This window comes from Pseudarthrobacter sp. MDT1-40-2 (assembly GCF_059383595.1).
In genome coordinates this window covers 1255731-1303768 of sequence record NZ_JBWZCL010000001.1, presented here as the reverse complement: position 1 = coordinate 1303768, position 48038 = coordinate 1255731, and the positions used below count along the sequence as shown (strand labels likewise).

The following is a 48038-nucleotide window of genomic DNA, read 5'->3' as shown; positions in this document are numbered from 1 at the left end:
GGTGGGGGGAGTTGGTGGGGTCCGTTTTGGGGGGGGGTTTTGGGGGGGGTTTTGTGCCCCCGCTTGGGGGAGGGGGGCTCCCACAGCCCGGGGACTTAATTACTTGATGTCCGCTTCGGTGTAGTAGCCGGAGTCGATGAGTTCCTTCTGGACGTTGTCCTTGGTGATAATCACGGACTCCAGGAGGTAGGCCGGAACAACCTTGACCTTATTGTCGTACGTCGTGGTGTCGTTGACTTCCGGTTCCTTGCCCTTGAGTACATCGTCGACCATCTTCACGGCCTGCGCACCAAGCTGGCGGGTGTCCTTGAAGATGGTGGAGTACTGCTCGCCGGCCATGATCGATTTCGCGGAGCCCTTCTCGGCGTCCTGGCCGGTGACCACGGGCAGGTCTCCGGTGGAGTAGCCGCCGGTGCTGGTCAGCGCGGAGATGATACCGATGGACAGGCCGTCGTACGGGGACAGGACGCCGTCCAGCTTGGTTCCGGAGCTGTATGCCGACGTGAGGATGTCTTCCATGCGCTTCTGGGCTACGGGTGCCTGCCAGCGCAGGATTGCGGCCTGCTCAAACTTGGTCTGGCCGCTGGGGACCTTCAGGGTGCCGGCGTCCAGGTACGGCTGGAGGGTGTCCATGGCGCCGTCCCAGAAGAAGTTGGCGTTGTTGTCATCCGGGCTGCCCGCGAACAGTTCGACGTTGAACGGACCCTTGCCCTCAACCTTGTTGCCGCTGGCATCAACCAGGCCCAGGCCGGTCAGCAGCGAGGTGGCCTGCTGTACGCCCACGGTGTAGTTGTCGAACGTGGTGTAGTAATCAACGTTCGGCGTGCCGTTGATGAGGCGGTCGTAGGCGATGACCTTTACGTTCTGTTCCTTGGCCTTGGCCAGGACGTCCGTTAGCGTGGTGCCGTCGATCGCAGCGACGATGAGCGCCTTGGCGCCCTTGGTCAGCATGTTCTCGATCTGGGAAACCTGCGTGGGAATGTCGTCGTTCGCGAACTGGAGGTCCGTTTTGTAGCCCAGTTCCTTCAGTGACTTTTCAACGTTGGCGCCATCTGCGATCCAGCGTTCAGAGGTCTGGGTGGGCATGGAAATGCCGACCACGGAGTCGCTGGGGTTTGCGGCAGTGTCCGTTGCGCCTCCGCCGCGGGTTCCGCAGCCTGCGGCGCTCATTGTGACGGCGACCGCGACTGCGACGGCGCCGAGGAATTTGCTGATTCTCACAATTTTCTCCTTTCGCGGAAAGTGCTCCGCGAAGTGGTGCTGGGCCGGCAGGCATCTGCGCCTGCCGACGGGTAGGACCGCCAGACATGTCTGGTTTTGGTGCCGAAGCCAAGGTTCTGGAACGGACAGGAAAGCCGGCTCCGCGGTATTCCGGTCGGTGTCCCGCGATGCGTCTATACATCATGGGTGTGTTAGCGCTAACAACGAAAGGATACTATGAGGGCAACTGTGCGTCAACGCACATCCCGTATTCACCGGTGAGCGGCCCGGTGTCCTGGCCAACCGGTGCCCCTGGCTAGAGTTCCGCTGTTCGGCTCTTCCGGGTCTCCTGGCGCAGCTGACCCAGGTCAATGATGGGAAGGTCGCCGTCCGTTTCGATGGCATCACCGCCGCCGTTGCGGCTGTGATAACCGGTTGAGAAGTGCCGCACCACATGCACTGCTGCCCCCGCCTCCCTGAGGACTCCTGCAACGAAGTCACGTTCCTGGTCTGTGTCCCGGGCGATTTTGTGGGTTATTTGCAAGGTAAACAGCGACAATCCCACCCTGCGGTCAAACGTCGCGGCACCCACCAGGTCCGCCTCGAATCCGCCGGGTAGCTTCCAACCGGGAGGGCATACCCAAAACCGGACATGATGACGTTGGGCAGGACTCCCGGCCACCTCCCGCTCAAAAGCCAGATCCTGCCTTCGCTGAAACACAAACAGCGGGCTGACCGGCGCTTGAGGGTAACTCCGGTGCAGCAACGCGGCGCGGACGATGCGCCCGCTACTGCGCAGCGTCACGGGATCCGGTTCGCTCCATCCCGCCCATAGCATGGCTGAGCGCAGCACCTCCGGTGTCCCAACAACCGCCAGGTTGACCGGATCCCCAAGCAACCCGTCAGAGGTCCTGGTCCTGCCGATGAAGTAGTCCGGAACGTAGATCCTGGTCAGCAGCCTGTTCAGCCTTGGCAGGAGGACATAGGAAGCCAAGACCCAGATGATCAGGAACGGCCAAAGCTGACGCCCGCCCTCGTCGATCTCATCCAGCGCCAGCCCATAGATCACCCAGCCGACCAGAGCGGTCAGGACCAAAAAGAGCGTCCGCTTGGACCATAAGAACAGGGTCTCCGACACGTTGGCGAACCGCTGCCGCCACAGCGTCCTGTTCTCCGTTGAGCCTGCCCCGCCCCTACCGGTCATGGTCCCATTATGGAGGCAGGCCGCGAATTCTGGTGGTCTATCCTCCTCCGTCGCCCAAGGTGGTGCGGGGTGAAACGCCTAGTCTTTGAACAGAGCCGCCAGGTCTTCGGCAGTGATGGCTCCGCCGGCGAGGGCCTCGCCTTCCATCACGTCGGAAAACAGCTGCGACTTGCGGGCCTTGAGCGCCATGACCTTCTCCTCGATCGTGTCCTTGGCCACCAGCCGGTAGACCATCACGTTCTTGGCCTGGCCGATCCGGTGCGTGCGGTCCACAGCCTGGGCCTCGCTGGCCGGGTTCCACCAGGGATCCAGCAGGAACACATAGTCCGCCTCAGTCAGGTTGAGGCCGAACCCGCCGGCCTTCAGTGAAATCAGGAACACGGGTGCCGTCCCCGTCTTGAAGGAATTGACGACATCGGCGCGGTTGCGGGTGCCGCCGTCGAGGTAGCAGAACTCGATACCGCGCTCCACCAGGCGTTCGCGCACCTTGCCCAGGAAGCCGGTGAACTGGCTGAAGATCAGGGCCCGGTGGCCCTCGGCCACGAGGTCATCCAGCTGTTCGAACAGCACGTCCAGCTTGCTGGACCGCACCGCTGACAAGGCGGGATCCACCAGTGACGCATCGAGACTCAGCTGCCGCAGCAGGGTCAGCGACTGGAAAATGGTGAAGCGGTTTTTGTTCACGTCTTCGATCAGGCCCAGCACCTTCTGCCGCTCGCGTTGCAGATGCGTCTGGTACACCTTCTGGTGCCGGGGGTTCAGTACCACCTCGAGGATCTGCTCCTGCTTGGGCGGGAGGTCCTTGATCACCTGGTCCTTGGTGCGGCGCATCATCAGGGGACGGACACGACGCCGGAGCTTATCCAGCTGCCCCTTGTCGCCGGCCTTTTCAATGGGCTTCTGGTAGTACTCCGCGAAGCGCTGGGGGCTGGCAAAAAGGCCGGGCGCCACAATGGAGGTCAGCGCCCAGAACTCCATGAGGTTGTTTTCCAGCGGCGTTCCGGTGACCGCCAGCTTGAAGCCGGCCGGCAGCTTCCGGGCACACTGGTACGCCTTGGACTGGTGGTTTTTGACGAACTGGGCCTCGTCCAGCACCAGGCCCGCCCACGTGCGGCCCGCGTAGGAGTCATAGTCGATCCGGAACAGGGCGTAGGACGTGATCACAATGTCGACGCCGTCCAGGACGTCCGCCGGGGTGGCGCCGCTCTTGGCAAAAGTTTCGCCGATCGCATGGACCTTCAGGCCCGGCGCGAAGCGGGCGGCCTCGCTGGCCCAGTTGCCTACCACGCTGGTGGGGGCCACCACCAGGAACGGGGCAGTGCCGTTGCCATCGTCGGTGTCCTCAACGGCTTCCTTCGCGGCGCACATCAGCGCCAGCGTCTGCACGGTTTTACCCAGGCCCATGTCGTCAGCCAGCACGCCGCCCAGGCCGTGCCGGTACAAGAAGGTCAGCCAGTTAAATCCCTCCAGCTGGTACGGACGCAGCTCGGCGTTAAGGGTGCCAGGCAGCGGGAGTCCGTCCACACCGCCGTCGAGCAGTCCGCCTACGGCGTCCCGCCAGGCGGCCGCCTGCTGGTCCACGATCCCCAGGTGCGCCAACTCGTCCCACAGTCCGGCCTGGAAGCGGCTGATCTGCAGCGGGGCGTCCTTGTTGTCCTGCAGTGCGCGGGCCTCGTCGATCAGCTCGCGGAGCTGGTGCAGCTCCGGAATGTCCAGTGAGAAGTAGGCGCCGCTGGGCAGCAGCATGCGGCTCTGGCCCGCCGCGAGGGCGGAAAAGACGTTGCCGAACGCCAGCTGCTGGCCTTCGAGTGTGATAACGATCCCGAGGTCGAACCAGTCCCGTTGCTCAGTGGCGGAGGTGGAAATCGAGACGACGGGCGCTTCTTCGGATTCGCGGTAATCGGCGATGTCGCCGGTGGTCTCCACCTGGACGCCGGGTGCCTGGCGCAGCTGTGGAAGCAGCTCCTCGGTGAAGGTGAGGGTGTCCAGGCCCTTGAGCTCGGCAGTGGGCGCGAGCCGGGGTGTTCCCCAGCCGCCGGTCATGGACTCGCCCAGGGCAGCGACAACTTCCCAGGGCCTGCCCAGCTCTTCAAGGATGCGGTCTTCGTTGACGGGGTCGCGGAAGCCTTCGTCCCCCGGATGCGGCCAGAGCGGCTGCGCTGTGACCTTCGTGCCCGCGCGGTAATGCCATTCCCAGTGCAGCCGTACGTGGTGGTCCGCCCCGTAGTTGGCCAACAGGGAGAGCGTGGGCACAGCCAGGACGGGCAGCTCCACGGATTCATCCTTGGCCGTGATCCGCGCGGACTGCTTGAGCTTGGGGTAGTAGCCGGAAAGGAAGCGGGCCTCATCCCGGGCGGGAATGTGCAGCGAGTTCCCGGACGTGACAAAGGAAAGCAGCTCTTCGCTGAGATTTTCCTCAAGCGGAGCCAGGCACAGCTGCTGCTCCGCCTTGGAAACCGGCGGCATTTCGGCAGCAATTTGCCCCATGGGCAGCGAATAGAAAATGCCGTGTGCCGGCCTGCCAATCGTCCCCACCAGGGACGGATCGATCTCTTCGCCGTTCACGGAAATCGAGGACGCCAGGTCCAACCCGTCGCCGCCGCTGTTGTTGTCGGCGGACCGGCTCAAGTTAAGGCTCACGACGGCGGGATCACCTGCAAGTGCCACCGGTTCCTGGGCGCGGCCGTGGATCAGCGTCAGGCCGATCTGCTGTGCCTCGGCGAGCAGGGTCCAGAGGTTTCGCGAGCCGAAGGTGTTCATGCCGAGCCAAAGGGCGGTGGGATCGTAGCTGCCGCTGCGCCGGGTGGAGTGCGCAGCGAAAAACCTGGTCAGCCAGTCAAGGTGTGCCTGGTTGGCGTCTTGCTGGTAGGTGAGGTTGTACCAGGAGAGGTCACCGCGGATCCATTTGCCCCTGCTGCCCATCATCATGGGGCGGGCACGGAGCTGGCGGAAACTCCGGATCGGATCGCGGCGCCCTGTGTAGGAGAAGTGCGGCGGCGGTTCCTCCACCTCGAACTGGAGGGCCAGGGCGGTTCCGCCGGCAGGCTTCCCGGGGCCGCCGCCGGTCCCGGAGAGCAACGGACCAAGAGCCCTCTCCCAGTCGCTCAGCTCAGCGCCGGGCTGCCGGCGCAGCGCGGTGGCCGCCGGGGGAGCCAGCAGCTGCGCCCGGATGGCCGGATTGTCCTCGGCAGAAAACAGCAGGGCGGCCACATGCTTGCAGTCCTTGCGCACCGGGCAGCTGCAGATGCCCACCGTGCAGCTCCACCCCCCGCCCTTGCGGACCAGCTTGGCCGACGTGGAATACGGCGTAGCGGCACCGCCGCGGACCTTGCCCAGCAAAAGCCCGGTGCCGGCGTCGAACTGCATCCCGCTCACGCGGCTGCCCATGGCGTAGGCTAGCCCGGCCGCGAGGGAACGGTCGTTAATGGCAGGAGTCTGGATTGCCAGGGCCGCACTTTCGTCCGGTTGGGATGGCATGGGAGCGCACTACTTTCGGCAGGCCGCCACATAATGCGACCGCGGGTTGATTATCTGATCCATCTTAGTCAAGCTCTGACGCCCCTCAAACCTGGGAGAGAAAAGCCTGGGTAAACCCCTCAAACTTCGCCTGACGTTCACTTGGGGCTGGGTGGGAGCAGAGTGCGCCCGTCCTACTCTGAAAGTGTCCCGAACAGTCCGCAACAGCCGTGAGGATCGCCATGACGAACAACGAATACCCCGTAGTCCTGACCATCGACAGCCGGGATGCCAGCGAAGTCGTCGACTCCAACGTTGACGTGGTGAACACGATGTACCAGGAGCTCCTGGGCTCGGATGAGATCGCGTCGAACGCCCTGCGCAGCTACTACGTTGACTTCTACCTCACCCAGGCGCTGGACGGTGGGTTTGCCCAGTACGTCTTCACCGCGCCGGAGCGCGAAGAATTGGACGCCTACATCCGCGAGGGCCTCGAGGGCATGGGCGCCACAGCACACCTGGACCTGTTCAACCGGACCGTTGCCGCGTTCGATGCCCTCAGCGAATCCGAAGCTGACGAATATCTCGACGGGGACACCGACGACGATGACGAGACTTCCCCGGCCGTGCTGGAGCTCGAGGAACTCGACAACGAGTTCGAGACACTGCTGGAAACCGAGGACATCACCGCCCTCAACGCCGCCTGGCTGCTCAGCCAGGAGGGCCTCCTGGTGCTGGACAATGACGACCTCAACGCCCATATTGCCGTGCGCGTTTCCCGCGTTCCGGATATGGCCGAGCGCCAGGCGGAAGCCGAAGAGGAATCCCGGGAAAACGCCCCGGAATTCGAGGTGATCATTCGCGAACTGTGCGATGTGGCGGGCTACTCGCTGGAAAGGATCACCATGGGCGATCCCAACTACATGCATGACGGGGCGAAGGTCCTGGCCTGGCACTTTGCCACGGACCACGGCGACTTCATCATGGTTGAAGAGGAAGAAGAGGCCTTTATGATCAACCCAGCCAATGGCGAGATCATTGCCGCCGTCGAGTTCGAAGAAGCGGAAGACGAAGACGATGACGACTTCGAGGACGCAGAGGAAGATCCGGCCAAGGTAGGCGCCTAAGCCCTTCGCTCAGCGAGTTGGGCGTTAAGGCACGTGGTGGCGTTCGTCAGCCGTTCAGCGAACAGAACTCACGCACCAGCTCCGGATCTTCACACGCCCTGGCAAACGCCTCGATCCGCCGTTCGATCTCCCGGTCCAGCAGCCAGGTACCGATCTTCTCCGCAACCGGCCGCAACCACGCGGGGCGGCAGGAAAAGGTGTACTTCCAGACTGCCCGGGTGCCGGCGTCGTCCTCGGTGAAACGCCAGCCGCCGCCGAACGTTTCGAAGAACCACGGGCCGGACACCATGGTCATCCCCACATTCCGCGGCGGCATGAAGGACACATATTCGCTGACCATCACCAGGCCCATCCGCGAAACCGTCCGGGTCCGGACACCCTTTCCGGCAGCCGTGGCGCCGTCCATCCAGTGCTGCCGGGAGATGAAGGGATCCCATTTGCGCCGGAACGCTCCGGAGGACTGGGAGAAAGCGAAAGCGGTGTCAGGATCGAGCCTGATGGACCGTTCGGCGCGTACCTGGGGCATGGCTTCACCCTATCGGCTTCCCTGTAGGACAGGGGGAGCCGAGGTGTGTTACATCCGGGCGAGGCGGGCGCGCACCATCATGTAGATGCCGTAACAGATCAAACCGAGGCCGACGGCGGTGAGCAGGTATACGCCGAAAGGTTGCTCCCGGAGGGCCTTCAGTCCGCCGTCGAGCCCGGTGGACTGTTCCGGGGTGGCGCGCAGGGTGGCGAGGACGATCAACAGTCCGACCAGCAGGAGCACGGCGCCTTTGGCCACGTAGCCGCTGATGCCCAAACCCAGCACCGCGCGCCGCAACGCAGGCTGGCGCGGCAGGCTCAGGTGCTTCGCGAAGGACCTCCGGATGCCGCGGACTGCATACACGGCTCCGGCAATCGCGATGCCGGCGCCCGCCGTCACCAGCAGGGCAACGCCGCCGGGCGCCTTCAGGATAGTCAGGGTCAGGTCCGTAGCGGAGCGGCTGTTATCGCCGCTGGAGCCGGTGCCCAAAGCGAAGGATGCGAGGGTGGCGGCTAAACCTGCGAAGATGACGGCCTGCCCCGCGGCCTTCAGTTTGGTTGCTGCCTTCCTGCGTTTGGATAGGTGGCTGAAATCGAAGATCGCGTCACTGGCCTGCCAGAGGGCAAGGGCGGCACATGCAGCGAAACTGCTCCACAGCAGTACGGGTCCGGCAGGCCGGCTGGCCAGTTCGGACACCGCGCCGCTGACGTCCGCACGGCCACTGCCGCCCACAGCAAGCCTGATCGCGATGAAGCCGATCAGCAGGTGGAGCAGTCCGCTCACTGCGAAGCCCGTACGGGCCACCACTTCCAGGGCATGGGAATTGGTGACGTCTTCTGCCGCCGCCGCAGCATGCTTAAGTTCGCGTTTCATGTCAGGTCCTCACCGCGGTGGCATCACTGGCTAAATCGTGCCATGCCGGGGTGCACTCTGGAAGCACCGCCTGCCGGGCTGAACCGTGTGGCGGACAGGTCCGGCTAGACCCTTCGGTAGCAGAGGTCAAAGATCATCCGGCCGGCTTCGTGGGCCTTCGCCTCGAAGCTGGTCAGGATGCGGCCTTCGAACCGGGGTGCCCAGCCGCCAGCCAGATCCACGCCTTCGTTGGGTCCGGTGTGCGCCGTGCTGACCGGATCGCGGCCTTCGCGCACGGGCGCGCCGCCCACCACGGATTCGACGCCGGATTCCCACACCTGGGTGAGCGGGCTGTCCGCACCGCTGCGCTCACCTTCGTGGAGGTTTTCAAAGTCCGGAGCCGCAGCCATGACCTCGCGGACGTGCACGGCGTAGTTGGACCAGTCGGTGGCGATCCGGAACAATCCGCCCGGGTCCAGCGCACGGGCCGCCAGCGCAGCGAACTCCGGCTGGATCAGGCGGCGCTTGTGATGCCGTGATTTGTGCCAGGGGTCCGGGAAAAACACCCACAGCTCGCTGACGGAGCCAGCCGGCAGCATGGTGGCCAGGACCTCGGGGGCGTTTGCTTCTACAACGCGGACGTTTTCCAGGCCGCGGCTGTTGATCTTGATGATGGTGTTGGCCAGTCCGGGGGTGTATACCTCCACCGCCAGGAAGTCCTTGTCCGGGTTCTCCGCGGCTGCGTGGCAGATTGCGTCCCCCAGCCCGGACCCGATCTCCACCACCAGGGGCGCCTTACGGCCAAACTCCGCGACGGCGTCGAAGGTGTACTCCGGGTGGACGGAGGTGTTGGCGACGTGCCGGGGAACGTCAATAGCCCAACGCTCTGCATGATCCTCCCAGGCGGTCTGCCGGCGGCCTTGCAGCCGGGTCCCGCGGCGCACAAAACTCACCGGCCGGCCGCCGTAGGTGCCAAAGGATGCCTGCGTTCCGGGCGTGACGGGGCGGGGTGTTTGCGGGGCCTGGGGGGATTCACTCATCCCTTCCAGAATACCTGCGCTGGGATTACTCCTGTGGCGCCCGCATCCTGCGGCGCGAGTTGGCCAGGTGGTTGCGCATTGCCGCTGCTGCTGCCAGACCATCACCATCGGCGACGGCGGCCAGCACTGAGCGGTGTTCGTGGACCACTTGCGCGAAGTGGTCACGCGCATAGTGAGGCTGGTCATGGGTGAGGCGCGTGCGGGGCATGGCGATCATGGTCTGCCCCAGGGCGCTCAGGCAGTCAAGATAGAACGGGTTCCCGGAGGCCGCAGCCACGGCCCGGTGGAACTCGTAGTCCGCCTTCATGGCCAGGGCCGGATGTTCGGCGCTGTCCGCAAATTCTGCGAGGGCATTCTCCGCGGCTTTGAGGTGCCTGTCCGTGCGGTTCAGGGCTGCCAGGGCGGCGGCTTCGGATTCCACTCCGATCCGGAACTCCAGGAGGTGGATGCGGTCCTCCAGGGTGACAGGGGTGCGGATGCCGGGAGCCGCCGTCGTACCGGACGACGGCGGCGTGAGCGCAAAGCTGCCACGTCCCCGTTCGGTGGCCACCAGTCCCTCCGCCTGCAGCCGGGTAAGCGCGGCCCGGACCACGGTGCGGCTGACGCCGTGTTCGCTGATCAGGGTGTTTTCGCTGGGCAGCTTTTCACCGGGCCGGATGGCACCTTCGACGATGCGGCTGCGAAGGTCCGCGGTCAGCTCAGCGGTCAGGTTCCGGCTCATGGCTCCTACGTTACGTGGCGGAGGGCCCGCCGAACTGCACGGACTCGGTGGTCCAGGCCCGGGCCTTATCGCTCAGGGTGACGCCGAGGCCTGGCCGGTCCGGAACGATCATCCGGCCGTCCTTGGTTTCCAGGCGTTCGTTGAAGAGCGGATCCAGCCAGTCGAAGTGCTCCACCCAGGGCTCGCGCGGGTAGGCGGCGGCCAGGTGCAAGTGGATTTCCATGGCGAAGTGCGGTGCCAGTCCAAGGCCGCGCTCGTCCGCCAGCGCGGCGAGTCGGAGGAACTGGGTGATGCCGCCGACCCGCGGGGCGTCTGGCTGGATGATGTCGCAGCCGTGGGCGTTGATGAGGCCCTTGTGTTCAGCCACGGAGGCCAGCATCTCACCGGTGGCGATAGGGGTGTCCAAGACGTTGGCCAGGTGGGCATGGCCCTCGAAGTCGTACGCGTCCAGGGGCTCCTCGATCCAAACCAGGTTGAATTCCTCCAGCTGGCGTCCCATCCGGAGGGCGGTGGCGCGGTCCCACTGCTGGTTCGCGTCCACCATCAATGGCACGTCCCAGCCGATGTGCTCGCGGATGCCGGCCACCCGGCGCAGGTCTTCCCTGCTGTCCGGCAGGCCTACCTTGATCTTGATGCCGCCAATGCCGTCCGCCAGCGATTGCGTGGCCCGCTCCCTGACCTCGTCCAGGGTGGCGTTGAGGAAGCCGCCGGAGGTGTTGTAGGTCTGCACGGAATCGCGGTAGGAGCCCAGCAGTTTGGCCAGGGGGAGTCCGGCACGCTTGGCTTTCAGGTCATAAAGGGCGATGTCGACGGCGGCCAGCGCCTGGGTGGCCACACCGGACCTGCCCACCGACGCGCCCGCCCACAGGAGCTTGGTGTAAATCTTCCCAATGTCGTTGGGGTCCTCGCCGATCAGCCCCTCGGCCACTTCCTTGGCATGCGCATATTGGGCAGGACCGCCGGCGCGCTTGGAGTAGCTGAAGCCAAGTCCGTGATGGCCCAGTTCCGTGGTGATCTCCGCGAACAGGAACACCACTTCGGTCATGGGCTTCTGCCGGCCCGTGAACACTTTTGCGTCGCTGATTGGGACGGCCAGCGGCAGGGTGGCGGTGGACAGCTTGACGTGTCGAATGAGGTCGACAGTGCTCATGGGTTCTCCTCGGCTGAAAGGGGCTTCATCGCCACTTCACTGAGCATACAAGTCAACAACTTGTGTATCAAGTTGGCTGGACTATCGCTCCTCCAGCTCGAAGTCCAGATCCAGGTCCTCCGGAGCGCCCAGCAGCCGCCAAGTGGTGGCTATCCTGGCCGTGGGCAGTGCGGACGCCGCCGGCATCCGGTCCGCAGCTTCCAGCTGAGCCAGGTCCAGCCCGGTCAGCGCGGCGATATCCCGGATGGGTACCTGGAAGGTGCGGAACGGTCCCAGCGGCGGGGCCTCCGTGTCGCTTTCCCGGGCCGCCCCGGGCCTCGGTACGTCCGGCAGTCCGGCCAGTTGCGGCGTCTGGTCCACGATGTAGCCGGTGGCAGCCAGCTGGCCGTCCTGGATAAACGCGGCCACCTTGAAGAACTGCAGCGGGATCTGGACGCCGCGGTACACCGGGTCCTTGCTGCCGAAGATGGTGCCGGTGAATACCACCAGCCGCCTGCTGTAGTCCGTGGCGTGGTCCAGCAGGTAGGACTCCAGCCCCAGCCAGAGTTCCATGCCTTGGTTGAAGTCAGCTGCCTGTGGGGCGGCGTTGGTGTAGTAGAAGGTGTCCCGGTTAGCCTGAGCGGCTTCAGCCCGCGTGGTGCCCCACACGGCTGATGCCCGGCGGACCAGGTGCCCGCGGTCGATGTCGTTCCGGGCGTACAAGGCCTCACCTGCCTGCTGGTCCGTCGGCACCCGCGGGTCCAGCCGCCAGTTGATGCCGGAGCGGTCCAGTTCAAACAGCTTTCCGCCATCGATCCCCAACGCCGTTACAGCGGCAAGCCGCTTGTCCGGGCGCAGCAGCACGGAAAAATGCGTATAGGGCAGCATTACGGTCTTCACGCCACGGAGCGAGGGGACAGGCAGGACCGGCCCCAGGAAGGTTTCATCAAAGCCTTCCCGGTCCGCGAGATCACGGGGTGCTTGAGCGAGCGGGGCCTGCGTCAGATCATCCATGCGCAGAAGCTATCAGGTGCCGGTGACAGCGAGGTGAACACGGCGTTTGAATTAGTCAGCCCGTTGATTCAGGCCTGGCCCGCCCCCGCATGAGCGCCCGGAATGCGCGCTTTGTGAATCAGGTACCGGCTCCCTGCAAGAATGGGCGCGTGAGCCAAGCACCCGATGCAGCAGCTGGAGCGGCGCCCGGTGCAGTCCCTGCTGCGGCGCCGCACACTCCCGCCCATCCCGATCATCAGTCGCATCGCCGCCGGCTCGCCTTCCTGGGCGTCTGCCTCGTACTGATCGGGCTGAATCTTCGTACCGTCTTCTCCAGTTTCTCTGCGGTACTTCCGGAACTGACCGCCGACGTCGGCCTGCCGGGCTGGGCGGTGGTGGTGCTCACCACCGTGCCGGTCACCCTCCTGGGCGTTTTTGCGCCACTTGCTCCCTTCCTGGCCCGCCGCTTTGGAGCCGAGCGGGTGCTCTTGGGTGCCATGGCAGTGCTGACGGGCGGCCTGCTGCTGCGTCCCTGGGAAGTGCCGGGTTCGGGCCATCTACCGGCGCTGCTGGCCGGAACTGCGCTGTGCGGGGCGGCGATCGCGTTGTGCAATGTCCTGCTGCCGGGAGTGGTGAAGCGCGATTTCCCGCACCGGCTGGGCCTGATGGGCGGCCTTTACACTACTGCGATCTGTGCTTCGGCGGCGCTGGGAGCCGGCGTCACCTACCCGGTGTACACGGCTTCGGGGGAGTGGACTACGGCGCTGTGGTTCTGGACGGTTCCCGCCGCCGTCGTACTTCTGCTGTTCCTGCCGCTGGCACTCCGGAAGCGCACCGATCCTGCCCCGCCCGCCGGTGGCGGCATCAGCGTCTGGCGTTCCCGTGTTGCCTGGCAGGTGACCCTGTTTATGGTGCTGCAGGCCATGATGTCCTTCAGCGGATTCGCGTGGCTCTCGCCGATCCTGCGCGAACGCGGTATCGACGGCGGAACGGCCGGGGCGCTGGTCGCCGCCTCGATTGTGCTGCAGATGCTGGGTTCCCTCTTCGCCCCGGCATTGGCAGCGAGGATGTGGGACCAGCGGGCCATCAACGTGGCAGTGGCGCTGATGACGGGAACCGGGTTCGCGCTGAGTATTTTCGGCCCGCTGGAGCTGGTCTGGGTGTGGGTGGGCCTGTTGGGGCTGGGGCAGGGGAGCCTCACGGCTGTTGCCCTGACCATGATCATGCTCCGCACCCGGGATGGCCACACTGCGGCCCGGCTGTCCGGGATGATGCAGGGCATCGGGTACGGTCTGGGGTCCAGCGGCACTTTGCTGGTGGGGCAGCTGCACCAGCTGACCGGGACGTTTGCCGCCGCGGGGGCGCTGTTCCTGGTGGTGGGGGCGCTTGCCGCGGTGTTTGGCTATCGGGCGGGAATCAGGCGGTCCGTGGGCGGTTAGATGTCCCCGCCGTCCGGTTCAGTCCAGAGCCTTGCACCAGAGCCGTGGATACCCAGCGAATCGTCGGGGTTCTGCAGCCGGCACGCCTTCAGGCTGAGGCACCCGCAGCCGATGCAGCCGTCCAAATCCCGCCGGAGGTGTTCCAGGGCGGCAATCCGCTGATCCAGCTCGGTCCGCCACAAGCGCGAGAGCCGGGACCAGTCGCTTTTGGTGGGCGTCCGGCCATCCGGCAGCGACTCCAGTGCCGTGCGGATCTCCTTGAGTGGGATGCCTACCCGCTGGGACACTCGGATGAACGCCACCCGCCGCAGCGCATCACGACGGTACCTTCGCTGGTTGCCGGACGTGCGCTCGGAGCTGATCAGTCCGCTGCGCTCGTAAAAATGAAGGGCCGACGGCGCCACCCCGCTGCGCTGGGCCAACTCACCGATGCTGAGGGTATGGTGCGCTGTGGTGCCGGGCTGTGACATGCTTCCCCCTAATGGTCCGATGTGGGGCCACTGCCGCCCTTGACCTCAACAATAGTTGAGGTTCTAGCGTTGCGTCCATGACTACGAACCAGGCTTCCGCCGTGAGTGATTCCAGCCCTCCCATACCTTCCCAGCCGACCCCGGCGACGGACCGGCAGGATGGCCCTACCAGCGGCGGCATCCTCAGGCGCCCGTACCTCTGGGCCACCATCGGTTCGTGCGCGCTGGTCTTCCTCAGCGCCTTCGAATCGCTGGCGGTCACCACCATCATGCCGCTGGTCAGCCGTGAACTCGATGGAGCGGCGCTCTACGCCCTTGCTTTCGCAGGCCCGCTGGCTACCGGCGTCATTGGCATGGTCGCAGCCGGAAACTGGTCCGACAGGCGAGGACCCGCGCTGCCGCTCTATACCTCCGTAGCCCTGTTTGTTGTGGGCCTGCTGATCGCGGGAACCTCCACCACCATGGGCGCGCTGGTGGCGGGCCGGCTGGTGCAGGGGCTGGGCGGCGGAGCCATCACCGTGGCCCTCTATGTGGTGGTGGCCCGGGTGTACCCGCCGGTGCTGCACGCCAAGATCTTCGCTGCGTTCGCCGCCGCCTGGGTCATTCCCTCGCTGGTAGGCCCGGTAGCTGCAGGCGTCGTTGCTGAGGTGATCAGCTGGCATTGGGTGTTCCTTGGCGTGGTGTTCCTGGTGGTTCCCGCGCTCGCCATGATCGTTCCGGTGTTACGCGGGATCGACCATCAACCGGCCGCCCAACCGGTCCGCTGGGACCTCGGCCGGCTCGGCTGGGCCCTGCTGGCTGCCATCGCCGTCCTGGCGCTCAACCTGTCCAGCCAGATCCGTGCGGAAGGCCTGGTGCTGGCCGGACCGCTCGTGGCCCTCGCCGCCGTCGTGGTTGCCCTCCTTGCCGTGCGGCCGCTGCTGCCGCCGGGAACGTTGGTCTCCCGGCGCGGACTGCCCAGCGTCATCCTGTCCCGCGGCATGGTCTCCGCGGCGTTCTTCGGCGCCGAGGTGTACCTGCCGTACCTGCTGATCGAGCGCTACGCCTTCACCCCGGCGTTTGCCGGCCTGGCGCTCACCCTGGCAGCCGTGGCGTGGGCGGCAGCGTCACTGATCCAGGGTCGGCTCGGCACCAGGCTGAGCCACCGCACCGCCGTATGGTTCGGTACCGTGATGGTCGTCGGCGCTATCGGCATAGTGTTGGCCACTGCCACGCTTAACTGGCCTGCCGCCGTCGCGATTGTTGCCTGGTTGTTCGCCGGAGGCGGGATGGGGCTGATGTACCCGCGCCTGAGCGTGATGATGCTGGCACAGTCCACCAAGGACACCGAGGGCTTCAACAGCTCCGCCCTCTCCATCGCGGACTCGCTGGGCGGAGCGCTGGCCCTTGCCGCCACGGGGCTGGTCTTTGCAGCATTTACGACGCCGGAAGAGTCCTTCGCAGGGGTCTTCGCCTTCGCTGCGGTGCTGGCGGTCGCAGCGGTCCTGGTGGCGCCGCGGGTGGGGTCAGGGACTCGGCGAGGACCAGCCTAAATATCAATGACCAGACGGGTTGCGCGGACCACGGCATCGCCAAGGGTGAATTCGTGGCCGTCAGATCCGGTGGCCCTGCGTTCGCGTACGGTGCAGACTTCAAGCTGCCATTCAGGAGTCTCCAGCCGTAGCTCGGCGGCCGCCTCCTCCGGCGTGAAGAACATGTCCGATCCCTCGTGGCTGCCCCCTGGCGGCAAGTGGTCCGGGTGATGGCCCACAATCAGCAGGGTACCTCCCGGGCACACACCGGCCGCAGCGGCGGCCAGCGCCTGCTGCCACGGCAGCACGGTGGAGTGCAGGAACTGGGCGGAAACCAGCGCGAACTCCGGCTCCGGAGTCCATTCCGCCAGGTCATGCTGCTCCCAGGAAATCCGGCCGCCGTGGGCGTGTCCGCTGCTGGTGGCATGCTCCCTCGCCCTTCCCAACGCCACTGTGGAAACGTCGACGGCGGTCACGGTCCAGCCCTGTTCAGCGAGCCAGAGGGCGTCCGCACCTTCGCCGCAGCCCAGGTCCAGGGCCTTCGCCGGCTTGAGTCCGGCGGCTTCCTTGACCAGTTGAGGGTTGGGTTTGCCGCTCCAGACCTGCGGGCGGGCTAAATACATTTCGTCCCACATCCGGGCGGCGTCAGCGGGCACGCCGTCCCCGTGTTCTGGCTGGTAATCGTGCGCATCGTGGGAACCGGCGTCGTGAGTATCCTGCGTCATGCATCCAAGCCTGCACCGGGCGGTTCGCCACCGCAACAGTGGGCGGCACCACCGCGGGGCGAACGGCCCTGCCGGTTGCTTTCGGGACGTGTCACGGCGCCGTCGCGACGGCGTGTCCGCGAAACGGCGGACGGGGCGTGGACAAGGCGGGCAGGAGCGCGGGGCCCTCCGCGCGGATCCTTCAGGGTCACTGCACAGTAAGGGTGCCTTTCATGTTGGCGTGGAAGATGCAGTGGTAGGGGTAGGTCCCTGGTTCGGCGGGAGCCGTGAAGGTGGTGGTGCCGACTTTGGTGATGGTGTCAAAAGCATCTGCGGCGTCTGCGGTGATTGAGTGCGCTTCGACATCCTCGTTGGTGACGGTAATCTCCGTTCCGGGGCTGACCGATTCCGTTCCCTCGTACTTGAATCCCTTGATGAGTATTCTCGCCGGAGCCGCCTGTTCCGGGGCCGCTTCCGTAGAACCGGTGCTGGTGGGTGAGGAGGTTCCTTCTGCCGTGGCGGCAGGGGCTGACGGGAACTGTTGTGTAAGTGTGGGTGCTCCTGTGGTTTCGGACCCGGACATGCCGGGGTTAGCGCAGCCGGTTAAAACCAGCGCGGCTGCTGCTGCGAGACCGAGTGCGCTGCCGGTTCTGATGCTCGTTTTCATGGCGGGCCTTTCATGGGAACTGCTGGACGTAGTCGTTATTGAAGAGTCCGGTGGCTGGGTCGTACCCGTTGCAGGTGATGAGCCGAAAGCCCGGCTGCCGTGGTGGTCCTCAAACCTCCACAGCGGCCGGGCTTCTTGTGTGTCACAAGTGTCGAACCGGTCAGCGGTGTTTAGCCGGCTGATTCTGCGCTGCGACGACGGACAACGTAAGCGCCGCCGGCAAGTGCGGCCAGGACCAGTCCGCCACCCAGTGCCAGGGCGCCGGTATCGGTTCCGGTCTGGGTTACACCGGTGTCAGCACCACCGACAGGCATTGCCATGCCAGCGGTCAGCGTGCCACAAAGAGCCGGTGACGTTGCGGCCAAGGGCAGCTCGGGAACCAGATCAGACTTCGCTGCGGCGCCGGCCGGGCTGAGGGTTGCCGGGTCCAGGCCGTGGACGACGACGACGGCGGTGCCGGCTTCGAGTGCGGCCTTGGTTTCGGCGTTCAGTTCGAACGTCCGGTCGATGGTGTACGCGGCACCCTGTCCGGCGACCTTGAGGTCAAGGCCGGCTGCGGGGCTGGTATCACCGGTGGTGGAGAGGGTGGTGACGATGCCGCCGTAGTTGGGTGCACCTTCGGTAGTGGAGATGACCTGGTCACCGTCCTTGTCGGCCGAGGGGTCCGGGCATGTGCCCTGTGCCCCGCCGTGGATGTGCTGGACGTGCGGGTACGGTGCATCCATGAACGTCGCGGGCATACCTGAAACGTTGAGGACGGCGTGAGCCTGGTTGCCGGTGACATCAACGGTGATGGTGGCAGATCCGGAGCTGCCGTTGAGCTGGCCCAGGGTGGATTGGTAGGACTGGTCAGCGGCCATGGCCGGCGATCCGGAAAGGGCAAGTGCGCCCAGGGCGAGGGTAGGTACTGCCATGAAGCGGAGTGTCTTGTTCATTTCGAAATTCTCCTCATTTACAAGCGCGTGTGGTCCTGCTTCCCCGGGGAGGGGGACAACAGTACTTCGAAGCAGGTGTCCCTCCGGATGGGTGAGAATGTGTCCCAAGCCACAGCCCAGGGATATGGAGGGGCCCATGGCCACAAAACGGTAAAACGCTTTGGAGATTAGGGCCGGGTGGGGTCCGCCAGAGCGCTGAAGGGCGCCTGCCTCCGGGGTTGTATCCACGGTCCCCGATGGGCATTTCGCTCCAGCAGGGTGATGCCCGCCAGTGCCAGCCCAGTTGTTGCATCCATTCCCGCGCCAAACGCTCGCCTATCGTGCAACAGTTCACCCACCATGCTGCGTTCACTGGTTTCAAGATGCTAGACTGATGGAACTTGATGTGCAGTGATGCCCGCTTGCTCCTCTGTTTGGAGCCCCTTCATTGGGGGAAGCGGGTTTTTTCATGTGAGAGGCACATCCTGCGTCGATGAACGCGTTCCATTTGGTCCCGGCCAAAGCCTGTAGGGCTGAAAGCCTGGTTGATCACCTGACTTTTCTTCGGCGAACCCCTGGGCTAACCGGCACCGGGGGCCGATATCCGCTTGGATACCGCCTGAAAGACCGTATAAATACATGACTACTTTTGCTGCCCTTGGAACTCCCAAAGCACTTGCAGACACGCTGACCGCGCAGGGAATTGTTGAGCCGTTCCCCATTCAGGTCAAGACTCTCCCCGACACCCTGGCCGGACGCGACGTCCTTGGTCGCGGCCGCACCGGCTCCGGTAAGACCATTGCCTTCGCCATCCCGCTTGTAGCAAGACTCGCTGAGCGGGAAGCAAAGCACTTCCGTAAGCCCGGCCGCCCCATGGGCCTGGTGCTTGCACCTACCCGTGAACTGGCCACCCAGATCAACGCCACCATCGAGCCGATGGCCAAGGCGCTGGGCCTGAACACCACCGTGATCTACGGCGGCATCTCCCAGGCGCGCCAGGAGAAGGCGCTGCGTGCCGGCGTCGACATCGTCATCGCCTGCCCGGGCCGCCTGGAAGACCTGATTCGCCAGCGCATCCTGACGCTCGAAGCCGTGGAAATCACCGTCCTGGACGAGGCGGACCACATGGCCGACCTCGGCTTCCTGCCGGTGGTCAAGAAGCTCATGGACATGACCCCCAGCCAGGGCCAGCGCCTGCTGTTCTCGGCAACCCTGGATAACGGCGTGGACAAAATCGTCCAGCGCTACCTGTCCAACCCGCTGACCCACTCCGTGGACGATCCGCAGGCCGCGGTTACCACCATGGAGCACCACGTCCTGGTGGTCAACGACCAGACCGTCAAGAAGCAGCTGATCGTTGAACTCGCCTCCGGCGCCGGCCGCCGTGTCCTCTTCATGCGGACCAAGCACCACGCCCGCAAGCTTGCCAAGACCCTGACCGACGCCGGGATCCCGGCTGTTGACCTGCACGGCAACCTGTCGCAGAACGCCCGTGACCGCAACCTCGCCGAATTTTCCACCGGCGATGTGCGCGTCCTGGTGGCCACCGACGTTGCAGCCCGCGGCGTCCACGTGGATGATGTCGAATTGGTGATCCACGTTGATCCGCCCACAGAGCACAAGGCCTACCTGCACCGCTCAGGCCGTACGGCCCGCGCAGGTTCGGACGGCACAGTTGTCACGTTGACCCTTCCGGAGCAGCAGAGCGACGTCAAGAAGCTCATGAAGGCTGCCGGCGTCGAGGTCAACTTTGAGCGCGTCACTGCCAACTCCCCGCTGGTGGCCGAACTCGTAGGCGACATCGCGGACAAGGTTGATCCCCGCACCCGCGCCGCACTGCTGGCAGCAAAATCCAACCAGGGCGGTGGCACTTCCACGGGAGCCAACGCCCAGCGCAAGCGCGCCAACCGTTCAGTTCAGGGCGCACCCACCGCGGGTGGCCGTGGCGGACGTGGCGGACGCGGCCGAGTGGCTGCTGAGTCAACACGCACCGATGTACCCCGCGCCGAGCGCCGCGCTGTGGCCTTCGAAGGCCGCACCGAGGCCCGCGCGGCAGTGGACCGCATGAACGAGCAGAACGAGGACCGTGCTATCGCAGCAGCGGCGGCACGCCGCAACGCACGTGGCCGCGGTACCGCAGCCGGAACGCACCGCAACGACGTCCCCGCGGCAGGTGGCCGTGCATCGGCTGGCCGTGGTTCGGACGGACGCGCCGCTGAGGGCCGCACCGATTCCCGCGTTACCCGCAGCGCCGCTCCCCGCGGTGGCACCGGACGTCCGGCTACCGGCGGTGGCCAGCGCAGCGGCCGTCCCGCAACCGGCCAGCGTGCAGCTGCTGCCACCGGCGCCCAGCGTTCCGGCTCTGCGGCAAGCAGCACCGGCAACGGTGGAAACAAGGCCGTCTGGTCCTCCAACACCGGTGGCACCTCAGGCGGATCCTACAGCGCCGGCACCGGCAACGGTGGCGGCCGTCCCGCCCGCAGCGGTCCGCGCCGCGCATCGGCTCCGGCTTCGAACGAACGCCGCGGCCGCTAAAGCCCGGACAGGCTCGATTACTGGTTTATTACCAACGACGGCCGCCCCCCTTTTCAGGGGTGCGGCCGTTCGTTGGCTATAGGGTTACCAGCCGCGGGCGCGCCACTCCTGAAGGTGCGGGCGTTCCGCGCCGAGGGTGGTGGGCTTGCCGTGGCCGGGATGAACAACAGTGTTGTCCGGGTAGGCGTCAAAGAGCCGTTCCGTAACATCTGTGATCAGCTGGTTGAAACGCCCGGCGTCCTTCTGGGTGTTGCCCACGCCGCCGGGGAACAGCGAGTCTCCGGAGAAGATGTGCGCCGGCCCCTCGGGGTCCTGGTACACAAAAGCCATCGATCCCGGAGTGTGCCCGCGCAGGTGAATTGCTGTCAGCTCAAAGCCATGCACAATGCACGGGTCACCGTGTTCCAGAGTTTGGCTGACCGCTACCGGGAGCTCCCCGGCGTCGTCGGTTCCGGCAGCAGTGGGTGCTCCTGTCAGGCCCACCAGTGCCGACAACGCCCGCACGTGGTCCCAGTGCTGATGGGTCGTGGCAATCAGTTCCAGCTGCGGCACTGCCGTAGCGTCGGAAGCGGCGTCGGACAGCAGCGCCTGAATGGCCGGAAGATCATCGGCGGCGTCGATCAGCAGCTGCGCGCCGGAGGCCTTGGAAGTCAGCAGGTAGACGTTGTTATCCATCTCGCTGACGGAAATGTGCCGGATGGTGATGTCCCGCAGGTCGTGAATGAGTGAGTCCATGCGACCAGTCTATTCACGGCCCCTCCAATGCCCAGGTTCTCAGTCCTTGCTTTGCGGCATCAGTGCCGCCTTCGCCTCCACGGTTTCCACATTCGGAACGCGGCGGTCGCGGCGGTGTACCGCCGTCTGGAGGTTTGAGCTTGGGATCCTTCGATATGGCGGGCTGCTCCTCACCGTTGGCCAGGCTTCAACTGTTATCGTTGTTGCCGCGATGAGCCTCCGACGGGCTGGTCCTGCAGGGTCGTTAGGGTCGGGCCGGGCGCCGTCGCGCCCTTGTTCACCATGGCCGGACACCGCACGGCGTTTCCAAGATAACCACCGTCACTCCTCAACCAACAACCAACAGGAGAAACATGACAGCCGCAGTTTCTTTCGCTGCCCCGTCCGCTACCGGCGACCTGACCCGGACTACTATCGAACGCCGTGCTGTGGGCCCGCATGACGTGCTGATCGACATCAAATTCGCTGGAATCTGCCACTCTGACATCCACACCGTCCGCGGTGACTGGGGACCACAGCAATACCCGCTCGTCCCCGGCCACGAGATCGCCGGCGTCGTCAGCGAAGTGGGTGCAGAGGTGACCCGCCACCAGGTGGGCGACCGTGTCGGCGTCGGCTGCATGGTCAATTCCTGCAGGGAGTGCGCGAACTGCCAGGCCGGTGAAGAGCAGTACTGCCTCAAGGGCATGATCGGGACCTATGGCGCCGTGGACCGCGACGGAACGATCACCCAGGGTGGCTACTCCAGCCACGTCGTCGTGAACGAGGACTTTGTCGTCACCATCCCCGCTTCCCTTGCCCTCGACGCGGCCGCGCCGCTGCTGTGTGCCGGCATTACCACCTACTCGCCCCTGAAGCACTGGGGCGCCGGGCCCGGCAAGAAGGTGGCCGTCGTGGGACTTGGTGGACTCGGCCATATGGCCGTGAAGACGGCCCATGCCATGGGTGCTGAGGTTACGGTCCTCTCGCAGTCGCTCAAGAAGCAGGAAGACGGGCTGCAACTCGGCGCCGACTACTTCTACGCCACCAGCGACCCGGAAACCTTCCAGCATCTCGCCGGGACCTTCGACCTGATCATCAACACGGTCAGCGCGTCGATCGATATCAGCGCATACCTGCAACTCCTGAAGCTCGACGGCGCATTGGTGAACGTTGGTGCCCCGGCGGAACCGCTCCCGGTGAACGTGTTCGCGCTGATCACTGGCCGCCGCTCCTTCGCCGGTTCGTCCATCGGCGGTATCCGCGAGACCCAGGAAATGCTCGACTTCTGCGCAGAGCATAAGCTCGGTGCAGAAATCGAAGTCATTGCCGCTGACAAGATCAACGAAGCCTACGAGCGCGTTCTGGCTTCCGATGTCCGCTACCGCTTTGTGATCGACACCGCAACCCTCTAAGGGTGTCCGTTGCAAGCCAGGGAACTGATCCTACTCACGGCCCTCGGACACCCAGTTGGGGTCCGCGGAACGTGAACCCACGACGGCGGCTGCTGCCCGGTCCAGTGCCTCAAGTTGGGTGCCGCTCAGTTCCAGGGAAAGCGCGCCCAGGTTCTCGTCGATCCGATGTGTCTTGCGCGTGCCAGGGATGGGGACCACCGACAGGTTCAATCGTCTGCCTTGGTTGAGGAGCCAGGCGAGGGCAACCTGCGCGGGCGTCGCGGAAAGCTGGTCCGCGACGGCACGTACGGTGTCCACCACCTGCTGGTTCGCGGCGGCGGCGTCGTCCGCAAACCGGGGGATCCGGCGTCGGAAGTCGCTGGCTCCCAGGCTGGACGTATCGACGGTGCCGGTGAGGAATCCCCGGCCCAGCGGCGAATACGGCACAAAGCCCACACCCAGGCGGGCCGCTTCAGGAACAACGTTGCGTTCCACGTCCCGGCTCCAGATAGACCATTCGCTCTGGACGGCGGCGATCGGATGAACGGCATGGGCTTCAGCCAGCTCGGCAGCCGTCACCTCGGACAGGCCAAGGTGCTTGACCTTGCCTTGCTGCACCAGCGCCGCCATGGCCTCCACGGTTTCCAGAATCGGAACCCGGAGGTCGCGGCGGTGCATGTAGTAGAGATCAATGACGTCCGTGCCCAGCCGTTGCAGGCTGGCATCGACTGCCTGCCGAATGTAGGCGGCGTCGCCCCTGATGTCGGTGTAGCCGGTGGAGGGATTGCCCACCAGGCCGAACTTGGTGGCCAACTGCACCTCGTCCTGTCGTTCTTTGAGCAGCCGGGCGATGAGTTCCTCGTTGCCACCGCCACCATAGATGTCCGCTGTATCAATGAACGTAACACCGGAATCGACGGCGTGGTGGAGGGTTTTCAGGGCATCGTCCGGGTCTACCTCGCCGTAGACGGGCGTGAGCGCCATTCCGCCGAAGCCGATCGGGCTGACCGAGAGGTTGTCACCGAGCTGTACCTGCGCCATAAGTGTCTCCGTTTCGTTTCCGTAAATGGGATCACTGCTGGCAACCCCGGCATCCGGAGGTGTATTCCCTGCGCATGGTGCAGGGCAGGTTCCTGACGGTGAAAGTGTGGGAGAGCGGCGGAAAGCAAAGGAACACGGACTAACCGGCAGGCTGGGGGCTGGCCTGGATGATGATGTTTGTTTCCCATATATCTGCCGTGTAGCAGGTGATGAGGACAAGCTTGCCCGGTACCTTTACCCAGATCGAGCTGTCTTTAAGGCTGTCTTTGTCCTCGGTGGTGACCTCATCGATGGTGTATTTCAGGGGCCCTTCTTCGGTGGTCACAGTGAGCTGATCACCAGGTTTCGCCGTGGTGCTGATGTTGTTGAAGGCCGAAGTCCGGCCCTCCCAGCTGTGTCCCACGATGTAAGTGGTGTTCGTTGATTCCACGCCCGGCATTCCATACATGCTGAGCCAGTATGCATCTGTGGTCTTAGGCGGGACGATAGAACCGAGCTCGGTCTCCTGCTCAGTCGGAGACAGGGGGAGAACAGCCTGGTCCATGCCCACTGCCTCATAGGCGATGTGTAAGGGCGGGGAGCCAGTGCCAGAAGCCGGAACCTCAGGCGCCGCCTCTGACGACTCAGACGCGGCGCCTGGTGAATACGAAACGGCCGGAGCGGCTGCTGGAAGTGAACGGTCAGGGCCGGTAGTGGAAACGGGAGATGCAACGGAATCCGGCATCTTGACCTGTGTCCACCACCCGCCCAGGAGCACCAGGGTCAGCAGGACCGCAGTACAGACGGTCGCCAGGCGGCGGGCGCGTTCTTCCGAGACAGACCTGGAGCAATGCCGGCCTTGTGGAACGCGTTGCCGCCGCAAGGCGCTAGTCCTCGCTGTCCCGGCGTTTGCCGACCATCAAGCAGGCTCCGAGGAGAATTCCGCCCACCCCGGCCAGCCCGACCACGAATGCGCCGGAGGCCGTCAATCCGCCCCCGGAGCGGTTATCGAAGGCGTAGGCCGCAGTATCGACATTGGTCCCACGATTTCTGTCAGCGATGACGGATTTGGTGGCCGTGGCCGTTGCCTTGCCTGTGGCCGTTTTGGTCGCGGTGCCTGTAGCTGTCTGGGTGGCGGTGCCTGTGGCGGTTGACGTCTGGGTGGCCGTTCCGGTTTGGGTGGCCGTTCCGGTTTGGGTGGCCGTTTGGGTGGCCGTTCCGGTTTGGGTGGCCGTTTGGGTGGCCGTTCCGGTTTGGGTCGCGGTTTGGGTGGCCGTTCCGGTTTGGGTCGCGGTTTGGGTGGCCGTTCCGGTTTGGGTCGCGGTGGCGGTGCCTGTGGCGGTCCCGGTGTCCGTTGCGGTGGCGGTGCCTGTGGCGGTCCCGGTGTCCGTTGCGGTGGCGGTGCCTGTGGCGGTCCCGGTGTCCGTCGCGGTTGCCGTGCCGGTTCCGGTAGGTATTGTTGTGTCGCAGGATGGCATGGTGAAGACATTGGTATCCAAGGTGACCGCCCCGGTGAGGGCGATTGCCCGTCCTTCAACTGTTGCGCCAGTCTGAACAGTAACCGACGCCCGAGCGATGACAGTGCCTACGAAATCCGCGCCGGTTTCTATAGTTGCTGAACTGCCCACCTGCCAGAACACATTGCAGGCCTGGGCGCCGTTTATGAGAAGGATGCTGCTGCCCGAAGCGATGTTTAATGCGGAGCCGACCTGGAAGATAAACACGGAGCTAGGATCGTTCTGGCCATCAAGGGTGAGCTGTCCGGTCAAACCCATCGTGCTGGTCGACGTGTAGACACCCCCAACCAGCGTCTGGCCCGCGAGGTCGGTCTCTACAAGGGCCGTCGATGGCTGCCCGGCGGCATTGTTATAGGCGGTTGTGGCGTCGGCCTGCGCCTGCTGGGCCACTGCATCATTCAAATGAATAGTCGCCGGAGCAAGCACTTGGCCGGGAGGGAAACCGGTGATTGAAGTTCCCGGGCTCACCCCGAGGTCTCCCTCCAAGGTGGTGGCGCCGGTGTTGGTAACAGTTTGGGCGCCAAGGACTGAAAATGAGGCTGCGGTGCCAAGGTCGACTGCCGTGGCCGCGAACGCGGGTGACTGTGGCGAGAGCATGGCAAAGGCCAGGAGGGCGACCCCCGATGCGGCGCTCAATGCTGCTGCGGCTTTCCGTCGCACTAATCCCGTGGTCGGCTTTCGTGAATCGACGCGTGCAGAACTGTGTCGCATGGCAATTCCTCCCCCAACAGGCAAACCAAAACCAGCCGCCCACGGGCGCAGGTAGCTTTAACGAAGGACTGTACGCCCGAAAGTGCAGCCTGCCTAGAGGCTCAGATGCCCGGGCTACAGCCAGGAGGGGTACCAGCCGCCAGGCGGAAGCACAGTTCAAGCATCATGGCTGGTCAGGGACATTTATGGGGTAAATGCCAAAGGGTGGGCTCCGAGAAGAAAAACCCGGTATTACTCCATTTGCCGGGTATATTACTTGCCGATGTCCGTTACCCGAAAATCGGAACTGAACCCCGCTGGTCCTGTAAGAGAACTTTTAGAGCGAGTCCCGCCGTCGTGCTGTCCGTCCGGAGAACGATGTGCGAAGAAGTTTTACCCACAGCGACCGCGAGCGGGGACTGGGAGAAGCACCGCATTCCCTTTCCGCGCGGTCTAAGGCGTCTTCAATCAGAGCATCATGCAAGGGATGAAAGAATAGCGGCCAGCTGAATACCGCTGTTCCGCTCAGTGACATATGAAGCTCGTGGCGGAGCAGGGTCGAATTCCCGGTGCGGGCCACCGCGGTCAGAGAATGACCGCCGTTGAAACCGGCTGGGCCAGTGAATTGAAACTCGACCCGTCGTCCGGGCTGGTAGGAGGTCACAAAATACCGCACGGGGCCATGCCCTCCGGCCGCTCCCACACTAAGAGGACTGTCTAAGCGCATCGCCGGCCATTCATTTCGTGGCCAGAGCCGGTCCTTTTTGCTGGCGAGCGAATCGATCAACATTCCTACCTCGTCTACCGGTGCCGCTAGCACCCGCTCGTGCATGTTATGGATCATGCGACGAACATACCGTCGGACCGCCATTTGCTGTGCCAGCCCTGACGCACCGCGCTAAACTGGCCCCATCATGACCGGTGCCCATCCCCGTCGTCTGGCCTGGCTCGTAGTCCTGGCCAGCCTTGCCGCGGGCTGCACCCCATCGACCGGCCTCGACGGGGTCGCCGGCGACCAGCAGACCACGACCATGTCGGTCCAGCCGGCTGCTGCAGATCCCGCCCCAAAAACCCCGACGCCGACACCCGCGCCCACTCCGGTGCTTACGCCGGCCCCGGTGCCTCAGGCGTTCGCCTACAACCTCTACCAGGAGGGGGATTTCGTGCCGCAGTACACCTTCGACTGGTGTGTTGCGGCGAGCATCCAGATGGCGCACAACCTCATCGATGACACCGGCGGCGGTACTTGGGCTGGTCCTGCTCAGCAGAGTGAACTGTGGGAGATGGCGCGGGCGCGGTCGTCCAACTCGTACAACGGTGCCAATCCTTTGGGTTGGGCGCAAGTGCTGACCGAGACAGGGATGGGTCCCTATACCGTGGTGAGCATTGCCGACTACGGCGAGGCGCTCCGGACGGCCGCACGAGCCATTACGGACACAGGCCGACCGGTGGGCCTGGTGATGTGGCGTGGTCGCCACGCCTGGGTGATGAGTGGGTTCGAATCTCTCGGAGATCCCGCCCGGTTTGCCGGGTTCTCCGTCACTGGCGTCCATGTCCAGGATCCGCTCTATCCGCACGGCAGCGGTCAATGGGGTCCGTCGCCCGCTCCTAACAGCCTGCTTACCCCCGAGGAGTTGGCGACGCAGTTCGTTGTCCGCGAGCCGCGGCGCTGGAGCAGCGACCTGCCCTCCGGTTACCTCCTGGTGCTGCCGGTCGCCTAGACCTGCGCACACCCAGGCCTAGGCGAGGGCACTCCCGGCATGCGCCAGTGCCCCACAGTGTCCGCACGGAGAAGGAGTTTTGCCTAGGGTTGGATCATGATGAATCTGGTCCTTGGCCTCCTTTTTGCCGGCCTTTTCCTCGCCTCGTTTCAGACGGACCGGCGGAGGCTGCGCAACGGTGTGCTGCTGGCTGCGGCGTCCTGGTTCCTCCTTCAGGCCCTCTTCGTGTTCCTGATTTCCTTGAATCCCTGGTTCGAGTGGCTGCACCTCGCTGTGCTGCTCCTCCCTCCGCTGTGTGCTTTGGTCTTCGCCGGGTTCCTGATCGCCAACGGCGTGACCATGGTCCGAAAGGAGGGCCGGGGCATCACCAGCCTTTTGCCGTTTGTGGTTGGTCTAACGGTGTTCCTGGCTCCGGTGATCGCGTCTCTCCTGGTGCTGAGCGGACAGCCGGTGTTGGCCGGCGTCGCAGTGCTGGCGTTCTTCCTGTGCTCCTACCTTGGCTGCGCCTTCGTCGTGTTCCTGGGCTACGCCGTCGTGTATTCGCGGATGCGTTTTGACTCAAACCCGGCCGCCGTCATTGTCCTGGGTTCCGGACTAATCGACGGCGGCGTTACGCCATTGCTCGCCTCGCGGCTCAACAAGGCCCTGGAAATCTATGAGCGAACCAGGCCCGCGAAGCCGCTGCTGGTCCCTTCCGGTGGTCAGGGGCCGGACGAACCCCGGGCGGAATCGGAAGCCATGAAGGAGTATCTGGTGGCAAAGGGCGCCGACGAGCTCGATGTTGTGGAAGAGGATCAGTCTCGAACCACCAGTGAAAATCTTGGCAACTCCGCGCGCCTACTGGCCGAAAGAGGCATCAAAGGCCCCTTGCTCGTCTGCACCAACAACTACCACGTGCTCCGGGCGGCCCTTCTGTGCCGTCGTCAGCGGCTGAACGCGGAGGTGGTGGGCGCCCCGACCGCACGGTACTTCATCCCCGGCGCGTTCCTGCGTGAATTCGTGGCCGTGATGAGGGACAACCGGCTAACGAACATCCTGCTCGGCCTGCCGATGCTGGGCATCTCGGTGCTGATCACTGTGGCGCTGCTGAACGCGTCTGTAGTCTGAGTCCCACCGCCGTCAGCCCCACGCAATGATGACGTCGGCACTCGCCCGGGTGCGCTGGACCAGGTCCGCGTTGGCCTGGTCCGGCCCGGCCGCCCAAGCGGCCGCTGCGGCCCGGTCCATGCCGAACCTCATGTGCCGGGCCACCAGGCGTTCGATCCGCAAATCCTCTGGGGTTTCCACGAACCAGGCCTCCGTCAGGATTGATCTGACCTGCTTGAAGGCCGGGAGATCTGCCAGCAGGTAGTTGCCTTCGGTGATGACAACGGGCACGTCCGCCGGGACGGCAATTGAGGCCGCAACCGGTTCGTCCAACTCGCGGCGGAATTCCGGGGCGTACACAACATCCTCGTCCCGCCGTACCAGCCGGGCCAGCAACGAAATGTACCCGCCGGCGTCGAATGTGTCCGGTGCGCCCTTACGCTTTCGCAGCGGAGTGCCGTCGATGATCGCGTTCCCCAGGTGGAAACCGTCCATGGGAACCACGACGGCGGCCACCGGCTTAAGGAGCTCCCGCACCGCTGCTGCCACGGTGGATTTTCCCGCGCCGGGGGCCCCTGCGATGCCAAGGATGACGCGGTCACCACCGGCGGCGCGGCGCCTCAAACGCTCGACGGCCCGGGTGAGTTCAGGCGAAGTCGATTCCATGGCTATAGCCTAGCCAGCGGGAGCCGCCGTGACCGATACGGGCGTGGTCCCGCTTGGCCGGCATCCTTGAGGGCGGCACAGGCGGGCAGGCAACCTCAGGCCATGAGATTGGCGGCAGCATTCTCCATATGGTCGATGATGGTTTGCCGGGCCAAGGTGGCGTCGCCTGTTTCAATGGCCGCAACAATTTCCCGGTGGCGGTTCACGCCCATGTTCCTGATGCCTTTTTCCCGGCCGGCAAACATAATGGACATCCGGATGGAACCCTCCAGTGAATTCCAGGAGTGCAGCAGAGTTTCATTCCCGGTCAGCCTGCACAGGGTGCGGTGGAATTCGAGGTCCGATTCAACCCTGTCCTCCAGTGACTCATCCTGGGCTGCTTCCATGGCATCAATAGCCTCGTGCAGCGCCTTGACCACAATGACACGGTCCGGAAGTCCGCATAGCGTTCGGGCAGCGAGGGCTTCGAGGGCAGCGCGGACGGCGTAAATGTCGCGGATCTCCTTGGAGTCCAGATGCCGCACGGACAGCCGGCCGCGGGGACCTGCGGACAGCAGGCCTTCCTGCTCAAGCTGGCGCAGGGCTTCGCGCAGCGTGCCACGGCTGATTTGGAGCATGTCCGACAGTTCCGTCTCCACGAGGTGGCGGCCCGGCTCCAGTTCGCCGCTGGTGATGGCGGCACGCAGAGCGGACAGCGCCTGTTCGCGAAGGCTCTTCTTTTGCAATCCCAATAGGGTTGCGGTTGCTCCGGCCATCGTGGTCCGTCCTCAATGTCAGTGGTCGACTGTTTACAGTCGATGTTTTACCTTTTGATGCTACGCCAGAAGCGCGGAGCCGGTTGGCGCGGCCCCGCGCTTCCAGGGAAATGCCTACTTCAGTTCTGCGAGGACTTTCGCCACGATGCGGTCCACGGTCAGTCCGTAGCGCTCATGCAAGGTAGGAAGTGCCCCGGCATCCAGGAACTCATCCGGCAGCGCTATGGGCACCACCCGCTTGCCGAGTCCCGCAGTGACGACCGCCGAGGCGACGGTCTCGAAGAGACCACCGATGACGCTGTGGTTCTCCAGCGTCACGGCGAGCCGGTCGGTGTCGATCTCCGCGAGCACCGTGGCGGCATCGAACGGCTTGATGGTGGGGGTGTGGACGACGGCCACGTCCACGTTGTGTGCCGCCAGTGCCTTGGCCGCCTGCAGGGCCCGCATGGTCATCAGGCCGCTGGAAACAAACACCACGTCGTTGCCGCCGCGCAGCACCTTGGCTTTGCCAAGCTCGAAGGTGTAATCGTACTCATCCAGCACTGTGGGGACGTTTCCGCGGAGCAGGCGCAGGTAGGTGGGTCCGTCCGAAGCGGCGAGTTGCGGAACTGCCTGTTCGATGTCGAGCGAGTCGCAGGGATCCACGATCGTCAGATTGGGCATGCCGCGGAAGATCGCCATGTCTTCTGTGGCCTGGTGGCTTGGCCCGTACCCGGTGGTCAGGCCGGGCAGCCCGCCCACGATGTTCACGTTCAGGTTTGGTTCGGCAGCATCCAGGCAGAGGAAGTCATAGGCACGGCGCGCGGCGAATACCGAGTACGTTGAGGCAAAAGGGACCAGCCCGGTCTCGGCAAGGCCTGCGGCGGCACCGAAGAGCAGCTGTTCTGCCATCCCCATCTGGAAAAACCGTTCCGGAAAGGCCTTGGCAAAAATATGCATGTCCGTGTACTTGCCCAGGTCCGCGGTGAGCCCGACGATCTTGTCGTTTTCCTGCGCGGCCTTGACCAGGGCGTGCCCGAAGGGTGCAGAAGCGGTCTTCTGGCCGGGGTCGGCGAAGGAGGCGATCATTGCCGACGTCTTCAGTTTGGGCTTGACGGCTGTCGTGGTGTCAGGAGCCTCGGTGGTGGTGCTCACTTGGTGTCTCCTTCGGTGGCTTCGTATCCGGCGGTGAGCTGCTCGCGGCAGACCTGCCATTCGTGTTCTTCGATGCGCATGAAGTGCGCCTTCTCGCGGTCTTCCAGCAGCGGAACACCGCGTCCGACCTTCGTGTCGCACAAGATGACGGAAGGACGTCCGACGGCGGCGGCCTGGTCTGCAGCGTTATCGAAGGCTTCCAGCAGCGCGGTCATGTCGTTGCCATCGACCCGCTGGGTGTACCAGCCGAAGGCTTCCCACTTCTCGGTCACCGGTTCGGTCCGGAGCACTGTGTCAGTCTTGCCGTCAGCCTGCAGGGCATTGATGTCCACCATGGCAATCAGATTGCCCAGCTGGTGATGATGGGCACCCATGGCGGCCTCCCAGGTGGATCCCTCATCCAGTTCGCCGTCGGAGAGGAAGTTGAACACCCGGGAGTTGGACCCCTGGTACCGAAGGCCCAAGGCCATTCCGACGGCGATCGACAAGCCATGGCCCAGGGAGCCGCCGGAGATTTCCATGCCGGGCGTGTAGGTGGACATCCCGGACATGGGGAGCCGGGAATCGTCGGAGCCGTAGGTTTCAAGCTCCTCCACCGGGACAATGCCGGCCTCAGCGAGGGCTGCATAATGCCCGATTGCGTAGTGGCCGGTGGAGAGCAGGAAACGGTCACGCGCTTCCCAGTGTGGGTCCTGGGCCCGGAAGCGCAACTGATCCGCGTACACGGCTGCGAACATATCCGCGGCTCCCAGAGCCTGGCCCACGTACCCCTGGCCTTGTACTTCGCCCATATTCAGGGCGTGGTGCCGGATCCGGTACGCGGCGGCGGAGACGCTGTCAACGCGGTTGGCGGTGGGAGGCAGGGTTTTCTGTGTGGCTGTCATTGGAGCTTCTTCCATGGTGGTCATTAGACGCTCACCGGCTTGGCCGTGTTGTTGGTGGCTTCATCTGCCAGTTGCCGTTCCCGTTTGCCCCAGGTTTCGCGGGTGACCAGCGCTGCCCAGAGGCCGATGGCTGCGTAGAAACTGAAGAGCAGGGCCGGGCCCATCCATCCAAGGGCGACGAACAGCAAGGTGGTTATGAACGGGGTGAAGCCGGAGACCATGGCGGAGATCTGGTAGGCAAGCGAGGCGCCGGAAGAGCGGGTCTTGGCCTGGAACAGTTCCGGGAACCAGGGGCCCTGCGCACCGGCCAGGGAGTTCTGGCAGACGGCGTAGGAGATGACGATGGTCGCGATGACGAAGATGAACATGCCCGTGTTCACCAGCAGGAACATGGGTATCCCGAACAGGAGTGCAAAGGCTGTGGACCAGATGTACAGGGGCCGCCGGCCGATCCGGTCCGTCAAGCGGGCCCACGCCATGGTGGCAAAGATGCCGATGAAGGAGGCGATGCAGAGGGCCACGAGGGTCTCGGTCTTGTCCGCCAGTTGCTGGGTGTGGAGGTAGGAAATCATGTATGTGATGGAGACGGCGTAGCCTGCCGTTTCGGCGATGCGGAGGCCAATGCCGCGGACGATGCTGCGCCAGTCGGTCTTGATGACCTCGATGATGGGATTCTTGACGATTGCGCCGCTTTCCTTCACCTCATCGAAGACCGGGGACTCAGGCACTTTGGCGCGGATGATCAGTCCGACGGCCACGAGGACGATGCTGGCCAGGAAGGGAACGCGCCAGGCGAGCTCGCCCCCGAGGTTAACGCTCACCAGGAACACGAGGTTGGCCAGGAGGAGTCCAACGGGGAAGCCGGCCTGCACAATGCCGGTGTACCTGCCCTTTGATTTCCATGGTGCGTGTTCGTAGCTCATGAGGATGGCGCCGCCCCATTCAGCACCGAAAGCCAGGCCCTGAACAACGCGGACGAAGACCAGCAGCGCCGGAGCGAGCAAGCCCACCTGCTCGTACGTAGGAAGCAGTCCGATGAGGAAGGTAGCCACACCCATCAAAATCAGGGAAGCGACCAAAACGGGTTTGCGGCCCACCTTGTCGCCAAGGTGACCGCCGATAATTCCGCCGATGGGGCGGGCGGCGAAGCCGACGCCCAGGGTGGCGAAGGCTGCCAGAGTCCCGGTCACAGGGTCGGTGTTGGGAAAAAAGACCGTTCCGAAGTACAGGGCCGCAGCAGTGCCGAAACCGATGAAGTCGTACGTCTCGATGACGGCGCCAACACCGGAGCCGATGGCGACGCGCTTGGCGTCTTTGGTGCCGTGGACGTGGCCCCGCATTTTGAGAGCTTCGTTGCTCATTGATGAATCCCTTTCGATGAGTGTCCGGGCTGTTGGGCGCCTCGGCACTGTCGACTGTTAACACATGATACGACAAGTGTGACCTGCGTCATTCCTACTGTCAACCGTCAATGTCTGAGGTTGACTGTTAACAATAAAGCGCCTAGAGTGATTCAGGTCACCCACGCTTCGCAGAGGATCAACAACGATGTTTAACTCCCGACTCGGATGCTCGTCCATCAGCTTTCGGCACCAGAGGCTGGGCCCAGCGCTGGAAACCATCGCAGGCCTTGGCTTCGATGAGATTGATCTGGGTGCACTTCCGGGCGTTTGCGACCACGTTCCGTACGAACTGGATGCAGCGGCTGTCAATGAAGTGGCAGCGGAAGTGCAGGCTTCCGGGCTCCGGGTGCGCTCCGTGAACGGGGACATCGGTGATCTCAACGCCGTACTCGGCGCGGAGGAACACGCCGCCCGGTCCCGGCATCTCGACGCGCTCCTGGCCCTGTCAGCCAAGACCGAAGCGAAGGCCCTGGTCCTGCCGTGCGGAGCACTCAGCCACGAGCCGGTTCTAAGCCTCGAAGAGGACCTGGACACCATCGCCGGTCAGCTTCGGTGGGCAGGGGAGCGTGCGGCGGAGGCCGGCGTCGAACTGTGGACCGAGTCCCTGCACTTCCTGCGGTACTGCTGGAATCTGGAGCGGGCGGAGTTGCTCGCTAAGCGTCTGAAAGGAAGCGACATCGGAATCGTCATGGACTTCAGCCACATCGTGGCAGCGGGGGAAGACCCTCTGGAGTACCTGGACCGGCACTGCGGCCGAATCTCTCATGTCCACCTGCGGGACGCCGTGCCGGGAAACATCAACCTCAGCATCGGCAACGGGAATGCCGATTTTGCGGCCGGCCTGAAACGACTCGCCAGCCACGGCTACACCGGCCATTATTCACTCGAGCTTGAAACGCGGGACGTAACCCACGACGAACGCCCGGCGGCCGCTGCCAAGGCGGCCAGCTTCATCTCAGACCTCATCTGAGCAGCATGTCCATCAGCCACACAACCAGCTTTCTTCGAACATTCATCAACTCATCAAAGTAGGAGCATCATGAGCAACGCCATCCAGCGCACCGCAGTCCTCACCGGGGCCACCTCCGACCGCGGCATCGGCCTGACCACTGCCCGCCGCTATGCCAGGGAGGGGTGGGCAGTAGTGATTTTGGACCTCGACGGCGAAAAGTCCGCCAAGGTTGCGGCAGAAATCAGCAACGAGTTTGGCGTTCCGGGGTTCGGCCACGAGATCGACGTCGCCAACGAAGCGTCCGTCGACGCCGCCTACCTGGCCGTCAAGGCCGAGGTCAGCAGCGGCAACCTTCCGGTCGTCGGCGGCGTCGCGAACATCGCGGGCATCACCTCGCCGCTTCCGTTCCTGGAGACCACCCTTGAACTGTGGCACAAGGTCATGGACGTCAACGCTACCGGCACTTACCTGGTGACCAAGGCCTTCCTGCCGGACATGATTGAGAACGGCTGGGGCCGGATCGTCAACATGTCCTCAGTGTCCGCACAGCGCGGCGGCGGCGTCTTCGGCAAGGTCCCTTACTCCGCTGCGAAGGCAGCCATCCTGGGCTTCACCAAGGCCCTGGCCCGTGAACTCGGCACCACCGGCGTCACGGTCAACGCCATTACGCCCGGCGCCGTGGACACGAACATCCGCGTCGGCAGCACCGAGGAGCAGGAGGCAGCCATCAACGCGGGCATTCCCCTGGGCCGCAACGCCACCACCGAGGAAGTCGCCGCCGTGATCACGTTCCTGTCCTCCGAGGACGCCGCGTACCTCACCGGCACCACCGTGGACATCAACGGTGGAAGCCACCTCCACTAGGACGCGAGCCGCCAGGGAACCGGAACACGCCATGACTAAAATCTGCCAGGACGGTTTCACGTCGGCGTCGGAAATCAAGGTCCTGACTGACTGCGAAGGGACCTGGGCATGCCCGCGCAAAGCCGGAGGACAATCATGAACTCGTATTCTTACCGGGACTGGAGTCGCCTGATTGGCACGCCGGTTGAAATCTGGAGGGATTTCCGGCATGTCCGGTCAGGAGTCGTTGACGACGCCATGCCGGATTCATCCGCGGTTTGGCTGGCCGCCGACGACAGGCACGGGCGGGCGATTTTCACCGCCGCCGAAGGTTACCAGGTGCGGATCCGGCCACAGGAGCTCGACGGAAAGGTCTGCTACAAGATGGCTGCTAAGCATCTTTCGGGACGTTCCTGACGCCTTCTGTAGTGACGGCCCGGCCTGTGCGCTGAGGTGGATCCGGAAGCTTCTCGTCGCGCAGCGACTTGAGTCCGCCGGCGCAGGCGACGATCCCGGCTATAAACAGGAGTTTAAAAACACTGAAGGGCTCATCCCCTGTGGCCATCGCCCAGATGACGGTCAGTGCCGCGCCCACGCCCACCCAGACGGCGTAGCCGGTACCCAGCGGAATGGTGCGGATCGCATAGCCCAGCCCCAGCAGACTCATGGTTGCGGTGACGGCAAAAATGGCGGTGGGCAGCGGCTGGGTGAACGCTTCGGACAGGCCCAGGGCGGTGGCCCACACGGCTTCCAGCACGGCGGAAGCCAGCAGTACCAGCCAGGCAACGGTACTCGTCCGCATTACGCCACCACCTTAAGGCCTACCACGCAGGTGACGATCCCGGCGAGCAGGAAGAGGCGTGCCGCCGTCGGGCGTTCAACCCTGGTGACAATGGCGTAAATGCTGGTGAGGACCACGCCTACACCTACCCAGACGGCATACGCCGTGCCGGTGGGGATGGACTGCATGGCGAAGGCGAGGCCGCCGGTGCTCGCCAGGACGGAGATGAGGAAGACTGCTGCGGGGACGACGCGCCGCCGGCCGGTGGCTTTGGAAGCTTTATGCAGGGAGGCAGCCCACACGGCTTCGAGTGCGCCGGACACAATGAGGATTAACCAGGACATCAAAGATCCTTTGGCCAGTCTTGTCGCGTTCCGGGTACTGAACCGTCGTCCGGAGGCTCCGGAGGGGAACCTTGCTTTCAACATAGCAACGCCCGACGGCGGGTGGCCACCTTTGGTGGCCAACCTCACCGCCGGGCGGAGTGCCAGGGCGAATAGGGGGAGGCTAGAGCATGCCGCCCGCAGCCTCGGGAGCGGAGGAGTCGTGCCCGGCGTCGCCCACGGATTCGCGGGCGATGAAGTTCTCGATGTCGAACAGGTTATCTGCACGTTCTGCAATGTTCAGCAGCGTGGTCATTGAAGCAACTTCCTCCACCTGTTCCTTGAGGAACCACAGCATGAACTGCTCGCCCAAGGCGTCGTCCTCGGAACGGGCTGCGCGGAAGAGCGCCTCGATGGCTGCAGTCACCTGCTTTTCCTGCTCGAGCGCCAGGGCCAGCGGCTCGGTGACGGAGGCGAAATCATTGCGGATGGTGCCGATGCCGGGGATGGCCACGGGAAGATCGCGGTCCAGCATGTACTGGACCATCATCATGGCGTGGTTGCGCTCCTCTACGGACTGGCGGTAGAAGTACTTGGCCAGCTGCGGGAGATCCTGGTTGGCAAACCAAACGGCCACGGCAATGTACTGCTGGGAAGCCGCAAACTCATTGCCTACCTGAGCGGACAAAAGCTGGTTGAATCGTGAAATCGTCATAAGCCAGAGTCTAGGCCGGGGTAATGCATCCCTCCAGTGTGGAAAGGCTGGGATAACGTAGGCGAGCCTAGCCTCCAGCGCTGTCGATGGACACCACGGCAAGGAACCCGCGGCCCAGGATCTCGGGGCTGCGGGAATCGGAACCCACGACGGCGTCAAAGCGGTTGAGTGCCACGGGTTCAGCCGGCGAGGGGGTGCTTTCGCCGGTGCTTGCCTCGGTGCCGCTGCCGGGGCCGCCACCGGTATCCGCGGGCGCGCCATCGCTCACGCTGGCCTGGCCCTGGAGCAGCACGCCGAACTGGCCTGCGAAGACGGGGTGGGCGCGCTTTTTAGACAATTCAATAATGGAGGTGTAGCCCTTGAAGGCCCCGGCGCGGGTGATGACGTTGAGGTCCCGGACGTTGCCGGTGGGCAGGGCGCCGTAGGCCTGTGCATCGCCGGAGAACCGGAAGGGACGGTACTTCTCCAGCGGGTGCTCGTTGCCGTTCACGGTCAGCAGGAACAGCTCACCTTCCACCACGGTGAGGACCCGTTCCATGCCGGGAAACGCAGAAAATCGCCTTCCTTGGACACCTCCGCGATGCTGATCCGCCAGTCCCAGGTGCCGTCTTGCGACGAAGCCGCCTGAGGGTGGCAGGCAAGCTCACGAGTTACCCCGCCGCCGTTGCGCCAGGGTTGGGGGCGAAGGTCTGCGAACCGAATGATCTCCATCTCCCAACCCTATCCGGCTCCTTTCCGCGGCCCGTTCTTGCTAACGTCATAAGGGATGAAAAACGTGGAGGAGCCTGCAATGTTCGTCAAAGTGTGCGGCTTGAGTACGCCGGAGTCCGTCCGGATTGCCGTTGAGGCGGGCGCGGACGCCGTCGGTTTTGTCCTCACGCCCAGCCCGCGGGAGGTGTCCGCCGAGCGTGCGGGCAACCTGCTGCTGGAGGTGCCCAAGGGGGTTGCTGCCGTGGGAGTCTTTCGCCATGAATCTGCCGCTGACGCCGTCAAAGCCGCCTTGACCGCCGGACTTGAGTGGATCCAGCTGCATGGCGAGCGGACGGCGGTTGACGTTGCAACAGCGCACAACGCCGGGCTCAAGGTCATCCGCGCCGTCACCATCGGTGCTCCGGACGAAGCCTTTGGTGACTTCGGAGAGGACATCATCCTGGTTGATGCCGCCGTGCCCGGTTCGGGTGAGGCCTGGGATTATGCGTCGGTACGGGACCGCTGGGCGGACGACGCCGGTACTTCCGGAGCTGCCGGCGGCCGGCAGTGGCTTCTGGCCGGCGGGCTCGACGCCGGAAACGTGGCAGCTGCGGCAGAGGCGGCCGGTGCATGGGGCGTGGATGTCTCCTCCGGCGTCGAAAGTTCCCGTGGTGTGAAGGACCTGGCGAAGATCACCGCGTTTGTGGCGGCCGCGAAAAAATAGCGCCTGCAGTCAGGGCAGAGACCCCGGGGCAGCGCTCTTCACAGGACCGCAGTCTGTGCAGCAGGCCTCGCCCTTCCAGGCGTTGAGGCCTTCCTTGACGGCGATTCCGGCGATCACCAGCGCGGCGCCGGCGTCCGCCCACCACCAGCCGAGCGCGCTGTTCAGCAACAGCCCCACGAGCAGGACGGCCGAGAGGTAAGTGCAGAGCAGGGTCTGCTTGGAATCGGCCACGGCGCTCCGGGAGCCCAACTCACGGCCGGCGCGGCGCTGCAGCCAGGACAGCACCGGCATGATCGCAAGGCTCAGGGCGGCGATCACGATGCCCGCGGTGGAATGCTGCGCCGGGTCCCCGCCGACGAGAGAGCGGACGGCGTCCATGGCTACGAAAACCGCCAGCGAGAAAAAGGAAATGGCGATGATCCGCAGTGTGAGATGCTCGCGCCGCTCCGGATCCTTGGCGGCAAACTGCCACGATAGGGCGACGGCGGAGGCAACCTCGATCACCGAGTCCAAGCCGAAACCGATCAACGCGGAAGAGTCCGCCACACCGCCTGCCCACAGCGCTGCCACGGCTTCAATCACGTTGTAGGTGATGGTGCCTGCGGCGAGCAGCCGGATGCGGCGCGTGAGGACAGCCCGTCGTGCAGAGGACGGTGAAAGGGCGAGCGTGACGCTCATGCCACGCACTCGTCATCAGGGGCGCAGCAGGCCGGATCCACGGAAAGCACTACGCCGAGAAGGTCCGTGATGGCGTGGCCCAGCCGGGCGTCAACAAGCTCATACTGCGTCCTCCGGCCGTCAGGAACTGCCACCACCAGGCCGCAGCCGCGAAGGCAGGTCAAATGGTTGGAAATGCTCTGCCTCGATACCCCGAGGGACTCGGCAAGGTCGGAGGGATGGGCCGGAGCCTCCGCCAGGGCCAGCAGGATCCTGGCCCGCGTGGGATCAGAAACGGCGTAGCCAAAGCGCGCGAGGACCGGGGCGTGGGTGAGCGTCTCCATTCCTCGACGGTACATTGACCGGTGTATTCATGCAACGATGTACTATCCTCAGTGTCACGACGAGGATGGGTTCGGTTGGCTGACGCGCATGGGAACTACTTCCCATGGGCGTTTCCCTACAGCTCTGACAGGATGCTTCCATGACTGACTTTGTTGGCGCCGATCCTGAGCAATTGCGTGCCCTCTCCCGGCAGATGGCCGAGAGCGCCGAGCGGATCGGCTCGTCAGTCCGGAGCCTCTCCTCGATGCTGGACGCGCCGGGCGCCTGGATTGGGCCCGACATGCGCGAATTCCGGCAATCCTGGCAGGACGATTTGATGCCCCGTTCCAAATCGGCTGTCCAAAGCCTCCTGCAGGCCTCCAAAGCGTTGCAGGCCAACGCCGAGCAGCAGGAGAATGCCAGCCAGAGCAAGGGCGGGCAGGGCGGCGGCCAATCCGACGATGGCCAGTCGGGCAGCACCGACCGCCGGGATGAATCCCGTGGTTCAGCCGGATCGCGCACCGGCCGTGAGAATGAGGGAACCGATCCGGGGGGACATACACCAGGGGAGGAGGCCTACCCCGGTGGCCTCGGTGAGCCGGTGCCGGGTGAAGACGTACCTAAGCCGGAGGCGCCGCCGTGGTCCTCAGACGGCGATTCACAGGAGCACGGCTCCGAAGTCGCCGGTTTGAAGGACCATGCGGCCAAGCTGGGGGTTGAAGCCGCGGCCAACGCTGCTGCGCCGGTGATCCCCAACGCATCGCGGAACCTGCTGCATTTCCTTGGGAACTCCGGTGATCCCCTTGAACAGGACGTTGACCAGATGCTCAACGACGTCCCGGACTTCGCCGGTCAGGCAGACGCCGACGTCGAGAACCTTGCCAGGAGCGCGGTGGAAGACGCCAGGAACTCCGGAGCGAGCGGACCGGTGACCTATCCGGTGAGCACGGACTGGACCGGCTACTACATCGGCAAGGATCAGAGCGACGATTGGTTCTATGCCAGCGGCGGCGTCAGTTACAGCACCCAGGGGCAAGTGACCGTGTACCCGCCCAGCACGCCGGGAGGTGAGTGGACCTACAAGACGGAAACCAGCGTGAGCTATCGTGACCGGTACAACTGGGATGGTGGCAAGTCCACGGACATCGGTCCCTTGAACGTGTCCGACGAACAGCTGGGAAGGCTCAACGAAGTGGGAATCGCACAGAATTACGACATGACCGGCGAATCTTCCACGCGCCACAGCTCGGGTAGCGTGAAATGAACCGGCGCGCCATGGCCGGCCTGCTAATCGCCGGCCTCCTGCTTGCTGGATGTGCAATGCCGGAAGACCCTGCGGCCACAGGGACTACGCCCGTAGGGACGACGACGACAGGAACAGACATGGAACCTCAATCCACCGGCGCCAGCGACCCCCGCGACGTCGTGGTGTCCTTGTTTGAGCCTCTGGGGCTCGAACTTCCCGCAAGCGCGGATAACATCACCGTGGACCAGAGCCCGCTGGAACCATTCGAGAACGCATCCTTGACCAGCTTCAGAGCTGACACCGCAGAGATGAAGGCTGCGTGCCAGTCAGCAGGGGCTCTGGTGGCACCGGGCGCCCGGATCGGACCGCAGGACGCGTTGGTCTTCCGCGATGCTGAGTTGGCGGACGGCTCCACTCTTTGTTCGAAGGATTCAGATTCCGGACGCGGTCCGGCCTTCCGGGTGGCCATCCCGCCGTCGGACCTTGGCACTGTCCACGTTGCGCTCTATCAACTCCCCGCGGGGCGCTGAACTCCAAAAATCAGGGACCGGTCAGGCTAATCCTTGGGGTTTTGGTTCACCCCGCAAGGCAGAATGGGACCATGAAAACACTGCTCAACATCATCTGGCTGGTTTTCGGCGGCCTGTGGCTTGCCATTGGCTACTTCGTGGCAGGCATCATCTGCTGTGTGCTGATCGTCACTATCCCGTGGGGCATCGCCTCGTTCCGGATCGCGGCCTACACACTCTGGCCGTTCGGCCGCATGGTGGTGGACAAACCCGGCGGCAACGGCCCCTTCGCGCTGCTGGGCAACGTCATCTGGCTGGTAGTAGCGGGAATCTGGATCGCGATCGGCCACGTCATGACCGCGATCGCCATGGCCATCACCATCATCGGCATCCCGTTAGCCATCGCCAACCTGAAGCTCATCCCTGTTTCGCTGATGCCGCTGGGCAAGCAGATCGTACCCACCGACCGGCCGTTTATCAGCGCCTACCGCTGATTCAGCTATCCGCTTCGCCTTCACGAAGGGCGCGGAGCACGCAGAATTCGTTGCCGTCCGGGTCCGCCAGCACCACCCACGTGACGTCGTCGCCCTGGCCGACCGAGACGCGGGTTGCGCCCAGGGCTTCAAGGCGGGCGACCTCGGCATCCCGGTCGTCGGGACGGAGGTCGAGGTGCAGGCGGTTCTTGACCGTTTTGCTTTCCGGGACGCGGATGAACAGCAGGTCCGGTGAGACCCCGTCCTCCGGGCTGCCCTTGGGCGGTTCGAGGCAAACCTCGTCGTCGCTATCCTCGGTGCGCCGCCAGCCCAAGGCCTTCTCCCAGAAGGCGGCCGGGACCCGGGGTTCGGTGGAATCGATAACCACGCACTGGAGTCGTAACGTCATTCCAGCAGTTTGGCATGAACTTTCGTTTCAGGGCAGCCCCGGGGCGGACCCGGCACGGGACGCGGCTTAGACTTGGAGCCCACCAATCGCGGAAGCGGGTACCCCCTTTGATCAATCTGCAGCAGGATCCTGACGGCTTCATCCGGATGAAGCGCCATTTTCCGGCCAGTGTCAGCGTCACTGTCATGTTCAACGACGGGACGCAGGAGGTGGTGGCCGGCGGCACACTGAACGCCGCGTACGATCACGCGCTTGCCGAATACCGTGCAGAGAACCAGCTCGATGCCAAGGGCTTTTCCCGCGGTTCTAAGAAGCGCGTCAACCAGACAATCGAGTTTGTCCCGGTCCAGCCAGGCATGGGCGAGCGGCAGTAGTTGCGCTGCTCCCCATCAGGCTACGCCAGTTCGGCCTGGAGGTTCCGCCGGGCGGCGCCGAGCCAGAGGCTCTGTGCACGTGGAGTACTGAAGAGCGGTTCCAGTTCCAGAAGGTAACGCACGACGGCGGCGCGCCCGGCCGCAAAGTCGGCGTCGCCGATGTGCGCGTAGTCTTTCCGGACGGCGGCCAGGTAGCGCGAGTATGCCTGGGGTTCGCTGCCCAGAATGGACAGATCTGCGTCGCAGAGCAGGGCGCCGTCAATATCTTCCGGTCCGGGCCGGTGGCCGGCCGTGAGCCGCACCAGCCGGGCAACCTCCGCAGTATCGGCCGCAGGAATGCCTGCCTGCAGCAACCGAACCTCGGCGAGCCGGGCTGATTCCTCCTCGTCCTTGCCCGGTATCCCGCGGTACACGGCATCGTGAAACCAGGCGGCAAGAACCACGGTCCTGGGCGGGGCGGCGGGCTCGGCCAGCAAGTCCAGCGCCTCGAGGATGGCCAGCAGATGGGTGCGGCCATGGTAGTTGCGGTGCTCCTCGCCCCAGCGCTCATAGAGGTCCAGAAACAGGGCGTCGTGCCCCGCCATAACGTCATTCCACCGGTTCAACAACGGCACCTTGAGGGAGGAATTCCTGGCCCGGGCGGGGATCCGCAGGCCGCTGTCGATCAGCTTCCGCACCAGCACCCTGCCCTCCACGGGGATGGCGCCGGCGGCAATGAGGTCCGGGATGCGGCGTTCCGGTACGTCGTAGTGATCGCCGTCGAACGCCCGTTCCGGAATGCCCGCTGCCGTCGCGAAGGCGTGCAGTTCCGCCAGCGACGTGTCTGAAACCAGGTGCGCAAAGTGCGTGCCGTGGGCAGGCCACAGTGGCGGGTCGAGGTAGATCATGGACGGAAGTCTAGCCGGGGCAGGGCAGCGTCAAGGACATCCCTGCCGTCCGGTCAAAACACCAGCCCATGCCGCTGGACCACCGGCATCGTGGCATCGAAGTCCACGTCGCAGCCGTATTCGGCTGCCAGGGTGGGCAGCGTTTCGGGGGAGTACTCACCCCCGGGTTCGGCAAGCCGGCGGAAACAGCTTGTCAATGCCGCCGGGCACGATTATTTCAAGCACGCGGAGTTCGTCGTCGCCTGCGTTCCAGAAGGTGTGCCAGCGTCCGCGCAGCTTGGTGACCAGATCCCCAGGCGAAGCCGTGACCTCGATTCCGTCCTCGATAACTCCGAGGGTGCCCGTCAACACAAATGTGTATTCGTCTTCCCGGCTGTGCCGGTGCATCGGCGCAGCCAACCAGTGAGGGCCCAGCACGTGCTCGACGATCGCCACGCCAGCGCTGGAGTCCGCGCTCTCGATCAGGTACCGGTCGAGCAGCCCGGGCTCGCCAGTGACATCGCCCTCACCTGCCCGGATCACGCGGGGACCGCTTGGCGTACTCATGCTTAATGGTAGGACTGCGGCATGGTGCCAACAAGGGTTCCCGGGCTGGCTGCGAACCTACGCACTCCTGCGGCGTGGACTTTGTCGCCAGGGTTAGCGCGGGAACGCGGCGGGGAGCGCCGCCGGCGGCATTCGATGACGGCGCCCCCCTTCGTTGGCATGCTTTTCGTTTCCTAGACCGTTGCGGCGGGGAACCGTTCCCAGACGCGGTGGGCTGCCAAGAGCCCGGTCAATTGCGCTACAAGGGCTTCCGCGTTCCCGCCGGTGATGATTCCTGGCGCATCCTTGGGTATGCCTGCCGCCATCAGAGCCTCGGAGCTGGCGTCGAAGGAGCCAATGGCTTTGGCGTGGCGGAATGCTTCAGTCAGCAGCAGCACGGCACGGGGATCCAAAGTACCTCCTGGAGCACCCGCCTTGGCGTCGAGTCCGGGTGCTGCGTCGGGAGCCGGAGCGGCCGCAGCAGCAATGATGACGGCGTCGAACTCAGTAGAGCGGGCGGTGAGATACGTGCGCTGCACGGGGACCCCGCCGTCGTTCTCCGTTCCCAGGAATCCGCCTGCCGGAGCGATCACCAGAGGAACGATACCTTCGGCGTCCAGTGCCTTGCGGGCCACGTTCACGGCTGCAAGGTCGCTGTTTTCATCGGCGACAATTCCGACGACCCGACCGGCAACGGGCCAGGTTTTGCCCACCTGTGACAGGGCTGGGCTGGGGTTAGACTCCGGCACTTGTTCCGTTGCCTGCGGGACGGGCAGGCCCAGGCCCCTGGCCACTGCGGCACACAGGCCGGCGTCCACGTTGGCCAGGGCCGCCAGCTGCCGTTCCCGGATCGACTTTTCGTAACACTTGCCAAGCTCGAACGTGTAGGCCTGGATCACGTGGTCCTGCTCCACGGCGCTCAGACTTCTGAAGAAGAGGCCCACCTGGCTGTAGTGGTCATCAAAAGAGGCCGGGTTCTTTCGCTCCTTGATGGAGGCCGCCACTTCCTCCGGCACATCGATAAAGGCACCGATGTCCTGTCCGGCAAGGAACGGGCAGCCGCCGTCCAGGGAGTTGGGTTGGTAGGGAGCCACGCCCCCGTGGACCGCCTGCTGGTGCATGCCATCGCGCAGCATGTCATTGACAGGGGACTGGGGCCGGTTGATGGGGATCTGGCCGAAGTTGGGTCCTCCGAGCCGGGAAATCTGGGTGTCCAGGTATGAGAAGAGGCGTACCTGGAGCAGGGGATCGTTGGTGACGTCGATCCCGGGAACGAGGTGTCCGGGGTGGAAAGCGACCTGTTCGGTTTCGGCGAAGAAGTTTGTGGGGTTGGCGTTAAGGGTCATGACGCCGATGGGCTGGACCGGAGCGAGTTCTTCCGGCACGAACTTGGTGGGATCGAGCAGGTCGATGCCTTCAAACATCTGGTCTTCAGTGTCCGGAAACGTCTGGACGCCGAGCTCCCACTCGGGGTAGGCACCGGCTTCGATGGCATCGGCGAGGTCCCGGCGGTGGAAGTCCGGATCCATGCCGTTGATGATTTGCGCTTCCTCCCACACCAGCGAGTGGACGCCCTGCTTTGGCTTCCAATGGAACTTGACCAGGGTTGTTCTGCCCTCAACGTTGACGAACCGGAACGTGTGGACGCCGAAGCCTTCCATGGTCCGGTAGGAACGCGGGATGCCCCGGTCGGACATGTTCCACATGGTGTGCGCCTGGGCCTCGGTATGCAGCGAGACGAAATCCCAGAACGTGTCGTGGGCACTCTGAGCCTGCGGGATCTCGCGGTCCGGGTGCGGCTTCGCGGCGTGGACGATGTCGGGGAACTTGATGCCGTCCTGGATAAAGAAGACCGGGATGTTGTTGCCGACCAAATCGTAGGTGCCCTCGTCGGTATAGAACTTGGTGGAGAATCCGCGCGTGTCACGAACGGTGTCAGCAGAGCCGCGGGAGCCCAGCACGGTGGAAAAACGAACGAATACCGGCGTCTCAACGTCTTTGGCCAGGAAGCCTGCGCGGGTGATGTTGGCTGCGGTGCCGTAGGAACGGAAGACGCCGTGGGCTCCGGCGCCGCGGGCGTGGACCACGCGCTCGGGGATGCGTTCGTGGTCAAAGTGCGTGATCTTTTCCCGCAGGTGGTGGTCCTGCAACAGGATGGGCCCGCGCGAACCGGCTTTCAGGGAGTGATCAGTATCGCGAAGCCGCAGCCCCTGGGCGGTGGTCAGGTACTGGCCGGACTGGGCGCGCGCCGTGGCCGGTGCCCCTGTCGGACTTCCGGTGGGCGAAACCGCTTCAGGTCCTCGCTGGTCAGGTTTAGGTGGCAGGGGCTCGCGCGGATTTGTTGGTTCTTCCAGACTGGCAGGCTCGCTGGCGGGGACGCCGGGAATATGGATGGTGCTTTCTTCTGGCATGGATTCTTCTCCTCAGGATGGGAAACCTAGCAGTCCTCTGCCGAAACCGGGATACTAAGCATGCTTTGTACCCTAGGCAACGTTGTCCCAGGTCACAAATCCTTCCAGATATCCGTCGTTCCGGTCTTCAACGCCGGCTTGTCTGTCAGGTAGGGATCAATTAGTTAAGTGAGCGGCGAGTCCGGTGAGGAGGATGCTCAGTCCCTGATCGAGCTCTGCAGCTCCGTCGTAGTCGGCGAGGACCGGACCCAGTGCCCGGAGGTGGGGGAAGTCTTTCGCTGGCAGGCGGTGCAGGCCAAGGCGTAGGATGGCTTCGCTTTCTTCCGGATCCACGATATATTCCTGCAGTTCGTTCAGGATGTGCCCATAGAGGAACCCGTAGTACGCCCGATAAACGTGCAGGGCCACAGCCGGCGCGAAGCCGGCCTCGATCAGCAGCGCCAGGATCTGCTCCAGAGGCCGCAACGTCCCCAGCGGGCGCAATCCCAAGGGCGTGGAAAGGGGCCTGGTGACCAGTAATGGCACCACGTTAGGGTGCCGCAGGGCCAGGAGCCGCAGGTCGTGGGCGATCCTGCGAAGCTGCGCCTGCCAGTCCGGGTCTTCGGGAAATATGGACAGCTCATCGAGGACCACTTCGGAGACCCCGTCCAGCAGGGCTGCACGGTTGGCTGCGTAGCGGTAAAGACTCATCGGATCACACCGGAGTTCCTGCCCCAGGCGGCGCATGGACAGGGCCTCAAGGCCTTCCTTGTCCACCAGGGCCAGCGCGGTGGACAGCACAAGTTCTCTGCTCAGCCGCGCGGTACGGGCACCTGGTGGGCTTTTTGGTTCTTTGGGGGAAACCATAACGGTCCGTCCTTTTGCTTGCCTGAAACCCGGCCACGGGAGATAAGTGAGCTTGCTTAAATACCAGTCTACAGGTAAAGTCTACATCGTAGAGAAGTTGTCGACATGGTTTTAGCAGAGATCAGGGTTTGCACGGCCGCCAGGGCCGCTCACATCACAGTCTCAGGAGAAACATGACTATGCACACCCAGAACGAGAACTCCACCGTTGTCCGTAACGCCAACGACATCAAGATCTCGACACGGACCTTAGAGTTCGCCGTCTACGTCGCGGCAGTTATAGCCACGATCATCACGGGGACAGTTGTTGGGGACGACGCCAGCGAAAACGGCGTCGACGTCTTCAACGCCAATGACGCGATGCAGTACATCACCTTCCTAACGGTAGGTCTGATGGTGGCCCGAGGCCTGGCCAAGGCCGGCAACCGCAGCAACAGCAGCCACGCCTAACCCGCGCGCTTCCGGCCCGAGAGCCTGGAACTGACGGCTCGTGGCGCGGCATCACAACGATGTTGCGCCAGGGCTGTCTGGTCTCGCCAGTTGGATTAGCCTGCCTAGGTTCAGGGTCCACAATACTTTCGGCAGTACCGCCCGATGTACCCGTGCAGGGCATCGGGTTTTGAGGCCGCTGTAGCAGAACGGCGGATACTTTTGCACTGTGTTTTGAAAAGAGCCATCATGGCGCAATCGCAATTTGACCGGTTTCTTCACGAAGCTACCTACCGTGTTCCGCAGTCCGATTCGACTCTTGACGGTGATTCCTTCTACGGCCTGTACACCAGCTGGTGCCACCTCTCCGGAGAGACCCCGGAAACAGAGCACGCTTTTTGGGCTGCGATGAATCAGAATTCCATGCCCGGGCAGAGCCTGGCCATGAC

The 48038-nt window shown here is 64.2% G+C and carries 49 protein-coding genes, 1 pseudogene and 1 riboswitch (1 of these 51 only partly in view); of the genes and pseudogenes, 17 read left to right on the top strand and 33 right to left on the bottom strand.

Annotated features, from left to right (window positions below):
* Nucleotides 1-99: 99 nt before the first annotated feature.
* From chvE to AC50X5_RS06095, 3 genes are all read right to left on the bottom strand, one after another.
* Nucleotides 100-1221, bottom strand: coding sequence for a multiple monosaccharide ABC transporter substrate-binding protein (gene chvE, locus AC50X5_RS06105; RefSeq protein ID WP_494975183.1), 1122 nt, complete (start codon nt 1219-1221; stop codon nt 100-102).
* A 295-nt stretch (nt 1222-1516) separates the two neighbouring features.
* Entirely contained in the window at nt 1517-2404 is an 888-nt protein-coding gene (locus AC50X5_RS06100) for an LssY C-terminal domain-containing protein (RefSeq protein WP_494975182.1), read from the bottom strand.
* Nucleotides 2405-2482: 78 nt separating this feature from the next.
* On the bottom strand, nt 2483-5881 hold the full coding sequence (locus tag AC50X5_RS06095; protein WP_494975181.1) for a DEAD/DEAH box helicase: 3399 nt from the start codon (nt 5879-5881) through the stop codon (nt 2483-2485).
* 221 nt (nt 5882-6102) lie between these two features.
* On the opposite strand from AC50X5_RS06095, the gene AC50X5_RS06090 reads away from it, so the two are divergent.
* Nucleotides 6103-6987 carry a DMP19 family protein gene (locus AC50X5_RS06090; RefSeq protein ID WP_494975180.1) on the top strand — a complete coding sequence of 295 codons (885 nt, stop codon included), beginning with the start codon at nt 6103-6105 and terminating at the stop codon, nt 6985-6987.
* A 46-nt stretch (nt 6988-7033) separates the two neighbouring features.
* On the opposite strand, the gene AC50X5_RS06085 is transcribed toward AC50X5_RS06090, so the two are convergent.
* The 6 genes from AC50X5_RS06085 to AC50X5_RS06060 all read right to left on the bottom strand — a co-directional run bounded on the left by AC50X5_RS06085 (nt 7034) and on the right by AC50X5_RS06060 (nt 12269).
* Nucleotides 7034-7513, bottom strand: coding sequence for an SRPBCC family protein (locus AC50X5_RS06085; RefSeq protein WP_494975179.1), 480 nt, complete (start codon nt 7511-7513; stop codon nt 7034-7036).
* A gap of 48 nt (nt 7514-7561) precedes the next feature.
* Complete coding sequence (locus tag AC50X5_RS06080) at nt 7562-8386, bottom strand: DUF1206 domain-containing protein (RefSeq protein WP_494975178.1); 825 nt, start codon at nt 8384-8386, stop codon at nt 7562-7564.
* 104 nt (nt 8387-8490) lie between these two features.
* Nucleotides 8491-9405: a tRNA (guanosine(46)-N7)-methyltransferase TrmB gene (gene trmB / locus AC50X5_RS06075; protein ID WP_494975177.1), complete on the bottom strand. Its 915-nt coding sequence runs from the start codon at nt 9403-9405 to the stop codon at nt 8491-8493.
* Between the two features lie 25 nt (nt 9406-9430).
* Entirely contained in the window at nt 9431-10126 is a 696-nt protein-coding gene (locus AC50X5_RS06070) for a FadR/GntR family transcriptional regulator (RefSeq protein ID WP_494975176.1), read from the bottom strand.
* Nucleotides 10127-10136: 10 nt separating this feature from the next.
* The gene (locus AC50X5_RS06065; protein ID WP_494975175.1) at nt 10137-11276 is read right to left on the bottom strand and encodes an L-talarate/galactarate dehydratase; all 1140 of its coding nucleotides are present in this window, start codon (nt 11274-11276) and stop codon (nt 10137-10139) included.
* Between the two features lie 81 nt (nt 11277-11357).
* Nucleotides 11358-12269, bottom strand: a complete 912-nt coding sequence (locus AC50X5_RS06060) for a DNA/RNA non-specific endonuclease (RefSeq protein WP_494975174.1) — start codon at nt 12267-12269, stop codon at nt 11358-11360.
* Nucleotides 12270-12418: 149 nt separating this feature from the next.
* Here AC50X5_RS06060 and AC50X5_RS06055 point away from each other — a divergent pair, with 149 nt between their 5' ends.
* Nucleotides 12419-13687, top strand: a complete 1269-nt coding sequence (locus AC50X5_RS06055; RefSeq protein ID WP_494975173.1) for an MFS transporter — start codon at nt 12419-12421, stop codon at nt 13685-13687.
* Here the strand turns inward: AC50X5_RS06055 and soxR are convergent.
* Nucleotides 13684-14157 (bottom strand): redox-sensitive transcriptional activator SoxR, encoded by a 474-nt coding sequence (soxR, locus tag AC50X5_RS06050; RefSeq protein WP_494975172.1) that lies wholly within the window; start codon nt 14155-14157, stop codon nt 13684-13686. The genes AC50X5_RS06055 and soxR overlap by 4 nt on opposite strands.
* Before the next feature lie 77 nt (nt 14158-14234).
* Between soxR and AC50X5_RS06045 the strand changes: the two genes are divergently transcribed.
* The gene (locus tag AC50X5_RS06045; RefSeq protein ID WP_494975171.1) at nt 14235-15689 is read left to right on the top strand and encodes an MFS transporter; all 1455 of its coding nucleotides are present in this window, start codon (nt 14235-14237) and stop codon (nt 15687-15689) included.
* Here the strand turns inward: AC50X5_RS06045 and AC50X5_RS06040 are convergent.
* From AC50X5_RS06040 to AC50X5_RS06030, 3 genes are all read right to left on the bottom strand, one after another.
* Nucleotides 15686-16393, bottom strand: coding sequence for a class I SAM-dependent methyltransferase (locus AC50X5_RS06040; protein WP_494975170.1), 708 nt, complete (start codon nt 16391-16393; stop codon nt 15686-15688). The two genes, AC50X5_RS06045 and AC50X5_RS06040, sit on opposite strands and share 4 nt — an antisense overlap.
* Before the next feature lie 187 nt (nt 16394-16580).
* The gene (locus AC50X5_RS06035; RefSeq protein WP_494975169.1) at nt 16581-17039 is read right to left on the bottom strand and encodes a cupredoxin domain-containing protein; all 459 of its coding nucleotides are present in this window, start codon (nt 17037-17039) and stop codon (nt 16581-16583) included.
* Between the two features lie 170 nt (nt 17040-17209).
* Nucleotides 17210-17974 (bottom strand): hypothetical protein, encoded by a 765-nt coding sequence (locus AC50X5_RS06030; RefSeq protein WP_494975168.1) that lies wholly within the window; start codon nt 17972-17974, stop codon nt 17210-17212.
* Between the two features lie 618 nt (nt 17975-18592).
* Between AC50X5_RS06030 and AC50X5_RS06025 the strand changes: the two genes are divergently transcribed.
* The gene (locus AC50X5_RS06025; RefSeq protein ID WP_494975167.1) at nt 18593-20488 is read left to right on the top strand and encodes a DEAD/DEAH box helicase; all 1896 of its coding nucleotides are present in this window, start codon (nt 18593-18595) and stop codon (nt 20486-20488) included.
* Between the two features lie 84 nt (nt 20489-20572).
* Here AC50X5_RS06025 and AC50X5_RS06020 read toward each other — a convergent pair whose 3' ends face one another.
* Nucleotides 20573-21223 carry an MBL fold metallo-hydrolase gene (locus AC50X5_RS06020; RefSeq protein ID WP_494975166.1) on the bottom strand — a complete coding sequence of 217 codons (651 nt, stop codon included), beginning with the start codon at nt 21221-21223 and terminating at the stop codon, nt 20573-20575.
* 353 nt (nt 21224-21576) lie between these two features.
* Here AC50X5_RS06020 and AC50X5_RS06015 point away from each other — a divergent pair, with 353 nt between their 5' ends.
* The gene (locus AC50X5_RS06015) at nt 21577-22617 is read left to right on the top strand and encodes an NAD(P)-dependent alcohol dehydrogenase (protein WP_494975165.1); all 1041 of its coding nucleotides are present in this window, start codon (nt 21577-21579) and stop codon (nt 22615-22617) included.
* 30 nt (nt 22618-22647) lie between these two features.
* Here the strand turns inward: AC50X5_RS06015 and AC50X5_RS06010 are convergent, their stop codons facing one another.
* The 3 genes from AC50X5_RS06010 to AC50X5_RS06000 all read right to left on the bottom strand — a co-directional run bounded on the left by AC50X5_RS06010 (nt 22648) and on the right by AC50X5_RS06000 (nt 25844).
* Entirely contained in the window at nt 22648-23637 is a 990-nt protein-coding gene (locus AC50X5_RS06010; protein WP_494975164.1) for an aldo/keto reductase, read from the bottom strand.
* A gap of 139 nt (nt 23638-23776) precedes the next feature.
* Nucleotides 23777-24181 carry a class F sortase gene (locus AC50X5_RS06005; protein WP_494975163.1) on the bottom strand — a complete coding sequence of 135 codons (405 nt, stop codon included), beginning with the start codon at nt 24179-24181 and terminating at the stop codon, nt 23777-23779.
* A gap of 322 nt (nt 24182-24503) precedes the next feature.
* Nucleotides 24504-25844: an ice-binding family protein gene (locus tag AC50X5_RS06000; RefSeq protein WP_494975162.1), complete on the bottom strand. Its 1341-nt coding sequence runs from the start codon at nt 25842-25844 to the stop codon at nt 24504-24506.
* 893 nt (nt 25845-26737) lie between these two features.
* Here AC50X5_RS06000 and AC50X5_RS05995 point away from each other — a divergent pair.
* Complete coding sequence (locus AC50X5_RS05995) at nt 26738-27544, top strand: hypothetical protein (protein ID WP_494975161.1); 807 nt, start codon at nt 26738-26740, stop codon at nt 27542-27544.
* A 96-nt stretch (nt 27545-27640) separates the two neighbouring features.
* Complete coding sequence (locus tag AC50X5_RS05990) at nt 27641-28651, top strand: YdcF family protein (protein WP_494975160.1); 1011 nt, start codon at nt 27641-27643, stop codon at nt 28649-28651.
* A 12-nt stretch (nt 28652-28663) separates the two neighbouring features.
* On the opposite strand, the gene AC50X5_RS05985 is transcribed toward AC50X5_RS05990, so the two are convergent.
* The 5 genes from AC50X5_RS05985 to AC50X5_RS05965 all read right to left on the bottom strand — a co-directional run bounded on the left by AC50X5_RS05985 (nt 28664) and on the right by AC50X5_RS05965 (nt 33430).
* Complete coding sequence (locus AC50X5_RS05985; RefSeq protein WP_494975159.1) at nt 28664-29296, bottom strand: nucleoside/nucleotide kinase family protein; 633 nt, start codon at nt 29294-29296, stop codon at nt 28664-28666.
* 95 nt (nt 29297-29391) lie between these two features.
* Nucleotides 29392-30051 (bottom strand): GntR family transcriptional regulator, encoded by a 660-nt coding sequence (locus tag AC50X5_RS05980; protein ID WP_494975158.1) that lies wholly within the window; start codon nt 30049-30051, stop codon nt 29392-29394.
* Between the two features lie 114 nt (nt 30052-30165).
* Nucleotides 30166-31185 (bottom strand): transketolase family protein, encoded by a 1020-nt coding sequence (locus AC50X5_RS05975; protein ID WP_494975157.1) that lies wholly within the window; start codon nt 31183-31185, stop codon nt 30166-30168.
* A complete protein-coding gene (locus AC50X5_RS05970) occupies nt 31182-32069 on the bottom strand; it encodes a transketolase (protein ID WP_494975156.1) in 888 nt (295 codons plus the stop codon). Before AC50X5_RS05970 ends, AC50X5_RS05975 begins: the two co-directional genes overlap by 4 nt.
* Nucleotides 32070-32092: 23 nt before the next feature.
* Nucleotides 32093-33430: an MFS transporter gene (locus AC50X5_RS05965; protein WP_494975155.1), complete on the bottom strand. Its 1338-nt coding sequence runs from the start codon at nt 33428-33430 to the stop codon at nt 32093-32095.
* A gap of 187 nt (nt 33431-33617) precedes the next feature.
* Between AC50X5_RS05965 and AC50X5_RS05960 the strand changes: the two genes are divergently transcribed.
* The 3 genes from AC50X5_RS05960 to AC50X5_RS05950 all read left to right on the top strand — a co-directional run bounded on the left by AC50X5_RS05960 (nt 33618) and on the right by AC50X5_RS05950 (nt 35684).
* Nucleotides 33618-34442 carry a sugar phosphate isomerase/epimerase family protein gene (locus AC50X5_RS05960; RefSeq protein ID WP_494975154.1) on the top strand — a complete coding sequence of 275 codons (825 nt, stop codon included), beginning with the start codon at nt 33618-33620 and terminating at the stop codon, nt 34440-34442.
* Nucleotides 34443-34511: 69 nt separating this feature from the next.
* Nucleotides 34512-35288 (top strand): SDR family NAD(P)-dependent oxidoreductase, encoded by a 777-nt coding sequence (locus tag AC50X5_RS05955; protein ID WP_494975153.1) that lies wholly within the window; start codon nt 34512-34514, stop codon nt 35286-35288.
* Nucleotides 35289-35423: 135 nt separating this feature from the next.
* Nucleotides 35424-35684 (top strand): hypothetical protein, encoded by a 261-nt coding sequence (locus AC50X5_RS05950; RefSeq protein WP_494975152.1) that lies wholly within the window; start codon nt 35424-35426, stop codon nt 35682-35684.
* Here the strand turns inward: AC50X5_RS05950 and AC50X5_RS05945 are convergent.
* From AC50X5_RS05945 to AC50X5_RS05930, 4 genes and pseudogenes are all read right to left on the bottom strand, one after another.
* Nucleotides 35659-36069, bottom strand: a complete 411-nt coding sequence (locus tag AC50X5_RS05945; protein WP_494975151.1) for a DMT family transporter — start codon at nt 36067-36069, stop codon at nt 35659-35661. The genes AC50X5_RS05950 and AC50X5_RS05945 overlap by 26 nt on opposite strands.
* A complete protein-coding gene (locus tag AC50X5_RS05940; protein ID WP_494975150.1) occupies nt 36069-36392 on the bottom strand; it encodes a DMT family transporter in 324 nt (107 codons plus the stop codon). Before AC50X5_RS05940 ends, AC50X5_RS05945 begins: the two co-directional genes overlap by 1 nt.
* Nucleotides 36393-36401: 9 nt before the next feature.
* A riboswitch (guanidine-III (ykkC-III) riboswitch) is annotated at nt 36402-36467 on the bottom strand.
* Between the two features lie 88 nt (nt 36468-36555).
* The gene (locus AC50X5_RS05935; RefSeq protein WP_494975149.1) at nt 36556-37086 is read right to left on the bottom strand and encodes a ferritin; all 531 of its coding nucleotides are present in this window, start codon (nt 37084-37086) and stop codon (nt 36556-36558) included.
* A 67-nt stretch (nt 37087-37153) separates the two neighbouring features.
* Nucleotides 37154-37797, bottom strand: a pseudogene (locus tag AC50X5_RS05930) (HutD/Ves family protein).
* A 79-nt stretch (nt 37798-37876) separates the two neighbouring features.
* Here AC50X5_RS05930 and AC50X5_RS05925 point away from each other — a divergent pair.
* Nucleotides 37877-38500: a phosphoribosylanthranilate isomerase gene (locus tag AC50X5_RS05925; protein WP_494975148.1), complete on the top strand. Its 624-nt coding sequence runs from the start codon at nt 37877-37879 to the stop codon at nt 38498-38500.
* Nucleotides 38501-38509: 9 nt separating this feature from the next.
* Here AC50X5_RS05925 and AC50X5_RS05920 read toward each other — a convergent pair whose 3' ends face one another.
* Nucleotides 38510-39178: a cation diffusion facilitator family transporter gene (locus AC50X5_RS05920; protein WP_494975147.1), complete on the bottom strand. Its 669-nt coding sequence runs from the start codon at nt 39176-39178 to the stop codon at nt 38510-38512.
* On the bottom strand, nt 39175-39501 hold the full coding sequence (locus tag AC50X5_RS05915; RefSeq protein ID WP_494975146.1) for an ArsR/SmtB family transcription factor: 327 nt from the start codon (nt 39499-39501) through the stop codon (nt 39175-39177). Before AC50X5_RS05915 ends, AC50X5_RS05920 begins: the two co-directional genes overlap by 4 nt.
* Nucleotides 39502-39641: 140 nt before the next feature.
* On the opposite strand from AC50X5_RS05915, the gene AC50X5_RS05910 reads away from it, so the two are divergent.
* The 3 genes from AC50X5_RS05910 to AC50X5_RS05900 all read left to right on the top strand — a co-directional run bounded on the left by AC50X5_RS05910 (nt 39642) and on the right by AC50X5_RS05900 (nt 41730).
* A complete protein-coding gene (locus AC50X5_RS05910) occupies nt 39642-40745 on the top strand; it encodes a WXG100 family type VII secretion target (RefSeq protein WP_494975145.1) in 1104 nt (367 codons plus the stop codon).
* Nucleotides 40746-40864: 119 nt separating this feature from the next.
* Nucleotides 40865-41257: a hypothetical protein gene (locus tag AC50X5_RS05905; protein WP_494975144.1), complete on the top strand. Its 393-nt coding sequence runs from the start codon at nt 40865-40867 to the stop codon at nt 41255-41257.
* Nucleotides 41258-41328: 71 nt separating this feature from the next.
* Entirely contained in the window at nt 41329-41730 is a 402-nt protein-coding gene (locus tag AC50X5_RS05900; protein ID WP_494975143.1) for a YccF domain-containing protein, read from the top strand.
* 1 nt (nt 41731) lies between these two features.
* On the opposite strand, the gene AC50X5_RS05895 is transcribed toward AC50X5_RS05900, so the two are convergent.
* On the bottom strand, nt 41732-42118 hold the full coding sequence (locus tag AC50X5_RS05895; protein ID WP_494975142.1) for a VOC family protein: 387 nt from the start codon (nt 42116-42118) through the stop codon (nt 41732-41734).
* Nucleotides 42119-42225: 107 nt separating this feature from the next.
* Between AC50X5_RS05895 and AC50X5_RS05890 the strand changes: the two genes are divergently transcribed.
* Nucleotides 42226-42492 (top strand): hypothetical protein, encoded by a 267-nt coding sequence (locus AC50X5_RS05890; RefSeq protein WP_494975141.1) that lies wholly within the window; start codon nt 42226-42228, stop codon nt 42490-42492.
* A gap of 20 nt (nt 42493-42512) precedes the next feature.
* Here AC50X5_RS05890 and AC50X5_RS05885 read toward each other — a convergent pair whose 3' ends face one another.
* The 4 genes from AC50X5_RS05885 to AC50X5_RS05870 all read right to left on the bottom strand — a co-directional run bounded on the left by AC50X5_RS05885 (nt 42513) and on the right by AC50X5_RS05870 (nt 47161).
* On the bottom strand, nt 42513-43379 hold the full coding sequence (locus AC50X5_RS05885) for a DUF4031 domain-containing protein (RefSeq protein ID WP_494975140.1): 867 nt from the start codon (nt 43377-43379) through the stop codon (nt 42513-42515).
* A 156-nt stretch (nt 43380-43535) separates the two neighbouring features.
* A complete protein-coding gene (locus tag AC50X5_RS05880) occupies nt 43536-43925 on the bottom strand; it encodes a cupin domain-containing protein (RefSeq protein WP_494975139.1) in 390 nt (129 codons plus the stop codon).
* 173 nt (nt 43926-44098) lie between these two features.
* A complete protein-coding gene (locus tag AC50X5_RS05875) occupies nt 44099-46315 on the bottom strand; it encodes a catalase (protein WP_494975138.1) in 2217 nt (738 codons plus the stop codon).
* 156 nt (nt 46316-46471) lie between these two features.
* Nucleotides 46472-47161 carry a TetR/AcrR family transcriptional regulator C-terminal domain-containing protein gene (locus AC50X5_RS05870; RefSeq protein ID WP_494975137.1) on the bottom strand — a complete coding sequence of 230 codons (690 nt, stop codon included), beginning with the start codon at nt 47159-47161 and terminating at the stop codon, nt 46472-46474.
* A gap of 173 nt (nt 47162-47334) precedes the next feature.
* Here AC50X5_RS05870 and AC50X5_RS05865 point away from each other — a divergent pair, with 173 nt between their 5' ends.
* Together AC50X5_RS05865 and AC50X5_RS05860 are read left to right on the top strand one after the other, a co-directional pair.
* Complete coding sequence (locus AC50X5_RS05865) at nt 47335-47610, top strand: hypothetical protein (protein ID WP_494975136.1); 276 nt, start codon at nt 47335-47337, stop codon at nt 47608-47610.
* Nucleotides 47611-47838: 228 nt separating this feature from the next.
* Nucleotides 47839-48038, top strand: the 5' portion of a protein-coding gene (locus AC50X5_RS05860; protein WP_494975135.1) for a hypothetical protein. It continues 52 nt past the right edge of the window; 200 of the gene's 252 nt are visible here — the first part of the coding sequence; the start codon lies at nt 47839-47841; its stop codon lies beyond the right edge, outside the window.

Excerpts from the sequence above, each read along its gene's own strand:
- AC50X5_RS05910 (WP_494975145.1), top strand. The coding sequence starts at position 39,642 with ATGACTGACTTTGTTGGCGCCGATCCTGAGCAATTGCGTGCCCTCTCC.
- AC50X5_RS06100 (WP_494975182.1), bottom strand. The coding sequence starts at position 2,404 with ATGACCGGTAGGGGCGGGGCAGGCTCAACGGAGAACAGGACGCTGTGG.
- AC50X5_RS05920 (WP_494975147.1), bottom strand. The coding sequence starts at position 39,178 with ATGAGCGTCACGCTCGCCCTTTCACCGTCCTCTGCACGACGGGCTGTC.
- AC50X5_RS05935 (WP_494975149.1), bottom strand. The coding sequence starts at position 37,086 with ATGACGATTTCACGATTCAACCAGCTTTTGTCCGCTCAGGTAGGCAAT.
- soxR (WP_494975172.1), bottom strand. The coding sequence starts at position 14,157 with ATGTCACAGCCCGGCACCACAGCGCACCATACCCTCAGCATCGGTGAG.
- AC50X5_RS05905 (WP_494975144.1), top strand. The coding sequence starts at position 40,865 with ATGGAACCTCAATCCACCGGCGCCAGCGACCCCCGCGACGTCGTGGTG.
- AC50X5_RS06030 (WP_494975168.1), bottom strand. The coding sequence starts at position 17,974 with ATGAACAAGACACTCCGCTTCATGGCAGTACCTACCCTCGCCCTGGGC.
- AC50X5_RS05980 (WP_494975158.1), bottom strand. The coding sequence starts at position 30,051 with ATGGCCGGAGCAACCGCAACCCTATTGGGATTGCAAAAGAAGAGCCTT.
- AC50X5_RS05960 (WP_494975154.1), top strand. The coding sequence starts at position 33,618 with ATGTTTAACTCCCGACTCGGATGCTCGTCCATCAGCTTTCGGCACCAG.
- AC50X5_RS05945 (WP_494975151.1), bottom strand. The coding sequence starts at position 36,069 with ATGCGGACGAGTACCGTTGCCTGGCTGGTACTGCTGGCTTCCGCCGTG.
- AC50X5_RS06025 (WP_494975167.1), top strand. The coding sequence starts at position 18,593 with ATGACTACTTTTGCTGCCCTTGGAACTCCCAAAGCACTTGCAGACACG.
- AC50X5_RS05925 (WP_494975148.1), top strand. The coding sequence starts at position 37,877 with ATGTTCGTCAAAGTGTGCGGCTTGAGTACGCCGGAGTCCGTCCGGATT.
- AC50X5_RS05900 (WP_494975143.1), top strand. The coding sequence starts at position 41,329 with ATGAAAACACTGCTCAACATCATCTGGCTGGTTTTCGGCGGCCTGTGG.
- AC50X5_RS05995 (WP_494975161.1), top strand. The coding sequence starts at position 26,738 with ATGACCGGTGCCCATCCCCGTCGTCTGGCCTGGCTCGTAGTCCTGGCC.
- AC50X5_RS05875 (WP_494975138.1), bottom strand. The coding sequence starts at position 46,315 with ATGCCAGAAGAAAGCACCATCCATATTCCCGGCGTCCCCGCCAGCGAG.
- AC50X5_RS06060 (WP_494975174.1), bottom strand. The coding sequence starts at position 12,269 with ATGGATGATCTGACGCAGGCCCCGCTCGCTCAAGCACCCCGTGATCTC.
- AC50X5_RS05965 (WP_494975155.1), bottom strand. The coding sequence starts at position 33,430 with ATGAGCAACGAAGCTCTCAAAATGCGGGGCCACGTCCACGGCACCAAA.
- AC50X5_RS05885 (WP_494975140.1), bottom strand. The coding sequence starts at position 43,379 with ATGATCTACCTCGACCCGCCACTGTGGCCTGCCCACGGCACGCACTTT.
- AC50X5_RS05950 (WP_494975152.1), top strand. The coding sequence starts at position 35,424 with ATGAACTCGTATTCTTACCGGGACTGGAGTCGCCTGATTGGCACGCCG.
- AC50X5_RS06035 (WP_494975169.1), bottom strand. The coding sequence starts at position 17,039 with ATGAAAACGAGCATCAGAACCGGCAGCGCACTCGGTCTCGCAGCAGCA.
- AC50X5_RS06015 (WP_494975165.1), top strand. The coding sequence starts at position 21,577 with ATGACAGCCGCAGTTTCTTTCGCTGCCCCGTCCGCTACCGGCGACCTG.
- trmB (WP_494975177.1), bottom strand. The coding sequence starts at position 9,405 with ATGAGTGAATCCCCCCAGGCCCCGCAAACACCCCGCCCCGTCACGCCC.
- AC50X5_RS05880 (WP_494975139.1), bottom strand. The coding sequence starts at position 43,925 with ATGAGTACGCCAAGCGGTCCCCGCGTGATCCGGGCAGGTGAGGGCGAT.
- AC50X5_RS05940 (WP_494975150.1), bottom strand. The coding sequence starts at position 36,392 with ATGTCCTGGTTAATCCTCATTGTGTCCGGCGCACTCGAAGCCGTGTGG.
- AC50X5_RS06045 (WP_494975171.1), top strand. The coding sequence starts at position 14,235 with ATGACTACGAACCAGGCTTCCGCCGTGAGTGATTCCAGCCCTCCCATA.
- AC50X5_RS06080 (WP_494975178.1), bottom strand. The coding sequence starts at position 8,386 with ATGAAACGCGAACTTAAGCATGCTGCGGCGGCGGCAGAAGACGTCACC.
- AC50X5_RS05985 (WP_494975159.1), bottom strand. The coding sequence starts at position 29,296 with ATGGAATCGACTTCGCCTGAACTCACCCGGGCCGTCGAGCGTTTGAGG.
- AC50X5_RS06070 (WP_494975176.1), bottom strand. The coding sequence starts at position 10,126 with ATGAGCCGGAACCTGACCGCTGAGCTGACCGCGGACCTTCGCAGCCGC.
- AC50X5_RS06010 (WP_494975164.1), bottom strand. The coding sequence starts at position 23,637 with ATGGCGCAGGTACAGCTCGGTGACAACCTCTCGGTCAGCCCGATCGGC.
- AC50X5_RS06095 (WP_494975181.1), bottom strand. The coding sequence starts at position 5,881 with ATGCCATCCCAACCGGACGAAAGTGCGGCCCTGGCAATCCAGACTCCT.
- AC50X5_RS06040 (WP_494975170.1), bottom strand. The coding sequence starts at position 16,393 with ATGACGCAGGATACTCACGACGCCGGTTCCCACGATGCGCACGATTAC.
- AC50X5_RS06065 (WP_494975175.1), bottom strand. The coding sequence starts at position 11,276 with ATGAGCACTGTCGACCTCATTCGACACGTCAAGCTGTCCACCGCCACC.
- AC50X5_RS05895 (WP_494975142.1), bottom strand. The coding sequence starts at position 42,118 with ATGACGTTACGACTCCAGTGCGTGGTTATCGATTCCACCGAACCCCGG.
- AC50X5_RS05865 (WP_494975136.1), top strand. The coding sequence starts at position 47,335 with ATGACTATGCACACCCAGAACGAGAACTCCACCGTTGTCCGTAACGCC.
- AC50X5_RS05870 (WP_494975137.1), bottom strand. The coding sequence starts at position 47,161 with ATGGTTTCCCCCAAAGAACCAAAAAGCCCACCAGGTGCCCGTACCGCG.
- AC50X5_RS06000 (WP_494975162.1), bottom strand. The coding sequence starts at position 25,844 with ATGCGACACAGTTCTGCACGCGTCGATTCACGAAAGCCGACCACGGGA.
- AC50X5_RS05970 (WP_494975156.1), bottom strand. The coding sequence starts at position 32,069 with ATGACAGCCACACAGAAAACCCTGCCTCCCACCGCCAACCGCGTTGAC.
- AC50X5_RS05990 (WP_494975160.1), top strand. The coding sequence starts at position 27,641 with ATGATGAATCTGGTCCTTGGCCTCCTTTTTGCCGGCCTTTTCCTCGCC.
- AC50X5_RS05955 (WP_494975153.1), top strand. The coding sequence starts at position 34,512 with ATGAGCAACGCCATCCAGCGCACCGCAGTCCTCACCGGGGCCACCTCC.
- AC50X5_RS06085 (WP_494975179.1), bottom strand. The coding sequence starts at position 7,513 with ATGCCCCAGGTACGCGCCGAACGGTCCATCAGGCTCGATCCTGACACC.
- AC50X5_RS05915 (WP_494975146.1), bottom strand. The coding sequence starts at position 39,501 with ATGGAGACGCTCACCCACGCCCCGGTCCTCGCGCGCTTTGGCTACGCC.
- AC50X5_RS06020 (WP_494975166.1), bottom strand. The coding sequence starts at position 21,223 with ATGGACTCACTCATTCACGACCTGCGGGACATCACCATCCGGCACATT.
- AC50X5_RS06005 (WP_494975163.1), bottom strand. The coding sequence starts at position 24,181 with ATGGACCAGGCTGTTCTCCCCCTGTCTCCGACTGAGCAGGAGACCGAG.
- AC50X5_RS06090 (WP_494975180.1), top strand. The coding sequence starts at position 6,103 with ATGACGAACAACGAATACCCCGTAGTCCTGACCATCGACAGCCGGGAT.